The organism is Ruminiclostridium sufflavum DSM 19573, assembly GCF_003208175.1.
In the GTDB taxonomy this organism is placed as follows: Bacteria; Bacillota; Clostridia; order Acetivibrionales; family DSM-1351; genus Ruminiclostridium; species Ruminiclostridium sufflavum.
On record NZ_QKMR01000027.1, the window covers coordinates 1 to 53,924 of the forward strand.

The following is a 53,924-nucleotide window of genomic DNA, read 5'->3' on the forward strand; positions in this document are numbered from 1 at the left end:
GAAAGATACCGGTACAATCTTCTGTTCATTTCTTTGTGGTACAAGTGTTCCGGTTTCACATGCCAGGGAACGAATTTTTCGTAGCCAGTAGTAGTATGATTTTGTATTCACGTTGTTCTGGCTGCACCAGCCTACAACTGTCATACCACTGTTCTGGCAGTCCTGAATTATTTGAGTCCATTGCCTCCGCCTGAATTCGGTTTTGGCATCTGTGATTTTATCCATTTTCTGATAGCCTCCTCAAAATTGCTTTGGACTTTTTAGTCATTGACGAAAAACTTGAAAAAGTCTAAAGGTTCTTTGGAAGTATTATCTCAAATGAATGGTTAATGTGTAATGCGCTCTTTTATTGAGCGCTTACGAACAAATACTGCTTCTGTTCCAAAAATATATCTTTACCATTAGAGAAATCCTACCAATCAACATTCATTTTTTTGAGAATATCAGGCTTTGATAATTTTTACACTACGTGGCTATGTTCCATCACTTACCTTATTTTCTAAGTTGAAGATTTCTTAATGGTATATCTAAGTTTTCACTAGTATCCTTTATGCAATTTATAAAGTAATCTCTGATAGCTTCTATTCTTTCTATATTAAACAAATTCTTTGCATAACTTAATCGAATACTCAAACCATCACTAATTTCTTTTACAGAAATCATTATCTCATAGGCGCTAGCTTCATAGTTTAAAGGCAACTCTTTAAACTTAAGCCCTTCAATATTAAATTTTATTGTTTCTGCATTTTCCCATAGTAATATGACTGTATAAAGTTTCTTGCCTCCAAATCTATTAATAATGGAAGCGATTGGATACTCTGAATTTTCAAAAGCCCCCAGTGTCTTTTCCTTTACATCATCAAGAAGATCTGCAAAGCTCATATCCTCTAGAATTTGCGTACGAATCCCAACCATATTAATAAATACACCGATTATATTATCAAGTTCGACATTTACTCTTCCTGCTACAGCACTTCCCACCGATATATCTGTCTTACCTGTATATTTATGCAGCAGTAATTTAAGGTTGGACATAATAACCATGTATAAACTTACACCCTTTTGTATGGCGACCTCTTTCAGATTACTGCTCGTCTCAGTATCAATATTAAAGGAAACATCGTCCCCAATATAGAGCATACCCGGCGTACGTTCCCTATCTGATGGTATATCCAAATCAGGACTTAGTGTTGCATATATTTTATTCCAGTATGCCTCTTGCTTTTGATTAACCGGGCCCATTAAACGTTTTATTTTCCATGCAGAATAATCCCTATATTGGATTCTAAGTGGTTGCAGATACTTGCCTTCATATAATTGACAGAACTCTTTAACAAATATGGTAAGTGAAACTGCATCAAATATTGTATGGTCTACATTAAACATTAAAATATTCTTATCATCTGATATTCTAATAATTTCAACTTCAAAAAGTGGTGCTTGATTAATTTTAAAAGGTCTTACAAAGTGATCAATTAAATAACGTACTTTGACTGGATCTGTCTCTTCCACAATCTTTACTTTAAATTCTATCTCTTCAGCATCAAAAATCTCCTGAACATAACGTCCATCAGCCTTGATAAACCTGGATCTAAGCAACTCCTGACGTACAATAAGTTGTTTGAATGCTTTTTCAACTTTTGCGTAATCAAGTTTTCCTTCTACTTCCATTACTCTTGCTTCATTAAAAACAGTTACTCTTTGATCATTATGGTAACTAAGAATATAACTTTGAGCTGGTCCCACTTCATAACACGACGCTTCCGGTATTTTTGGAATCACTTCATAAACATTTTCACCTATTTCTCTATTGTTAATGACATAGTTAGCTAATCCATTAATAGTTGGTGTTGCAAAAAGCTCTTTTAGTGGGATATCTACATTTAAAAGTTTATGGATTCTACCTGTTACTACAGTTGCTCTTAAAGAATGGCCACCTATCATAAAGAAGTTATCATTAATACCAAAATCACTGCATTCTAATACCTCTTTCCAAATATCAAAGATTTGCTTTTGTACCTCATTAGTAGGCGCTTCATAACATATACTTAAATCAGTTTCAGCTTTTGGTTTAGGTAGTTGTTTTCTATCTACCTTACCATTTGAAGTCATCGGAATCTTTTCAATTTTCATAAAATATGTCGGAATCATATAATCTGGTAACTGTTTGCTGAGTAATGATTTTAGTTTACCAGTTTCAATAGTATTATTCGCAGTATAATAAGCACACAAACACTTAGTTCCGTTTTGCTCAATATCAATAACAATTGATTCTTTTATCCCATCTTGCTGTAATAAGCAACTTTCTATTTCACCTAATTCTATACGATATCCCCTAATCTTAACTTGGAAATCGCTACGACCTAAAAATTCTAAGTTACCATCAACAAACCATCTGGATAAATCTCCTGTGCGATACATTTTTTCACCTGGTACGAATGGATTAGGAATAAACTTACTTTGTGTTAATGTCTCATCATTAATATATTCTGAAGCCAAACAACTACCACCTATATATAAATCACCTTTTACACCTATTGGGCATGGCTTCAGGTTTTTATCCAATACATAATACTTGGCATTTTGTATAGGTTTACCATAAGGAATGCTTACCCATTCTCGTTGAATTTTATCAATAGTATAATAGTTTGACCAAACCGTTGCTTCTGTTGCGCCTCCTAATGAAATAACTTGTGCCTCTTTAAAATAAGTTTTAATCTCTGTAGGCAATGTTAATGGAATCCAGTCGCCACTTAAAAAGACATGTTTCAATATATTACCTTCACAATTAGTCTGTTCAAAGAATGGTACTAGTTGCTGTAAAGCCTGTGGCGCGGAGTCCCAAAGTGTAATTTTTTCATTTACTAAGATTTCTAACAGATGTTTTGGTTCTGATAAATCATCACTTTTAACTAAGCGTATAGTACCTCCTGCTGCTAAAATACCAAATATATCATATACAGATAAGTCAAATCCAATGGAAGTTACAAATAATTCCTTATCGGTTGGCCCTATATCAAAGGATTTATTAACCCATTCAATTAGGTTAATAACTGGCCGATGCTTAACTACAACCCCTTTAGGTGTTCCCGTTGATCCTGAAGTAAAAATAACATATGCATCTGACATCGGGTCAACTTTTACCCCTACACTACTTATAGGTTCTGCATTGATTTGATTCTTGCCAATTATTTTTCCTTTTAAGCTACCTTCATCATCTACAACAAAAAAGTATGCAATCTTCTCTAAATCTAATCGCTGTAATCTATCTACATTATTCTTGTCCGTAATTATATGCTGTACGCTTAACCCTGATAAAATCTTGCGCAACCTTTCATCCGGTAAATAAGGCTCAAAAGGGGCATATGCCGCACCACACTTTACAATAGCCAGGACACTTACAATCAAGTCCATAGAACGTTCCATATTAACTGCTACTAAACTACCTGGCTGCACTCCATTTTTTACAAGTAAATGTGCTAATTGATTCGACTTTTGCTCAAGTGCTTCATAATTCATTTGTTCCAGACCGGAAGTAATCGCAATCTGTTTTGGATATTTAGCGGCTTGCTTGCTAAAGAGTCCATGCATGGTTTCATTTTTATCATAACTACATGCAGTTTCATTAAAGTGATAGACCACCTCATTAAATTCTCTTTCTGAGATAAGAGTCAACTGTCCAATTGGCTCATTTATATGATTAGGTACCATCTCTATAATATATAGGAAATTAGCCATCATTCTTTCAATGGTTGTTTCTTTAAATAAATCAGTATTATATTCAAAATAACCTTCTAACTGTTCCCCAGATTCCCATAAATAAATTTCTAGTTCAAACCGGCTTGTCTTTCTATCAAAAACATAAGGTGCCACTTCAATCCCCTTGATTTTAAAGTCAGCTTCCTTTACATCTTGTAAAACAAACATCGTTTGTACTAAAGGTGAATAGCTTGTATTACGATCTACATTTAATTCTTCTACTAGCTTTTCAAACGGAATTTCTTGATGCTCAAATGCTTCCAGACAAGTTTCTCTTACTTCAATAAGTAGTTCATCAAATGTCATATCTTTATTAATTTGATTGCGTAATACTAATGTATTTACAAAGAACCCAAATATAGATTCACATTCTTTTTGATTACGACTTGCCACAGGTGTACCAATACAAAGATCCTCACTACCTGTGTAAGCATAAAATAATAAGTTAGCAAAGGTCAATAAAATCATATATAGAGAAACATTTTTTTGAATGCTTATCTTTTTTAATTGTTTCGTATGTAACTTAGGTATTTCAATGTACTTTCTCTTGCCATTATATGTTTGCAGCTTAGGTCTTTGAAAATCACAAGGTAAACCTAATAGAGCAGGTGCCCCAAATAACTTATTTCTCAAATAAGATAAGTGTTGATCCAAAACTTCACCCTGTAAGTATTCTTTTTGCCACTTGGCAAAATCCGCATATTGAATCTCAAGTGAATCTAATACTAACGCTTTACCCTCTATTTCACTTAAATACATCGCTTCTAATTCTTTAAAGAGTACTGACCATGACCATCCATCTGAAATAATATGATGCGGATTTAACATTAAAATATGTTCATAAGGTTGTAATTTGATAAGCATTCCTCTAAATAAAGGACCCTCTGTTAAATTCATAGGTGTTCTTGCTTCATTAACTACCATATTACTCACTAATTCTTCTTGCTGCTCTTTATTTTCTTTACTTAGGTCTATCTCTTTAAAGCTCAGTGACACATTAGTGTAGATTTTCTGTATGGGTCTGTCTCCTTTAAGTTCAAAAGTAGTTCTAAGGGTCTCATGACGGTCTACTAGATTTTGCAAACTTCTCTTTAAAGCTATTACATCAATTTCACCTTTTAAACGCCAAGCCACTGAATTGTTATAGGCTACATTTCCCGGTATTAACTGATCTAAAAACCATAGGCGTTCTTGTGCAAAGGAAAGCTCTAAATCTTGACTACGGTTAACCTTGGCCACTACTCTCTCTTCACCTTGATGTAACCCTTTTAAAAAATGTATTATTTCACCTTTACGCTCCGCTAGTTCGCTGCGTAACTGAGCAGTTAATTCAGTCTTAGGAGCATCACATCTTAGTTTTTCTCCATCTATCCATAGGCGAATATTTTTAGCTGAAAGTGAACTTATAAATTGCTCTATGCACATCATATTTCAAACTCCTCCCTACTTTCAGAAGTATTAAGATTATCACTAGGTCTTATCAATTGATCTACTACTTTAGCTAATTCAGCTATAGTAGGTGATTGAAACAATATTTTAGGTGAAAGATTAATCCCAAAATACGTTTTAATACGCACTATAATCTTAATGGCAATAATTGAGTTACCTCCTAGTTCAAAGAAGTTATCATTTACTTGAATAGCATCACTATCAAAAATTTGATCTTCGCCCCATATATTAATTAATTTTTGTTCTGTTGTACGTAACTGACAACTTTGTGTTATTTCATTCTTTTTATCATCATTTAACATTTTTAACACCTCAAAATTCATTTTTATACAACATATTTAGTTTCATATAGGTTTACAAGTGCCTTTCTATCCAGCTTTCCATTTAAGACCGTATCAAACTGTTTTATATGGATGAATTTAGTAGGCATCATGTATTCTGGAATTCTTTTAGCTAGGAACTCACTTAGTTCCCCTTCATTTACTTCAGGCTCTCCGGTATAAAAGGCAACCAAATACTTATTAACTAAATTACGTGCATCTACAATTACAATACTCTTTGTAATGCCTTGGTATTGCATAAGATGAAATTCTATTTCACCTAGTTCAATACGTAGCCCCCTAATCTTAATTTGAGAATCTATTCTACCATAGTAATCAATCAAGCCATGTTCATTCCACATCACTAAATCACCTGTTTTGTAAATCATTTCATCTGGATTAAGAGGATTAGGCATGAACCTTTCTGCGGTTAATTTTTCATTATTGTAATACCCTCTTGCTACTTGGATACCACCAATAAATAATTCACCTTTTTCCCCCACCGGTAATATTCTCATATTTTCATCAAATACATAGAGTTTAGTATTCCATACAGGTCCACCAATAGGTACGCGTTCAAAACTGTCATCTAATTCATCGCAATTAAAGCTCGTTACATCAATGGTCGCTTCCGTTGGTCCGTATAAATTCCACAAAGCAATTTCATGATGTGGTTTATATAGTTCATTAAACTTTTTAGCTGTAATTAGCGTTAATTCTTCTCCACTAACAACTACATATTTTAGTGTTTTGATGCGATCTAAATCAAATTTATACTCTGTATAACTTATAAATAACTCCAATACCGATGGGACAAAATGTAATACTGTAACCTTGTATTGTTCAATCATCTTTACAATTGAACGTGGATTCTTCTCTTTATTTGGCTCCATAATGGCTAACTTGGCACCAACCATTCCCCAACACAAAAGTTCCCATACAGATACATCAAATGAAAAAGTAGTCTTTTGAAGAAAAACATCTTCCTCATTAAATACAAAATTATTAATCATCCAACTTAAGCGATTGATTAGTCCGCCATGTTCAATCATAACCCCTTTGGGCATGCCCGTAGAACCAGATGTGTAAATAATATAAGCTAAATTGTTGGTTTGTGCGCGTCTTACTAGATTAGTCTTACTATTTCCTTCCCATTCATCAGCTTTTTCCCATAAAATATAGTTTACTTCTTGAGTTTTTTCATCTTGGATATACTGCTCAGAAGTAAGTACTATTTGCACCCTACTATTTTGTATGTAGTATTCTATTCTGTCTTTAGGATGTCGTGGATCAATTGGTAAATAGGCAGCTCCTGCCTTCAAAATAGCTAATATACTAATAATCATCTCAAAAGAGCGTTCTAACATAATACCAACAATATCATCCGGCTTAACACCATCTGCTACTAATTTATAAGCTAATTGGTTAGCTGTCTCATTTACTTTCTTATAAGATAAAGATTTCCCCATAAAAAATAATGCTATTTTATCTGGATATTTATTTGCATTTTCTTCAAAGTATTCATATACCAATCTTTCATTTGTTACTGGCACTTCTGTGCTATTAAATGTTCGAATAAGTTCATAATCATCATTTGATAAGCCTTGAATCATTTTAGCTTCCTCCATTTACTGTCACTAATCATTGTAGGTATAAAAACCTTTTCCTGTTTTTACGCCTAATAAACCTGCGTCAACCATTTTAGCCAATAATGGCGCTGGTCGGTATTTACTGTCATGATAGCTTTCATATAGCACAATTAGTGAATTATATACTGTATCTAAACCTATTAAATCAGCTGTTTCTAATGGCCCCATTTTATGATTAAAACAATTTTTAAAAATAGAATCCACTTCCTCTGGTTTTGCAACACCATCTTGAATAGTTAACACTGCCTCATTCATAAACAAATGGGAGATTCTATTAGACACAAATCCCGGAAAATCATTAACAATTACTGCATATTTTCCTACCCTCTCTAAAAAAGCTTCAATTTCCTCAATAGTACTTTCAGATGTATGATAACCTTTAATTACCTCTACACATGGTTTTAAATAAACTGGATTCATAAAGTGCATTCCAATTACCCGATCTGGCCTTGTTGTAATAGCACCTACCTTTGTAATAGAAATACAAGAAGTATTTACACCAAAACAGACATCTCTTCTACAAATTTGATCTAATTGTCTATATACTTCCTCTTTAATTTTCCAATTTTCTGTTACATTTTCTACTACAAAATCACAATCACTTAATGCATTCATATCTGTCGTAAAGGTAATATTATCTATTAAATTAGCATCAAATTTTTCTTTTCTTTTAAGATACATATGTGCAAATCTCAATGATTGCTTAATGTTTTTTTTAGATTTTTCCAATACTTCTTTTGAAACATCTACCAATATGATTTTTTTGTTATAAAGCATTAAACTATGTGCAAGACTAGAACCTATATTACCCGCACCCACAACACCTATCTTTTCTATTTGCATTTATATCCCACCTTATTATTTATCTTTTTTCTTTACATTTTTGAATAAACAAGTTCAGCAATATCTTTAACTGATTTTATTTTTTCAAAATCAAGTTCTTCATCCTCAAGTTCAATATCAAATTCTTTTTCAATATATAAAATAAGTTGCATTGCAAATAATGAATGTACAAGACCTTTTTCAAAAATATTATCTGTACTATAAATTTCCTTTGAGTTTGTTGATTTTGTTACATAAGCTAATAATTTCTCCATAATTTCTTCCATTTTTTATTCCCTCCTATTTTTCACATTCTTTTAAAATATTATTAATAAATTCTTCTACATTTAAATGAATAAAGTAGTCACAATGTTTTTTAATAGGTGCTTCTTCATCAATATTAACTGCAATAACTTTCTTTGCATTTAGCATCCCAACAACATGCTGAGATGCACCTGAAACACCTAATGCAATATATAAATCAGGTTTTATAGACTTACCTGATTGACCAATTTGCTGACTATGCGGCATCAGCCCTTCATCAACTAATGGTCTTGTTACACCAATCTCTGTCTGTAATACTTCTGCAAGCTTTTCAATGCGAGGCATAAACTTAATAGCACCACGCCCTACACCAATAATAACTTTGCTATTTAACTTAACGCTTTCGTTTGCAGCCTCTATAGCTACTTTGTTAATAAGCTTATAATTCATTTCATTATCATTATGACCTATGATAACTTTATGTATAATTGACTTTTTTTGATGGTCACATGGCATATATTGTGAGATAAAGCAATCTTTTTTTACTGTGCTCATCTGTATATCACACTCATCACAAATAATATCTGCAATAACTGATGAACTAATTGCTGCTCTAGAAAATTTTAATTTTTTATCACCATTATCCATCTTAATGGCAATACACTCTGCAACTAAGCCAATTTCTAAAGCAGTAGCTATATTGGCTGCTATCTCACAATTTTGTTTGTTACTACCTGTTAAAACAAGTGAAGGTGACAATGCTTTAATTTCTTCTAATAGAATGTCGTTCATTTGTCTCATATTAAATTGGTTATGGTCTATTTTTACAATTTTATCAACACCATAATCAAAATAAAACTCTAAAGCTCCATCACTCATATCAATTAATTGAATAAAAAGCACTTGTTTATTCCAATCCCTACCTATTGATGCGGCAATACTTGTTACTTGCTGATCAAATTCGATATCTCCATGCAAATCACCAATCACTACAATTTGTTTCAATTCTTCTTTTGTATTCAAGTTGCCTACCTCCTCCTTAATATTTGTAGCAACTGCTTCATGTCTTCTTGATTTTCCATATTAAGTTCGGTAGCATTTCTGGCATTACGCTTATTCATTTGTTCCACATCTACAACTTTTGTTCGTGATCCTAGAAGACCACATTTCTCCACATCAACTTCTAGCTCACTTGCATCCCAAACCTCATAAGCTACTGAATTAATGCGTTTTAGTTGCATAATAGAAAGCGTAACTTCTTTAATCATACAGTTTACTACTGCAAGTACCATACCGCTTTCAATTTCATAAGTATAACGGTATGTCTTATCCCTACAAATACACATTAGACGTTCTTCTTCTACCTCCAAGTGATCTACATTGCTTAAAAAGTCAAATCCTAATCGTTTAGCAAGTCCAGCCCCTACATGTCCTGTTTCACCATCTATTGCATGATCACCGCAAAGAATTAAATCCACTTGACCTATTTTATTAATTGCCTTACTTAAAGTATAGGTTGTAGCCAATGTATCTGCGCCTGCAAACTTCGTATCTGAGGCAAAAATAATACGATCAGCGCCAAATTTCTTAAGTTCTGCGGCTAATCTTTGGTCTACTACACCCATAATTAAACAAATAACTTCTGTTTGTTTGCTCTCCTTAAGCTTTACGGCTTCCTCTAAAGCACAAATATCATAGGGATTGATTGCATACTTTTTGCTAGGTTGTAAAAGAAGTGTTGCTCTTACACTCTTTATACAAACAACTATTTTCAAAGTGCTCCCTCCTAAATAATATCAATTAAACTAAATATAATATTTCTTTGTGTTTCCGATGTTCCTGAGTAAATAGTAGATGCTATTGAATCTCTTAATTCACTTTCTAAACCATATTCTTTTGAATAACCATAAGCGCCATGAATTTGTATCGTATCTAAGCATGTTGCTACATAGCTTTCACTTACAAACAATTTAAAAATTGAGGAATCTAAAAAGATATTTTTCTTATGGTCAGCTTTCCAAGCAATCTTATATAAAAGTAACTGAGCAAGCTCAATTTTCACCTTCATATCTACAATCTTATTACTTACTGATTGGTATTCCTTAATTGGCTTAGCAAATTGTTTTCTTTCATTCGCATATTTAATGCATTTCTCCATCTGTCTTTCCATTGCACCTATGTGACTGGCAAATTCAAATACACGTTCCATTTGCAGTGCATAATTAGCAACTTTCATGCCCTTATGTTCTTGATATACAATATTTTCTTTAGGTACTCTACAATTATTTAGGCACAATTCAGCCATAGGGCAAGCTTCTAAGCCCATCTTGGAAATCTTCTTTCCTATTGAAACACCTGGAAAGTTCTTTTCTACAAAGAATGCTGTTAGAGTTTCTTTACCTTGTTCATTTTCTGTTTTAGCAATAACAACAAAAGCATCTGCAATTGGTGCATTAGATATAAACATCTTACTTCCATTTAATACGTATCCATCGTTATCTTTGGTTGCTTTAGTTTGCATTTGAAAAACATCTGAGCCTGACTCTACTTCTGTTATAGCAAAACATCCTATATATTCGCCCTCAGTCATGCCTCTTAAATACTTGTCTTTTAGGACTTTGTTTCCCAATTCATTAACAAGATTTTGGCATACCCATAAATGGTTAGTGATTGCAAAAACAAATCCACTATCTTCGCAAGCATACCCAAGTGCTTGCAGCAAGATTGCACTCGTTTGATAGTCCAGTCCCATTCCGCCATACTCTTCCGGTACATTCATTCCTATAAGACCAAAGTCAACGCACTTTTGCCACAGTTCTCTTGAAAAAACCCCATGTTCTCCATCACATAATTCATTTTTAGCAAACTTAATGACTTCCTTCTTTAAGTCCTTTTGTTCTTTTGTAAATTCAAAATCCATGATATTTTACCTTTCATTTTATAATTTGTGTGCTTACATCATGCAGTACCTTCATATACTCACACTCTAAGCTAATCACTTGCTTAATTTTTTCATTTAGAGGAAGTAAAATCTCATTATTATAGTCATTTGCAAACAGGCAATAAAACAAGCCATCCCTAATTTCTTCCCAGTTATCAACAATAGCTTTTAAATGATTACATGCCTTGTTGAAGGTTGGTAATTGTTCATATTTATATAGTTCGGCACGCTTTACATTAATTAAGCTATTAAGGTTTTCAACGAGATTTTGAATGTTTTCAGTTAAGTCCTGCTCACTAACAAGTATCTCTTGGAAATAATCCTTAAAGCAATTTAGCACTTTATTATCCCCAGCTATATTGTCATATATCGCTGAAAGATTTTTCACCGCTACTTCTGTTATTACCTGAGATTCATCTTCCAATGGTTCACCGTTTTCAATATTGAACTTGTACAAACCATACTTAAACATATTAGTAAAATTCTCATAACAGCCTTCATAAGAATCTATTACATCTTGATAATCCAACACATAATTTTTGTAACCCAAGTTATCCTTATTGGTATGCTCTATTACATAGAATTTCTTATTTTCCGCATCCATCCCATAAATTAACAGGGTATGTGGCCAATGCAACTTATTATATGTATCCTTCCTAAAGGTTTCATAATAGCAATCTATAAAAACAATTACCAATTGTTCATGTCTTAGAGCACTCTCAATTTCACCTTCAATGCAAACAACCTTCTCAAAAGCTTCATAAGCAATATTCTCCTGCTTACAGATCGCCTCAAAGTCCTGAATCTCAGCATATCCCACACTTATTAGCTGCTTATTCAATTTATAAATTGGATAAGCATTTAACAAAAATGGCATAATTGACTTTCTATTTCTTTTTAAAATAGGAAAGAATGAGTTGTAAAAGCAATCTCTAAAAAATATATCATTGAAAGGCTGAATCCCCTCATATACAATCACTTGATTATTAATTGGTGCGTTATTATCTTGTGATTCGATGTAGGCAGCAATCTTCTTGATTGTTTCATACTTATTTAAATTCTTATATGAAAAATCATAGTTTAGCTTCTTCATTTCAAGCTCAAACTTGATTGCTATCAAGGAATTAGCGCCTAATTCAAAGAAGCAATCATTGATATCCAATTGTTTTACACCCAACAGATGATAGAAGCATTTTGCTATATCCATTTCAATCTTTGTAAATGAATCCTTACCTGTAAGAATAAATGCATCATTTTTTTCTTCCTTAATAATATATCTATGTCTTTCAAGCGTAGTTTCATCTAAATCAATCCAGCATCTATTCTTCTTAAATGGATATAGTGGAAGTGATATCTTTCTGACCGCTTCATCAGCATACATTAGTGTCCAATCTATATTGTCCCCCTTAATATAACTTTGAGCAATCTGACAAGCCACTTGACCATCTAACATTCTTTCTTTTTTAAACTGATTAATTAGTACTTCTCCATTACTTTCATTGCGTTCAGCCTTTCCAAAATATACACCTTCTATTTGCCCTGCTTCTTGATAAGTATGTAACTTACTTAATAATTCATCTAAATCATTAAATACAATGGCTAAACGGTATAAATACGCTTGTCTACATTTATTAGCCATATAACATAAATCCATTAAGTTTATTTCACAATTTTTATTTAAAAAACTTATGTAGTCTTTAACTAACTGTTTTAATACACCTTCATCCTTAGCAGATAGTGTCAGTATTTTTACTGCCTGTTTATCAATAAAATGTTCTTCCTGAGGTGGCTGATATTCTTCCAGAATAATATGACTATTGGTGCCTCCCACACTAAATGAACTAATACAACATTTTCTTGTTTTCCCAGGTTCAGCACGCCATTTGCTTGTTTTATAATTGACATAAACAGGTGAATGCATAAAATCAATATTTTTGTTTGGTATCTCAAAGTTAATGCTTTGTACAATGGTTTGATGTTTTAACTGTAATGCACATTTGATAACAGAAGCAATGCCTGCTGCACAATCTAAGTGACCAATATTGGCTTTGACTGAACCAATAGCACAAAATTGCTTTTTATCTGTTTGTTCTTTAAAAGCAAGTGTTATACCCTGAACTTCTATAGGATCACCTAATTTTGTTCCTGTACCATGTGTTTCAAAATATCCTATATCAGCCAAGTTAACCTTGGCATTTTTAGCAGCTTCAAGAATAAGTTTCTTTTGAGATAATGGGTTGGGTGCTGTAAGTGCCATTGAATTACCATCTTGATTAACTGATCCACCTTTAATTACTGCATATATTCTATCCTTATTTTTTATTGCATTTGCCAAAGGCTTAATCATAATACAGCCTACTCCTTCACCAAATGCAATACCATCTGATCTATTATCAAAAGGAAAGGTTCTTTCCGTTGATGAACCTACTCCAAATTCAAGCTCTGATTGTAATCCCAAAATAGGAACAGCCTTTACAGATCCTACTATAGCTTGGCTGCATGTACCATTTCTCAAGTCATCACAAGCTTTGTTTAAAGCAACTAAAGATGACGAACACGCTGTGTCTAATACCATACTTGGGCCAATCCAATCAAATAGGTAAGAAATGCGTCCTGCCAGTACAGAATACGTATTCCCAGTAGCAGCAAATCCATCTAAAGTATCTACAACATTAATCATGTCTTTGTATTCTGTTCCAAAATCAGTACTATAGCCTATATAAACACCTGTATGACTTCCTTGCAATGCTCCAAAGGTTTCTCCTGCATCTTCTACTGTATGAACAACATTTTCAAGAAGTATTCTTTGATTAGGGTCCATAAGAATTGCTTCTTTAGGAGAAATACCAAAGAAATCATTATCAAACTTATCTATCTCCTCTAGATATCCTGCTTTTCTTAACCTTTCAGAATCAGACTTCGAAAAAACTTTAATATAGTTTTCTACACTTTTTCTTCTATCAGTAGGAAATGCTCTAATGCTTTCTTTCCCCTCCATAAGATTTTCCCAAAACTCATTCAGGTGATCTGCCTCCGGAAAACGTCCTGCCATACCAACAATCGCAAGATCATTTTCTTGATTATTACTAAACTTTTCTTTTACTTTGTTTATTAATTCTGCTGCCGCCTCTTTAGTTATATTACCTGCTTTTGCATTTTGCAAAATTAATGTATATAATTCTCTCATAATATTTATTTATAATAAGGCTTTTTATTATAATCCTCCAACTTATTAATATTAAGTTTATTCATCCAGTAATTTTGAGAGTGCATCCTCCACTGAAAAATCATCTTGATCAAGTGCAGAGATAATATCGCTTACATTTTCCATGCTTTCCTGCTGTACCTTATCTCTTACATTTTCTTGACAGGTACCTCTGTGTTTGCTGTCTATAAATTCAGCTAATAAACGAATTGAAAAATAAGTGAAAATATCTGATATTTGTACAACATCCGAAAATTTTTCTTGAATTTCTCTGCATAAAGCAGTTACCTCCAAAGATGTCCCACCTTGAATAAAAAAACTTTTTTCCAAATCAACATTCTCTTTCTTTAAAGCTTTTTTCCATAGTTCTAATAGTATACTCTCAGTCTCGGTTAATTTTTTTATTTTGGTATTATTTTCCACGCGACCACCTCATCAGCCTATTCTATATTATTATTCTTATAATTTATTAAGTTAATTGCATAACCTTTCTTAATGCCCTTATTTCATTTATTCTTTCAAATTTTTCTTCCGGTTCTACTTTTTTTGCATCTAATACCCACTGAACTATTTGTTCTAACTGATTTACTATATCTAATGTTAATCCACCCTTACCGTCAGCCAGCTTTCCGTCTATATCTAAGACCTTGCTATACATATTAGACGCATCTTCAACAGGATAGTTTTGAGCCTCACACAAATTAGGTGAGCTTGCAATATGCTTTAAGCACAAGCCAACATAGTTCATCTGATTATAAAGCTGCCATTTCAGATCCTGTGCTTTAACTAATTCTTCTTCTTTATCCAATGAATATACATCATCTAACTTCATACAGTCTTTTATTATTTTTGATAAAACAGCATTAGGACCACATTCAATAATCATATCTGATTTTGTTTGAAGGACTTGCATCACTTTTCCCCAATAAATAGGTTGATACATTTGCTCAACCAGATGAGTGATAATATCATCACGGTTTCTAAATGGTCTTACCACTCTGTTAGAAATGACGTTCCACTTAGGTGCATTAATATGACAAGTTTCTAACATACCTCTTAATTCCCCTGCTGCTTCCTTAAGCAATTTACTATGATATGGTGCACTATTTATCATAGTGATGAAATTGCCATCTTCTAATTTGACTTGCTCCAGTATCTCATCTAAAACATTGTTATTCCCAGAAATAAGAACTTGTTCTTCAGAGTTATAGCATGCAATAAATGCATAACTCTCTCCTTGTGAACAGGCTCTACATATTTCCTCTACTCGTTTTATTGCCATACCATTTATAATCGCCATACCTGCATCTTGTTTAATAGCCACTTCTTTAGCTAAATTACTTCTTAGTTGAACTATATTGAGTGCTTCTTCAAATTTTAGTGCACCTGATACTGTTAATGCTGAATATTCTCCTAAGCTATGACCTGCTAAACAAGATGGTATAAAGTGATATTCATCCAATAATACTCTAGCCATTGCAATGCTTGTTACATAAATAGATGGTAATAAATTCTCTATTTTGTTTTGCTTAACAACTCCGCCCTTAAAGCAAATTTTTTCAAAGTCCTTGTCTAAAATTTCTGATGCCTGTTTATATGTATTTCTAACTACTTCATATTTATCATAAAAACACTTTCCCATCCCTACATATTGGGAGCCCGAACCAGGGAATACTATTGCAACTTTATGCTTCATCTTTTTTAACTCCTATACTCATCCTATATTTATTATTAAAATAGCTTTTTAATATTTAAATAAAGTACAAATATCATCACTACCCATTCCTAATGTCCACATAACAACTAAATCTCCTCGCTTAATTTGTGCCTTCTGAATTGCCTCATATAGCACCAGGAATGGACTAGTTGTTCCACTGTAACCGCAACTTCTAGCCACATATGGACACTTCATTTCATCTATATCAAAATATTCTCTAAACATATTGACATATTTAAGTGAAAGCTGCGATAAACAAAATAGTGATATATCTTCAACTTTTATATCATTTTTCTCTATTACCTCATTAATAGAAACACGTCCATCTGCATATAATTCATCTGATTCAAACTGTTTCCATTTAAACTTTGCCGTTACAGGACTTTTAGGGTCAAGTACTTTTGAAAAACCAGCCTCTGGATAGAGAACACTATTTTTCTCAATATTTTTTTCTGCAAGATGCGTTACTGTATATTTTCGATCAATTATATAACTTACGTCTGTAGATCGTTCAATAACTGCTGCACATGTTACATTACCATATACACCATATGCTAAGGCATTATTTTCATCTTCCAAAAATCTAATGTCATCACAACCAACAAGCAAAGCCTTTTTCATATGACTTCTTCCAGCAAAATAGCCATCTATTAGTTCTAATGCACTAATCATACCAATGCAGTTTGCATTCATATCAAAACATAGACAATCTTTCTTACCATTTAACTCATCATGTAACATAAGTGATACTTGTGGCATAGTATATTCAGGCATAAACCCAGAAAATATAAATAAATCAATTTCATTCATTGAAGTATTTGTAGATGCTAATACTTTTTGGCATGCTTCTAATGCCATAGTAAAACTAGTTTCATCCTCATTAGCTATACAGATGGAATCTCTTCCAAATACATATTTTAATAAAATCTCAACATCTTTTCCTTGTTTTTTAAAATGCTCAATAAAATGCTCTATTGGTATTTTATTTTTACCTTTTACAACTTCTATTCCAGTAATCTTCATCTTTTACACCCGCTATTTATTAATCTTATAGTTCTTAAACTTTTAAATATGCAATTGCTTCATCATAAGATAATACATTTTTAACAGTAAAATACTTATTAAATTCTTTTTCCCACATGCTCATTTCGTCCTCAATTGTTGAAGCCTCATTTAAGATAAAGACTACCTTCTTACATGTAGTCTTAGACATTTCAGGTAACAACACTTTAAAGCCCCACTCTACATCTGCTTTATCATCTTCAAAACCATTTCTTGCATCCACAACGAACTGGCTATCTTTATACTTCTTTAAAAGTTCTAAAGCAAAAGTTGTCGGGTTTCTATAGTCATCATAGGCACAAAATTTTTTCCAAGTTAAAAGTACAACCTTTTCATTAGAATTGTAAATTACACTGCAAAATTCAGACTCAAACTGATCTCTCATAAAAAACACCCCTTATTTAAAATTATTTTTCCAATATAGTTGGAATTATTGCGATTATATTTTATTTGGTGATTTTTTTAACAAAGCACTCGAAATGTAATAGACTTTTCTTGCCAGCCTTTTTCTAGTTCGTAGTGGTCTTGTATTCTTATACATCAAAAAGTTGGCTGGCTTCACCAATAATTTCACTAACTGTAGGATGAGGAAAAATCATTTCTTTAATTTCGTGTATACTTACGTGCTGATTAATTAAATACGCCATACCATAAATCATTTCAGAAGAACTATTACCTATAATGTGGACACCTATAAGTGTTTGATTTACCTTTGATATGATAAGTTTGCATATAGCATCATCTTTACCATTTTCAATCATATAGCGGCCATTATATCCTAATGGTAGTTTAGCCACTTCATAGTCAATGCCCTTGTTTCTTGCACTTTCTTCTGTTTCTCCAACATATGCTACTTCTGGCATGCCGTAAATAATACTAGGTATATTTGCAGACGTTTTAATTTGTGCTTTATTTAGTATTGTATTAATACATATATCTGCCTCTTTACTTGCTGCATGTGCCAACATGGTTCCACCAATTACATCACCAGCTGCATAAATACCAGGGATATTAGTCCTTCCATCAGCGTTAACAACTATGAACCCTTCTTCTGTAACAATTCCCACTTCGTCTAAACCTAAATCGTCTATACATGCTCTTCGTCCTACAGTTAATAAGACTCGATCTGCCATAAGCTGCATTTGATTTCCCTGTTCTTCTATCAATACTCGTTCCTCTTCAATTGTAGTTACCTTTGTATTTAAATAAAACTCAATGCCTCTCCGACGATAAAAATTAAGCATAATTCTAGTAATTTCATTATCCGCATTTCCCAATATCTTAGGTGTTGCTTCAACTATACTTACTTTACATCCAAATGTACTAAAATAAGTTGCCATTTCTAAACCAATAACTCCACCACCAATAATTACAAGTTTATCTGGTATATCCTTAAGTTCTAATATTTCTTTGCTAGTTAATACAAATCGCTCAGCTATTCCACGTTCAATACCTTGTATATGAGGAATAACTGGTTTTGCACCTGTAGCTATTAGTACATTTTTGGCTTCATATCTTTCCCGCAAACAGCCTATTTCAACATAAACTTGATTGCCTTCCTTAAGTAAATGTGCCTTTCCCTGTTTTACCTCTACATTCTTTTGTTTTAATTCGTAATTAATCCCCTTTTTTAGCTTTCCTATCATATTAGCTTTAAGATTCATTACTTGGTTACTGTTATACGTTAACGTTTCACAGACAACACCTAGTGACTCACCTTTTTTAGCTGCTTCATATACCTTTGCTGAATGAAGTAACAACTTAGTTGGAATACAACCTTCATTCAAACAGACTCCACCAAGCTCACTTTGTTCTATCAACAACACATTACCCTTACTCTGCTTTGCAAAAGTAAGTGCAGCTCTATATCCGGCAGAACCCCCACCTAAAATTATCAAATCATACACCATATTAACCACCTATACCTTTATACTCATACCAAAATCAGCGGCATGATATGAACTTCTTACAAATGGACCTGATTCAACATTTAAAAAACCTAATTCATAAGCGCATTGCTTATATCTATCAAATTGTTCAGGATGAACATACTCAACTACATCTATATGTTTTGAAGAAGGTGCTAAATATTGCCCTATTGTTAATGCATCACATCCTACTGCTCTTAAATCCTTAAATACTGATATCACTTCTTCTTTCGTTTCACCAAGGCCCATCATAATACTAGACTTTGAGTACACATTTTGATCAAATGTTTTTAGCATGCTTAATACTTGAAGAGATCTTTCGTAAGATGCCTGTGCACGTGCAATATCATATAGTCTCGGTATAACCTCAATATTATGACCTATTACATTAGGTCTAGCTTGAACCACCGTCTGGATTGCTTTTTTATCCCCCTTAAAGTCTGGTATTAAAACTTCAATACCTATTTGAGGGAGCGCTGTTTTTAAACTATTAACTGTTTTTGCATAATAGCTTGCACCACCATCTAACAAATCATCTCTTGTTACAGAAGTTATTACTACATACTTCAACGCAACTTTTTTACAGATAGATATTATCTTTTGTATCTCATCCTGTTCTATTGCTTTAGGCTTACCATGTTTCACATTACAAAAGCCGCAATTTCTCGTGCAAACATTTCCCATAATCATAAAGGTAGCTACTTTATTGCCAAAGCATTCTAAACAATTTGGACAATCACCCTCTGTACATATTGTATGTATACCACAACTACTGAGTTGCTTACTAAAGTTTATTCTTTCACTCTGTACGCTTGCTTTAACTTTTAGCCATTCTGGTTTCATCTAATATTCCCTTCCACTTCTAGTTCTTTAGTACTTATCTCATCATAGCTAAAAATTTCACCAAATAGTGAGCCTATCTTTTGATAAACCGCCTCCTGGTTCACAGGTTTACCTACTAATTGTTGAATTGAAGTAACACCTCTATCTTTAATGCCACATGGATAAATCCAGCTTGGATACTTCATATCAATATCTACATTAAGCGCAAAACCATGCATTGTAATATAGCGCCTTATTTCTATACCTATAGCCATTATTTTTTTATCTTGAACCCAAACACCTGTATTGTGACCTTCTTCTGTGTGTGCATCTATTTGAAAACATTCTTTTAATAGCCTAATGCCTAACAATTCAATATTTTCTACATATTTTCTAATGTTCTTACCATGTTCCTTTAAATCTAAAATAGGATAACCAACAATCTGACCAGGTACGTGATACATTATGTCCCCTCCACGACCAATACTGATTACCTTAATCTTCTCTCTTTCAAGCACACTTCTATCTACTAAAATGTTTTCTTCTTTTCCTCTCCTGCCAAGTGTATAAACGGGCTCATGTTCTGTTAAAATTAAGGTATCTTCTATTTTATTATCCATTCTTAATTCAAATAACTTTTCTTGCAAATGTAGTACACTTTCATAGGATGATCTGCTTATCCTCAATATTTGTAGCTTCATACTTCGTCTTTTTCCCATTTATAATAGACTGATAATTTCTGTTCTAGATATAGTTCTTTGCCTTTACTTCTTGTAACCTTATTATTACGTGTTTTTGGTAACATACCCGGATTCAGCAAATAAACTGCATCTAACTCTAATTGATGCTTTTTAGAAATTTCTTTTCGTATCACATTAACAATTTCTTGCGGGTTTGCTTCATTCATTCTATCTTCTTTAATCTCATACAAAATAACAGCTACTTCTTGCTGATTTTTCTCTACTGAAAAAGCTGCTCCCCACTTTTGATTTAAATCAGGGTGACAGCATCCTGCTGTCCACTCTAAATCTTGGGGATAATGATTTTTACCTCTTATAACTAATAAATCTTTAATGCGACCTGTAATAAATAGATCTCCATTATACAAGAAGCCCAAATCACCTGTACGCAAATAGTCTCTCGTATCGTTTGAAATTTTAAACCCGAACGTTTCTTTAGTTTTCTCCTCATTTTTCCAATACCCTTTTGAAACATTGGATCCTGCAACCCATATTTCGCCAATTGTGAGATCTGGAAGTTTTTCGAACGTATCAGTACTTACAATACAGACTTCCTCATCTCCATGCTTAGTACCATTACTTACATATTTTACACAATTAATATCATCATCAGCTACCAAACGTACTTCATTGTCTTGTAGCGCCTTCGCATCAAGTGATAAATACCTTAGTCCATCAGGGTAATAATTACTTGATACAAGAACTGTAGCTTCTGTTAAACCATAACCAGCTGCTAAAATCTCTCTTCTTAAACCACACTTTTTAAAGGCATCTGCAAAACCATTAAATGCTTCTATACGAATCGGCTCTGAGCCAGATGAAACAACTTGTAAACTTGATAAATCTAGACTTTCTTTCTGTTTTTCTGTAATTAGCTTAGTGCATAAATCAAAAGAAAAATTAGGTGCTACTGTATTTACAGCTTTATATTTTTGAATCGCCTTAAGCCATCTTATAGGTTTTTGTAAAAAATGTCCTGGTTGCATAAAGACATAGTGATTCCCTCGATAAATTTGTACTAATATGCCTATAATCATACCCATATTATGTACAAAAGGAACCCACATAAGTATTACACTTTCTTCTGACATAATATGGTCATACTCGATAATCATTTCAGCTATAGCAATAATATTTCTGTATGATGTCATAACACCTTTTGGTTCAGATGTAGAACCAGATGTGTACTGTAATATAACAGGATCATCAAAATCTACATCAACAGGCTTCCATTCCTCCTCTAAGCTCTCTGGTAATTTATCAGTTATAACCCATGTCATCTGACTCAGTAAGTCATCTGACTTTATATATTCTTTAATATTTTCCATAACATCTACTAAAGTTAATATAGTACTAGCACCCGAATCTTCTATAATCCCATTTAACTTCTTAATAGATGCTTCGTTTGCATCAGGTACATTCACCTGTACTACAATTTGACCACCATACAAGCATCCTATCAGACCTACAATATTTTCTAGTCCCATTGGATAAATTAAAATAACTGGCTGCCTATCCTTTATTAACTTTTGCAATAGAGCCCCTACTCTTCTAGCTTTCCTGTCAAGTTCTCCAGCTGTTAAACTTTCCTCCTGATCTTCACCATCTACAATATGCGTAAATAGTTTACCATCTGGTTTGTTTTTGCTTCTTCTACAAAGAATATCTACTATATTTTCTGCCATTTTTATCGCCTCTCAATCATTAGGCCTCTTTTTCGATAACGTTAAATTTTTTAAAAGTATACTCATGTGCTAACATACTTGTTATTGTACTTTTCCACTTCTTGAAATGTTCTGTTTCTCTGTGCGACTGTTGTGCTTCCAGAGAAACATATGTTTCTTCTAAAACAAAATGCGTTGGACAGTCTTGTTCTTGTATAACGTCGAACCCTTTTACACCAATTTCTTTTCTACTGTTAAAAGCATTATCAATAGAAGCTGCCTTAAAAGCTTCTACATCACTTTCTTTTACTTCAATAAATACATGTACTCTAAACATATTATCACTCCTATTTTCAATTTTTTATATTTATTTCCTTCTTTTCTGCCACAGCTGATATAAGCAACTTATTCTATAAGATTGTCCTGCTAAAAAATTGGGTGTTTCTTGTTGCTTAGTAACCTTGATAGTAACGTGCCTATTTTCTGTATGTATAATTGGCTTTTCTACTGCAGGCTGATATTTAGGTTGTGATTCACTGCCCTTTGCTGAATCTGTATGTTGAGCTAGATATTGAGCTAAAAGTGTTACACTTGGATATCTAAAAATATCTGTAATGCCTACTTTTAACCCATTTTCTTGCAAATACATCATTAGTTCAATGGCTTTTTTAGAACTCCCTCCCATTTGGAAAAAGTTTATGTCTTTATCTATAAGTCCATTTAATTCTGGTAAAACAAAAGAAAATGCAGTTTCTATTTGTTTTGTATAATCAAAAGCAGTACTTTTTGCTAAAGGCTGTATTCGCCCTTGAACAGATTTGGTTACCACCTTCTTTGTATGCTTTATTGCAACCTCTGGCAAATCATTTACAAGACTATTATCATGCTCTAGAATGTACACTAATATTTGTTCAAATTGCATCGCTAACTGTTCAATGGTTTCATTTTTAAATAAGTCTGTATTATATTCACATACCATATTTATGCCGCTCGTATTTTCATTCCATTCAAATCTTAAATCCATCATTGAACTTTCACTTAATAGACGATTGTTCTGGATTCCTAATGTAAGTCTATCATCTATCTTTACTTTAGGTTGAGGCGGTAAATAATTAACATGAATATTATACACAGGATTAATATTTGGCAATTTTACAGGTGCCATATCAACGATTTTTTCAAAACTGAAACTTTTATGTGCCAAGCTTTCCTTTACTACTTGGTTTGTTTGTAAAATTAAGTCTTCTAATTTCATATAATCTGTTATCTGGAATCTTAGTGGCAAAAAGTTCGTAAAATCACCTAACATCTTTTGATAACTAGGTTTATCTCTATTTTGTACAACGGTTCCAATAACTAAATCATTTTGCTTAGTCCATTGTTTTAATGTAGCTTGTAATGCACTTACTAAAATTACAAACCTCGATACTTTCAATTTTTCTTCTATTTGCGCCATTTTGTCTACAAGTCTGTGGCTAATCACAGTACTAATAGATGTACCTCTATAAGAATTAACATCTAAGCGTTCAAAGTCTAATGGTAATTCTGTATAAGGTGGGGCACCACTCATCTTTTGAGCCCAAAACGCCTTGCCTTCATCATTGTCATATTCATTATATTCTTTAATAATATAGTCAACATACTGACCTGTTACCCCTTCAGGTAAAGATGCTCCATTATGAATTGCTTCATAAAAAGAAAATAACTGACTAATAAATGGATTAAAGCTATATCCATCAAATAAAATATGATGTACCGTAATCAAAAGGATATGCTCATTAGAAGATACTTTTATTAATTTATACCTAAAATTTGCATCCTTCATAGGATTAATTGCATTTGTACTTTCTTCTCTAATGATATTCTCAAGCTCTTTATTACGAAGAGGAAGCCCTTCAATATCTATATATGGAAAATCTATAGTTGTAAATGGAGGGTCAATAACTTGTACGCATTGATGACCAAACATATTAAAGGAAGCTCTTAAAAGATCATGGGTATTAATCAATTCTAACAATGCTTTTTTTAACGCATTTACATCTAATGTACCTTCTAATTTAATTTGAATGGCATCATTATACGCTGCTTTTCCATCCTGCAAAATCGTTAATATACGATAACGTTCTTGAGAACGAGAAAGTGGCTGAAAAGTCTTTTCACCTATATATTTTACAAGTGCGTTATAATATGGATTAATCTTTACTTGCACTTCTTCTAATAAAGAAGAGTTTATAATCCCCCTTACACAAACTTTCCCCTGTATAACACTTATACTTATTCCCTTTGTCACAAGTTCTGCAAGGCACTTTTCAATCACTTCTTGTGATGTATTATTAGCAGTACACTCATTTGCTTCCTTTTCAATTAAGATTTCCTCGATTTCATCTAAAGGCTTATTATCTCCAAGTGTAAATAAATACTGACTTAAGGCATCAATACTAGGATAATCATAAAGAATGGTGGGAGATACTCTACTCCCAATCCGTTCTTCAATTTCACCAGATAAACTCATTGCTTCTAAAGAAGATAACCCAAATGTACTAATGTCTTTTGTTGTATCAATCTCACTCAATGGCATTATTTCTTTAATTTCTGAAATCCTTTTTACTAACCAATCTCTATTTTCTGATACACTATTCTTTATAGCAGTATATACTTGTACTTCCTCTTGGTTTTTAAGTCTTTCTAACAACCTTTCTATATCATAACCACGACAAACAGGATAGCGTTTCATAAGTGTTTCTATTGATTCACTCATTTTATTTTTCCCCTTTCCTGTTCTTTATTGTATCTAAAGAAAAATGAGGCTGCTTTTGTTCTTCCATATGATCGATAATCTCTTGTGTTTTTCCCTTCTTATCTTCTTTTACTTTTTTAAGCTCCAAGCCTAATATTTCTAACAATACATTTCCTTCCATATCACTGAAGGTTAAATTATAATTTTGAACAGACTTGTCTTCATTTTGTTCATCTGTATTTTCTACTAAACAATAACTTTCTTTATTAACATCACCATATATTAAAATTTCTCTAAAGAAAATAGGTAAGTATACGACCTCTCCCATATTATCAAATCTTCTATGAGCAATTTCCATTGCTAAATAAACACAAGGATCTAATAGTCCTGGATGTAATAAGAAATTGTTGTTCATTTGTTTTGCCTTATTAGATAAATCAATATGTGCAAACATTCTATCTTCACTTAAGAATACATCTTTATATGCATAGAAATATTCTCCTACATAATTATTAGTATATCCTTCATTTACATCATTAAAGTTTCCTCTATCTTCTTTTGGAATTGTTATTTCAGATAAAAGCTTCTTTATATCTAACTTCTTGTTTTCAAGCACTACGCAACTACCTTTTGCCTTAGTATTTAAATAATACTTATTATTAAACAAGCTCTTTATTTCTACTTCGTAAGTTTCATAATCTGATTTTTTAATCTTAACTTCTGTTTCATTGTCCATTTCTTCTAATATCGAAATTGGATAGTACATAGAAAGATTTTGAATCTTATTAATATCAAATGCTTTTGAATTTTTTACGGTTTCATTGATTAGCTCAATATAACCTACAGCTTGCATACGAGGCAACCCTAAAACAATATGATCGAAGAACATTGGATCTGATTTTAAGTTAAAGTTTTTATAACCAATCAACGTCCCATCTTCCGTATAGACCGTTTTGTCCATAAAGGCATAATTGCTTGTAATAACCGCTTCTTTTCCAGATTCTGCTTCTATACTCTGTTCTTCAACTAATGCCTTTACATCTGAAATTGTTCCATTGTTTCCCACTTTATCCAATATAAATCCGGTTATTTTTTCTACAGTTTTATACTCAAATAATTCAGATGGCATCATATCCATTCCATATTTCGCATTAATACTATCAATTAAATCCATTAGGAGAATGGAATCTGCTCCATATTCCTCTAAATCTAATGTCACATCAATCTTGTCTTTATCAATTCCTAGTAAGTTGGTTAATTCTTCTAATATAAAGGACTGTATAGTAGCTTGAGTATGATAAGTAGTAAATGCTGCCTCTTCTATTGCTAGGTTTGGTGATGTTTCCCCAATTGTACTTTTTATATGTTCTGCAATTTGCTCAACAGATTTATATTCAAATAACTCAGATGGCATCATATCCATTCCGTATTTCGAATTAATACTATCAATTAAATCCATCAGTAGAATTGAATCTGCTCCATATTCCTCTAAATCTAATGCTATATCAATTTTTTCTTCATCAATTCCTAGTAAGTTGGCTAATTCTTCTAATATAAAGGACTGTATATCAGTCTGAGTAGTTTGAGTAATATTAGTAGTATATGCTGCCTCTTCTATTGCTAGGCTTTGTGATGTTTCTCCAATTGTACTTCTTATATGTTCTGCAATTTGCTCAATAGATTTAAATTCAAATAACTCAGATGGCATCATATCCATTCCGTATTTCGAATTAATACTATCAATTAAATCCATTAGGAGAATGGAATCTGCTCCATAGTCTTCAAGATTCTGTGATAAATCTAAAGTTGATGCATCTATCTCTAATAACTTGGAAATTTCCATACTTAAAAAGTCGTCTATTCTTTCTATCCCTTCTGCCTTTTTGGATTTTTTTACTTTTGTCACTACTAATTCCGATTTTTTATTTACTGGGTTAGTACTATTATGTATAAATGCATTAAAGCGAGCCAAATCACCTGCTATTACTAATATATGACTCCATTCATTCATTAAAATCTTTTCGAGTGCTTTTGTACCATCTTGGGTCTTTAATAATGTCATTCCAGTTTTGCTTGTAATGCGTTCTAGTATTTTTGCAGGTGGTTTCATTGCACCTTGTTCCCATATCGGCCAGTTAATAGATATTGTCTTACCCTTACATTTCCCCAACTGCACGAGGCTATTTCTATAAACCGCAAAAGCATCCATGAAACCATTTGCAAAAGTATAGTCACTTTGTCCAGCATTACCTACAACTGAACCTAAAGAGGAAAACATAATAAAGCAATCCATACTCTCATTCTCTGTAGCACGATGTAAATTTACTGTCCCTTTTACTTTAGGTGCAATAACCTCTTTAAATGTTTCAAAGTCTTTGTCCCATATAAAAGCATCCATTATCAATCCAGCCGTATGAATAATACCATTTATATCACCATTAATTGCCTTCGCCTGTGCTAAACTATTTACCAATGTTGTGTAATCATTAACATCTGCTTGAATATAATTTACATTGCCTACTAGTTTCTCTAATAACACAGCTTTTTCATCATTTAATGCACTTCTTCCGATAAGTGTTATCTTTGCACTATACTTTTGCATTAAATACTCTGCAAAAATTAGTGCCAATTTACCAGTTCCTCCAGTTATGAAATAATGTCCACCTTGCTTAAATATAGTATTCCCTTTAGAGGATAACATATCTGTCTCTAATATATGTTTAACTAAACGCTTATCCTCTTGATACTGTACTTCTTTAAAATTATTACTGTTATCCAGAAATTCTTGTTTAGTCAATAGGATTGCTTCATTAAGCGGCTTTTGACATCCTATAGTTTTACCTATTAAACTGACATTTTCCAATTGAGCACTCTTTAAGAAACTTGCTATAGCATTTATTCTAACCTGACTTAAATCTGTTTGCAGATAATCTAAAACAATAAGCTTAATTTGCTTTATACCTAGCTGTGTTAGCCCTTTTGTTAAATCTAGTAAATAGTTACTATCACATTCTAATGTATCATTTAGCTGCTCCAAATCATCTGGTGCAGCTCCTAGCGTATATGCGATATTAACTTTTTCTCCCTTTATCCGCTCTTTTAATAAATCATAGCTATAATTAGTTAAATCAATTATTTGTGATTCATCTACAAGTTGAGTTTTTATTAATTCATCCAGAGTAGCTGGAGAGCCAGCAAATAGTATTGCTTCTGAACTGGCAGCTTGTCTTAAATCAAAATTTTCTTCTTGCCAATCCATTTTAAAGTAACCTATTGCAGCCGCTTTCATATCATCCACAGCCCTTGCTACTAATTCTTTCATTTCTATTACTAATTTGCCTGTAGAATCATAAATATTTAAATCAAATTTACCCATTGTATCACTAACTGCATCAATAGCTTTAACATGCGCATAATAGCTGCCTTGTGGTATATTTTTGCACCAACGAATTGATTTTAACGACATTGGCAAAAGTACACGCTGCTCTTTATCATTTTGATAAATGCCAATAATGGTTTGTATAGCGCAATCTAATAAACTTGGCTGCAATACTAAATTTTGATATTGTTTTACCTCCTCAGATAATTGAATTTCAGAAAAGGCTTCATCTTTGCCTACAAATATTTGTTTAATACCTCTAAAGGTGCTGCCATATGCAATACCCCACTCTGCAACTTTGGTATAAAACGTATTTGGATCAATTACATGTGACATACGTTTTTTGATTTCTGCTATATTTTCTATCTTGTTAGAAATGCCGTCTGTTACATAGGCCAACTGACCCTTGGCATGTACAATTTGGTGGTTGTCTGTATCAACAACTTTAAATTTTACATCTTGATGAATTGCTTCTATAATAACACTAATATTTTTTGTTTGATTAGTCGTGTCGATAGGCTGAATCCAAACAATATTATCTATCCGAGTAACTGTTTCTGTTCTTTTTGCTTGATTACCAGCTTCACGAGCCATTTCAATATAAGCCACACCAGGCAATATATTTCTTTCTAATACAACATGATCTCTTAAATAAAACATATTCGCATCTAGCTTTTTAGAAAAAGACACTTCCCCTAAAGTAGAAGTATTGTAATCAATCATTTCATTTAAAACACTTCCTTGCCTATTAGTTAAACGTTTTACCTTATCTGGCATCCAGTAGCGTTCCTTATCAAATGAATATGTAGGCAAAGGCACTTTAAATTGTGGCTTAAAGGCAAACAATGCTTTCCAATCAACTATATACCCTTTTACAAACAAATCACCTAATGCACGGACTTTTTTAAAGTATTGCTCACTATCAAGGCTTTGATTTGTGGTTAATTTTTCAATTATGCTTTCTCCTAACTCTTCTAAACATGGTTCATTGATGCATTTATTGACTTGTAATTTGTTCATTAGTAGGTAATCGCTTGCTTGATCATCAATGGCTAATTGTAATTGCTCTATTAATGTTTCTACTGAATTAGCTACTATTGCTAATCTTATATTAAAATTACTTCTGCCTGTAGCAAGTGTATAACTTATATCAGACAGACGATACTCATTACCATTAATCCCCAACCACTCCATAAAGCTGTAGGTCATACGTCTTAATGCGTCTTTCGTTTTTGCACTAAGCAAGAAGATGAAATATGGCTCTTTATCTGCTTCATACTCATAAATAGGTGCTTCTTCTAAAATCATATGAGCATTAGTACCACCAATACCAAATGAACTTACACCTGCACGTCTTGGTGCTTGGTCTGCATCCCAATTCTTTAGCTCAGTATTAACATAAAATGGGGTTTCTGAAAAAGGAATCATTGGATTTGGTTTTGTAAAGTTTATTATCGGAATCATAACATGATTTTTTAATGAAAGAGCAACTTTTATAATACTTGGGATACCTGATATTGAATTTAGATGCCCAATATTTGTTTTGACAGAACCAATACCACAATAATTAACATCGTTTGTATAAGCACGATAAGCCTCTGTTAGCGCTTCTATTTCTAAAGGATCACCAATCTTTGTTCCTGTACCATGTGTTTCCACATATTGAATGGTTCTTGGATTAATACCTGAAAAATCTAATGCCTTTTTAATAACATCACTTTGTCCATCTACACTTGGTGCAGTAAAATCTGTTTTCGCAGAACCATCATTATTAATTGCTGTCCCTTTAATTACTGCATAAATATTGTCATGGTCACGTATTGCATCATTTAATCGCTTAAGAACGACAATTCCTACACCATTTCCAAAGATTGTACCATCAGCACCCTCATCAAACGCTTTACATTTTCCATCGGGTGAGAAAATTAGATTTTTCTGATAGAAATACCCTTCTTCTTGAGGCATAATAACACTACATCCACCTGCTAAAGCCATTTCACATTCTCCAGCAATCAAACTTTGTGCTGCTAAGTGTATGCCTACAAGCCCGCTAGAACATGCGGTTTGCACACATAAGCTCGGACCCTTTAAATTTAATTTATAAGATACTCTTGTCGCAATATAATCCTTATCATTGCATACCATGGCTAAAAACTTTTCAGCCGGTTTCATACTTGGCATCTTTTGTGCCATCCAATTATCTTGTGCACTATACAAATTCCAAAATACTGAAAAATAAACACCTGTAATTGCTTTAATTTGATCCGGAGCATAGCCAGCATCTTCAAGTGCTTGCCAAGCACATTCCAATAATAATCTTTGCTGTGGATCCATCATTTCAGCTTCTTTTGGGGTATATTTAAAAAACCCTGAATCAAAGCAATCCATATCTTTAAGCGGTGCACAAGCTTTCACATAATTGCTGTTATTAATGACTTCATCTGATACACCTGCTGCCCTAAGTTCCTCATCAGTAAGGGTCTTAATACCACTTCGCCCTTCCTTTAGATTATCCCAGAACTGCTCAATATTCTCTGCTCCAGGAAACCTACCTGACATACCTACAATGGCTATATCTGTTGTAAATGAATTAGCTATTTCTTCCTGCCCACAATTATTACTACATGCAATTTCATCCATCTTATCACTAAAGGTAGCTTGAGTATAACTACAAACCGCATCTTTAAGTTCATTTAGTGCTTCTGATACTTCTTTGCCAGAAAGTATACGATGGTCAAAAACTAAAGTAAGTGTAATTGGATACCCTGCTTTTTCACTATCACCACCCATACCCAAAATAGCAGCTTGTCCTTTATTAATAAGTGGCTGAAAATTTAATACTCTTTCATTTGATAAATCTGTAACTGTAAAAGTACCTTCTGATAAATCTTCTATGCTTAATTTATTATTAATGTATTTATTAATATAATTTAAAACCTTATCAAAAATACCATCTAATTGGTATGTATCTGCTTTTTTAATAACAGGCACCTTTAAGCCATGCTCCATATCAATAGCAATGCCAATGTTAATATCATCATAAAGCATTATTTGATTGCTTTTAAAGCATGCATTTAATTTAGGATATTTTTTTAGTACTTTAGCTAATTCAAATATAATAAGTGGTAATAATTGATTGGAAGTAAGTCCTAACTCACTTAGTTTTTTCCTAATAGGTTGTGAAAAAAACTCTACTGTTAATGAACTATTAATACCACCTTCTTGACCTTCTTGTAAATAAGCAATTTCATGCTTTTTAGCATTACTAATATTGATTACCTGACAACGCTCCATGACTTTTTCTTCAGGATTTTTATTTATTACTGACATCATTTCTTGGTTAACCATTTTAACGCTATCCTCTACTGGCTTTGTTGTCACTATTTCTCCCTGCATATTTATTTGACCTGTTACTTGTTTTATCACGTCTTCCTTAGTTACTAATCCGCTAAGGTTATATTGTCCAATATCAATATGATGTTCATCAATATAGTTTTGTGCACCCTTAGAAAAAACAATTTTAGTTGATACTTTTTCTTCTATAACTGGTACGACCTTTGAATTTTGATCCACTGATATTTCTTGTGTCTCTATCTCAGCAAATACACTATCTACAGCTACAGTATCTCCTACTTGACACATTCTTGTAATATATCCCTCATAGTTACTTTCTACTGATACTACTGCTTTAGCTGATTCTAAATCCACAATAATATCACCCTTTTTTACATAATCGTGATCTTGTACATACCAATTCACTACTTCCATTTCATCATCATTTGTAGAATATCTCTCTACATGTAACTGATATTTCATTGTTCCTCATCTACCCCTTTCACAATTTCCCCTATAATTTGTTCTACACCCGGAAGTGCTTCTTGTTCTAAGTGGACAGCTGTTGGTATAGCAATATCCTTAGGCTGGATTCTTATAAACTTATGTATATGATTTGGCGCCTTTTCTACTATTTGTGCTATAACCTCTGTACCAAATGCTGCAAAGCCTTGTCCCTCTTCAACTACCACAACAATCGTTCCCTTCGGAATACTATCTATTAAAGGTTGAAAGTTCATTGGATAAATTTGTGTTGGAATAATTGCTTGAGCAATAATATCATGATCTATAAATAATCTTTCCATTGCCTTAATGATTATGTCACTCATACCACCATAGCCCACAATTGTCACATATGGTTTTGCCAATTCCGGCTTAATTAAAATAGTTGGATATTTTTCATCTGAACAATAGGCTTTAAAACCATCAGGATAATTTGTTTTTATATATTTAGGATAAAGAAGTTTATTTTCAATAACTAATGTGCAATCTTGACTTTCTTCAACTAGTTTTTTGTAAAGTGACGCTGGATTAATTAAATGATTAATAGCGATCATTCTTAGTCCCGGTATTCCCATAAAGTGGCGGTCTAGTGTCTGACTATGAGTTGGTCCATAACCACGTCTGCCACCCATAGGTGTTCTGACTATTAAATTAGGAGATACTTGTCCATTGTACATATATCTGAACTTACATGCATGGTTTAATATCTGATCAAAAGCTAATGTCGTAAAGTCCCCAAACATAATCTCCACCATAGGAACAAAACCATCTAGTGCTAGTCCTGCACCAATACCAGTAATAACACCTTCTGCAATAGGAGTATTTCTTACACGTTCTCCATATAAATATGATAAATCTTGAGATACTTTAAACGTTCCTCCATAGGGTGACTTAACATCTTCACCAATAAAAAGTGAATTTTCATGTTCTTTCATGATATCTTTCATAACATCATTTAAAGCTTTTACTAATCTTACTTTTTGTTCTTTAATTTCTTCCCACTTAGTAGGTAGCGTATTATAAGTAGTTTGTTTAAAGTTACCTTTTGCCATATCACTTGATTGTGCTACTTTAAGGGCTTTTTCGACTCTTTCACATACTTCAACATTAATACGATTAAATAATTCAACTTCATTTTGCATTAACTTATTTAGTGGATCTTTTTTCTCATAAACCTCTAAAACTTCTCTCGGTCTAAAGTCATCACCTTTTGAATGAGCTTTTAGTCTATAAGTATCAATTTGTAATAATGCTGGTCTACATTCTTCTCTTACATAATCCACCATTTTTTTTGCTTTAAAATATAGCTCTTCCCATTCCCATGTACTTCCTTGCTCACTATAGATGTTAAAGGCCTTTGCTCTTGTTTGTATATCTCCTGCTAAAGTTTCGTTTTGGGTAGTAGATTGTGAATAAAAGTTATTCTCTACTACTATGAACAGTGGTAGTTCCCATTTTGAAGCCAAATTCATTGACTCATATACCATTCCTTCGCCTAATGTACCATCACCAATAAATACAACAGAAATTTTATTATTCTTCTTCATTTTTCGCGACAACGCTAAACCTGCTGCTAAAGGTAAAATGCCACCTTGAATGCCATTAGAATAAAAATTATCCTTACATAAATGTTGACTACCTCCTCTGCCAGCACATATGCCACTTTCTTTCCCCATAATTTCAGCTAATAATCCCTCAACATCATCTGTAAAAGATAAAAAATGTCCATGGCATCTATGATTAGAAAAAATAGAATCTCCTTTCTCTAAGCATTCTGTTATTACAGCTCCTGAAAATTCTTCACCTATACATGTATGAATAGTTCCATTTAATAAATTGAGGCTATACAACTCTAACAGTTTTTCTTCTACCCTTCTTGCTAATAATGCCTTGGTAATAATATTTATACTTACATCATTTTGCATATTATAATTACCTTTCATGTTTTTTCATATATTATCTATAGGATTTTCATTATTACACTTATATGTTTTTTCCACTTTACTGCTAATATTTTTTGCCACCATACATTACAAAATATTTATCTATATTTTTACAATTTACTGCAGTAAATTGTAAAAATAAATTACACCCTTTAATTAATTCCCAATTTTTATAAAGTATTTCAGCTATGAATATCATCTAAATATGTGCCTCATGTGCTGCCTTGGCTATAGAATGGCACACTGTAAGATCCAGTTCCTGCTAAGCATTTCAATAAAAACACCTTAATTTTTCCTTATGCTATAAAAGCCTAGACTGAAGTATCATACCCATGACTTCCATTTAATAATTTAACATTTATGTATTTATATTGTCAAGGAAACATATCGTACTATTTTTTCCCAATTATATTCAATTTTATGCATACTTTTTTGTATTTATTATTAAAATTGACTAATTTTTTATTTTATTTTATTTATTTTTATCCTTTTCTTACATTTTTCTACCTGAATAATTTCTAAAAAAATCAAACTGAGGCGTGTCTAAAAACAAAAATTTGCACAAAATCAAGTTCTATTTAAAATGAAAGAAAAACTTGGAGATAATCAATATGCCACAAAAACGATATGAAATATTAAACGAACAATGGTCTCAAATAAAGGATTTATTCCATATGCCTAAAACTGGGCTTCATTCCATAGATAACCATACTATTTTCAATGCAATCTTATGGATTTCAAGAATCAGAGCTGCATGTCGCGATTTACCTGAATGTTTTGGCTCTTGGAAAACAGTATATAGCCGTTTTGGTAAGTGGCGTAATGGCGGCACTCTATTAACTATTTTCCAGCATTTAAACTCAGAAGCATTCTACTTCCATTAAAGCCCACCAGCATAGTGCCGGTACTAAAAGGGCGGCAAATCACAAAAAAATCGGCATATTGGATTAAGCCGAGGAGGTCAAAAATCATGCCATAGTTGATGTTTTTGGAAATCCAATTCATTTTCAACTGCCTGCTGGTAATATACATGGCAGTAAGATTTTAGGTGATAAAGTATACTGAACAAAGGAAATCAGGGGTTATATTACTTCTAAGAATGCCGTATATACCATTCCACCAAAATCCAGTACACGAATCACTTGGACTGTGACTGGTGGTTATATAAAGAGTGCCATTTAGTGGAATGCTTTTTTAATAAAATTAATCATTTCCGCAGGGTAGCAACCCGATATGATAAGCTTGCTGAGTCTATTATCGCCTTTGTTTATTTTGCAGCAATTTTTATTTTGTGCAAATAGTATAAAATTAGAAAATTTTCAGACAACCCTAATGTACTTAATTATATAAATATTTCTATTCACAATTTATATCTGTCCCATCCAACAACCACATACTCACTCCATCCTCATAAAAAATAATCTTCTCAACCAACTTAAAATACAACCCTGCATCAAATCTTTCTATAGGTTTTGTCTCATTAAAAACATTAATAAATCTATTAGTAGTGACTCTCTCTAAAATATCCTCGCTGTTAATCTGTTTTTCCCACTTTTCCATGTCTTCCTCAAATATCACCTCTATACCGAGCTCTTTCAGCATTCTGACATAATTTAAACAATCCAGCGTATTGCGTGTAAATCTTGATATAGACTTGGTTATTATCACATCAATTTTTCCTGCTTTGCAGTCGTTAATCATTCTGTTAAACTGCTCACGCTTTTTTGTGCTAGTCCCTGTGATACCCTCATCGGCATAAATTTTTATTAGATCGTAGTCAGGATGGTTAGTTATATATGTAGTATAATATTATGGGTGACAATTTAGGAATAATATCTCTGCACAGTTTCTGATTCAGACAGGTCATTATAAACCCGCCATATATGGATTCACAAATCAGCCTGTCACACATATTCGTCATGATAATTTTATCTGCAGTATAGGCATTCTTTCCAATAAAGTTTGCAATGCTCTCAGCAGTCATTGCGTTATATTCGATGAACTTCCGTATCTGCTTTCGCAGTTCCCCAGTTTGGACATCATGTCATGAACGCAGAATAATTTTGACTTCTTTATGATTATTTATGGTGATAGCCTACTGATATAAATACCAAAAACTTATTTTTATAAAATAAAAAACGTTAACAAGAAGATATTATCCTCCAATTAACGGTCTCAACTAATGTTTAAAAAGCTAACATTAAACTATTAAATTATATAAATATTTCTATGCACACTTTATTTCTGACCCATCCAACAACTCCACACTAATTCCATCTTCATAAACAATAATCTTCTCAACTAGTTTAAAATACAATCCTGCATCAAACCTTTGTATAGGATTTACCCCTCTAAAAATATCAATAAACCTCTTGGCAGTGACTCTCTCTAAAATATCCTCGCTTTTAATCTGCTTTTCCCACTTATTCATAAAGTAATCCTTATTCTCCAAAATTGTATTAAAAGAATAAACAAATGCCTCATATAAGCCCCCACCATCAATATGCCTGTTCCTACACCCTATTTTTCCCTTAACCTTGTATTTTCCGTTACACTGCCAGATAGTTCTTTTTAATCTTTCATCTGTTGAGTTCCATACCTTTCTTCCAAAAGTACTGCTGCAGCAGCCACATATAACTTTCCCTGCAAACGGGTTATTGTCAGTAGCATAGTCATACTTATGCAGTCCATGCTTTTTTGCAAATATCTTTCGCCGTTTCATTTCAAACTGTACTGCCTCCCATATATCCTTATCAATAATTGCAGGATGGCTTTCTTCAACATAATACTGTGGTATTTCACCTTTATTTATAACTCTCTTTTTGGAAAGAAAATCAACGGTATATGTCTTTTGAAGTAGTGCCTCACCCTTATACTTCTCGTTTCTCAGCATTTTCCTAATACTGCCCTCATACCATTTTGATTTCCCATTCCAGTTCAGTGCTCCATCCTTTTCAAGCTCCTGCGCTATCCCGTTCGGGCCTTTTCCGCCAAGGTAATCGGTAAATATTTTTCTAACTACTTTTGCTTGTTTTTCGTTTATTACAAGGTTTCCATTTTCGTCTTTGTCATACCCCATAAATTTGGTATGATTGACTATGACCTTACCCTGCTCAAACCGCCTTCTGATGCCCCATGTGCTGTTTTTACTTATAGAAAAACTTTCCTCCTGTGCAAGGCTGGAAAGTATGCTTAACAGCACCTCACCCTTTGAATCTAAAGTACGTATGTTCTCCTTCTCAAATATTACCTCTATTCCAAGTTCCTTCAGCATTCTAACATAGTTCAAGCAATCTAAAGTGTTGCGTGCGAATCTTGATATAGATTTGGTTATTATCACATCAATTTTTCCCGCTTTGCAGTCGTTAATCATTCTGTTAAACTGCTCACGCTTTTTTGTGCTAGTCCCTGTGATACCCTCGTCGGCATAAATCCCCGCGAATTTATAGTCAGGGTGGTTACATATATATGTAGTATAATATTGTACCTGCGCCTCATAGCTTGATAGCTGTTCTAATTGGTCTGTTGATACACGGCAGTAAGCCGCCATTCTCTTCTTCCGTGGTTCAGCATTCTGTGCCATATCCGTTCTGTTTGCCCTTGCTGGTATAACTGTAATGCTTCTTGCCATTTTGTATTTCCTCCTTCACAACCGTTGATTCAGTTATATTTAGCCTACTGATAATCTCATCATCAATCACTGTTCCTTCGCAGGCATCTTTACCATTTTTAACATAACTGCTGCATTGCCATACTATCTTTTTGCAGGAATATTTACTGTTCCATGTTCTACGTCTCAATGGTGAACCGCACTTGCTGCAGAAAAGTATTCCTGACAGTGGATAGCGGTTAAGGCATTTTATTGAGCATATTGAGTTTCCTTTTGCTTCAGCACGTTTTTGCATTTCAAGCTGAACTCTCTCCCATGCTTCCTTTGTAATTATTGGTGAATGGTTATCTTCTATGTAATAGCTATCAACCTGACCTCTGTTTCTTTTCTTCAGCTTACTCAAGTAGTTTGGGGTGTAGGTTTTTTGAAGCATTACATCACCTTTGTACTTTTCATTTTTAAGAATATCCCTTATGCTTGCCTCATTCCATTTTGAACCTGTTACTGTTGGTATTCCTTCTGAATTAAGCAGCTTTGATATTTTTAACATACCGTTTCCGTTCAGATACTCTGTGTAAATACGTTTTACAATTTCAGCCTCGGCGGGATTTATTATCAGGTCTCCATATTCATCCTTATCGTATCCAAGAAACCTATTAGCGTTTATAACCAGTTCACCTTTTTCGAACTTTTTGCGATAACGCCACTTTATATTCTCACTGACACTCCTGCTTTCTTCCTCCGCAAATGAAGAGAGGACGGTAAGCATCAGCTCACAGTCCCCAGATATTGTCGATATATTTTCTTTTTCAAATCTTACCTCAATACCTATATCTTTTAATTCCCTTACATATTTTAGTACTACCACTGTATTTCTTGCAAACCTTGATATGGATTTTGTTATGATTAAGTCTATTTTTCCTTCTCTACATAACTTTAGCATTCGTTGGAACTCTGGTCTATCATCTTTTGTTCCAGTTATTCCTTTGTCTGCAAATATTCCTGCAAATTCATATTCAGTATTTGACGAGATTAGTTTTTTATAGTAGGTTACTTGATTTTCCAAGGATTCACCCTGCTTGTAACCATCGGTGGATACTCTAGCATAAGCACAGACTCGTTTTTTTCTTTTTTTAGCCTTGACTGTCGGCTGTATTATACTCACACGCATTGTTTTTGCCCCTTTTAATGTATATATAAAAATGTATTATTTATATAAAAAAGAGGCTGGATATTCGTCCAGACCTCTAATGTATTTTCGCATTCTATTTTCTATTGGTTTTAGCCTTATTAATTCAAGCTCATTGACAATTTTCTTTTCACCGAGAGTGAATTTGAATCCATAAAGCCAGCTCACTTGTAGCCTTATACTGCTTATTTTTATATAATTATAAGCAGATTGACCTGCTAGTGTAAGAATCAAGTTACTCATAGCTTAAATGCTCCTTTACCTATTTCAAGGATACACCCAAGCTTTATACCATCCTTTAAACCCTGGGTATAAAGGATTTCATTTACCAAGGCTCCCATAAGACCATTGATACCAGTATATTTGTCCAGTAATTGACAAAGCTCCTTCTGCTTCTCTTTTGGAACAACAGATAAAATTTCTTCACTGCATGATTCTATATCCAAGCCCAACTGGATATATTTATTATTGCTTAAGTACAACTCAGCCAAATCCTCGGATACCCTTCCGCTGATAAAACAGATAAAAGCATCTTCAAAGCTTTTTTCAGGTTGTTTACACATAAATGTATTCTCCTTTCAAATTCTATTGAAAGGAAATTGAAAAAGGCGCACTGCAGGATTGATATAACCCCACACTGCGCCTGTATGTATTATTGTAAAAATATTCTGTACAAGATATAATATACACAGGGTCGCTGTGGCAGCATTATGCTGTCGGTGTAGGTAGGCTTATTACCTGCATTGGCTTCTGGGTGGTGCAAACACCCAGAAGACATGGCGGCCTTATTAAATTTCCTTATGCACATATTAACTCTGAAAGCCTTATCTTGCAAGTTATAAAGAATTCTTTATAACTTGCCTTATCATAATTCTACAATTAACACGAATCATACTGGAGAACCTTTGCAAATTCAGACTATCGAGCATAAAATTTCGTGATAATATTCGGTATGAAAAGCACGAGTATTTAACAGGAAAATAGTAGGATTAGTGATAACTCGGTATAATTTTGGTTTCTTGTGTCATACTGAAAATAACCTATTGAAGGAAAGGAATGGTTAAATATGACGCTGCAAGAAACCGCCCTACAGGCTGTGCAGACTATGATAGACAAAGGCTATTCGCCTTTCACTGCTTGGAATGAGTACGAAACTGTATATGCACCGATCATTAGGGTTCACGAAAAACATAATATCGTTGAATTTAACACTAAATCTATATCGGAGTATGTTTCGGCAACGGAAACAAGATTCAAAGACGGCAAGATTAGCTACGGAACATTCCATCGGCTTATAGCAGGAGCAGAGAGGCTGCTGATGTTTCAAAATGGGAATGGCATAAGAAAGCCGAAACACGGGAATCGTGTTCAAATAGGCGGGCATTTCGGTATCGTGCTTGATAATTTTATTGCCAACAGCCATGACTGGGGCAAAACTGTAAAACCAACTGCAATAAGTGAATTGCGTCAACACTTTGACTGGCTACTAAAAAACGGTTGCGATAACTTGGAAAATGTTACCGGTCAAATATTACGAAATTATCTTATTTATTGCTCCGAAAAATATTGCCCGGCAACATTGGCACAACTAAAGGGAAGACTCAAACGGTCGTATACATTTTTCCTTAATTGTGGTTATATAGCAAAGGATTTTAGTAATATATTTTCCTTCAAAGTAGCCATTGAAAAGAAAATCCTACGTGCCGTACCCCAAGATGAAATTGCCGCCGTATTGAAACAGATAGACCGCAGTTTGCCACGTGGCAAACGAGATTATGCAATAATACTTCTCGGAATAGTCACCGGACTCCGTGCCTGCGATATTGCCGCACTAAAATTAAGCGATATTGATTGGCGAACCGGAGAAATCCATATCCTTCAAAAGAAAACGAGAGTCCCTCTTGCCTTGCCGCTAACTCAAGATGTCGGTGCAGCTTTAAAAGACTATATCTTGAATGGTCGCATTTCACCTATACGGAAAGTGATTCGTGAGTACGAAGAAGTTTTTATTTCTGTTAAAGCACCGTACGCCCCATTGTCTCATTATGGAGCTATCGGGGGTATTTATGCCCTTTATAAATTAAAAGCCGGTCTGAAGAGTGGGACTTTCCACGACCTTCGGCGTGCTATTGGCAAAAATATGGTTACTGCTGAAATTCCAGTAAGCACTGTTTCTCAGGTTTTGGGGCATGGTGATTTAGATAGCACAAAGCAGTACATTTCGCTTGACAGTATCCATCTAAAGGAGTGTGCCTTAAATTTCCAAGGTATTGTTCCGAAAGGCGGTGCTGCGGAATGACGGAGTTCATAAGTAAATCTAGTTACGATTTGGACGGATTCTTATCGTTGAAAAAAGCATTCGGTACAGAAATGGGATCTATACTGCCCTACATTAAATCTTTTGACAAATTTTGTTCTGAGCATTATCCAAGCACAGATGTTTTAACAAGGGAAATAGCCCTTGGGTGGTTGTCCGAGAAATCGCAAGTGTCTAAAAACAAGCAGGAATCGTCTGTTGTGAGGCAATTTGGAAAATACCTTAACGCAATAGGGAAAACAGCGTATATTTTGCCTGATAATTTTGTACTTGCAAAATCAGGATTTGTTCCATATATTCCAAGCAATGGTGAATTAACGGCGTTTTTTGCGGCTGTCGATTCGTTGAAGCCGAGGAAAAACAGTCGAGCATCCATTATTGCTCCTATACTTTTCCGTCTACTGTATACTTGTGGATTGCGACCGAACGAGGGGCGAGAGCTAAAAGTCAAGGATATTAATCTTCAAAACGGTGAAATTCTCATACGCCATAACAAGCAGCACAAAGAGCGAATTGTAGTGATGTCAAATGATATGTTATGTTTGTGCTTAGAATATGACGTAAAAAGAAAAGAACTATCAACAGACGGCATGTTTTTCTTTCCTGGCAATGGCAACAATCCTTACGATTCAGATAGGTTATGGGAATTATTCAGGGCTTGCTGGCGTTTAGCAAACCCCTATATTCCGGAAGATAAACTTCCACCGTTTAGACCGTATGATTTGCGACATTGTTTTGCTTCAACTGTAATTCACCGCTGGCTCGACGAAGGACGCAATATTGAAGCAATGTTGCCCTATCTTCGAGCATATATGGGTCATGAAACATTTAACAGTACAATTTATTACGTTCATCTATTGCCGGAATGTATCGTACGTTCAGCGGGTGTCAACCTTTCGGCATTTGAGAACTTGTTGCCGGAGGTAGACAAATGAAAGCGGTAAAAGATTCTAAGCTATTTAACCTAATATGTGAATACTTCACCGAATATCTTCCGAAACAGCGCAAGTGCAGTCCCAATACGATTAGGGCATACCAAAATGCACTTGAATTGTTGCTTGACTTCATAAAGATGCAAAAGAATATTCGGATAACAGACATTACATTTAATATGCTTGACCGCAATACAGTTTCCGCCTTCCTTGAATGGATTGAATCTGAACGCGGAGCAAGTGTAGCAACTCAGAATCAGCGGCTTGCCGCAATTCATGCGTTTTTCTCGTTTGTTGCGGATGCCGAGCCCTATCTCGTCGCTAAAGCAGACGAGATAGGTAGAATCAAAGCAACTAAGTGCGAAAAGAAAAGCAATGTCAAGTATTTAAGTGAAGCTGCGATTAAAGCTATTTTAGCAGAACCCAGCGGTAAAAGTGAAAAAGAGCTTCGAGACAGATTTTTAATGATAATGCTTTACGACACCGGTGCAAGAATACAGGAAATTCTGGACATTCGCCTATGCAACCTGCAACTCACTGGTACTCCAACTGTAACACTTCACGGCAAAGGTAATAAAACGCGAAAAGTTGCACTGATGGAGGGGACTGTCAAGCATTTGAAACGTTATCTTAATGTGTTTCATTCGCAAACCGACATGTACTCTGAGCAATATCTTTTTTACGTCAAACGCAACGATGGAAACAAGCGTATGACTGAAGATAATGCTCGGCGACTTATTCGAGATTATGGAGTTTCTGCAAAAGAAAACTGTCCAGAAGTCCCAGATAATGTTCACCCACACTTGTTCAGACATTCACGTGCTATGCATTTGTATCAGCACGGAATGCCCCTTGCGTTAATTTCTCAGTGGCTTGGGCATTCCGAGGTGGAAACCACATTGATTTACGCCCATGCTGACACAGAAATGAAACGAAAAGCAATTGAAGCCGCAACCCCAAAGGATAGCCCCTTGAAAGAATTTGTCAACGCTGACAGATTTACTATGAATGATGAAGATCTTATTAAGCGACTATATGGGCTGAAGTAGTTAGATTATCACGAATACCATTGTGTTCCATTGATTGACGAGCAGTTTGATCAAAAAATATTATCACGAAATTTTATGCTCTAAAGCCTGATTTTGCAAGGGTTCTCCAGTATGATTCGTGTTAATCGTAGAATTATGATATTGCAAGTAGTACAGCCTCATTTTATCAATTTGTTTACATTATATTTCTACTGTTTTTTTTAATAACTTCTATGGTTTTTTAATTTTTAAATTAATCTTATTTTGATAGTATCTCTGCTGCTCTTTTTATCAAAATAGCAACATAGTCACCTTTTACTGTTTTTCCAGCTATGGCATTGTTAACCCAGTAATCTGTATCAGATATGATACCTTTTTCCTTCATTAGCTTAACTGCCTGTCCAATTTCATGGTTTTCTGAAATATGCTCAATTCCGAAGTATTTTAACACTCCTTTTGCAAGAGCTATACCTATTTCTTCTATATTATATGTAATCCATTTTGCATCCTCAGAATTATCGTGATATGCAATTTCTATCAGGGCAGCAGGGGCATTTGTTTTTGCCAGTTCATAAAGAGGCTTACCAGTGCCGAAATGGTTGTATCCCTCCATAACTCCTCTATCACTGGTTGGCGTTAAGGGCGATAATTCAGTATATATTGCTCTTGCCAGCTTCTCAGCTTCTCCACCAAATTTGTGACAATACACCTCACAGCCTCTTGCCTTACCATTTGATGCATTTGAATGTATTGCAAAATGTATGTCAGGCTTTTTGTTGTTACTATCAGTTACCACTTGTGCAAGTAGCATTTCTGGCTTATTTCTATATACTGTAAGTCCATGACCTTTTAGTACTCTCTCAAGAGCATCCGCCACCTTGTTCATCATTTTTTCCTCTGTGCCATAGTTTCCTACACCAACATTTTTCTCTTGTGTTGACGGGCTTAAATATACTGATTTACTCATTGCTTTTATCCTCCTTGTTAAGCTGCTCCAAAGCCTTCTTTAGTTTTTCCGGTATTGGCAGTCCAATTTTCCCCGTATTCTCAAATATACTTATTGATTCATTGGCTATGTAAAAAAAGATTGTGGCTGTACGTATCGCACTACCGTTCTTGATTAAATAGATGTCTATGATGTTTGCGATACCAACCATGATAAAAATTAGTATCTTTTTAAATATTCCACGGAAGCCTATATCGCTTGACAGCTTTTTCTCAAGCACTGCTACCATTAGCCCTGTAATATAATCGATGGCTACAAATGCAAGCAGTGCATACATAAAACCATCAAATCCTCCCATAAGCCAGCCTATATATCCGCCTATCGCTGTAAATATTATTTGAATGGTGTGAAGCATATTTTTCATGTGTTTTTTCCCCCTATAACTATAAAATTTGTCCTCAAAAATAGACTTTTTATTACTTTGTTATTCCACTTTTTTAATTTCTGCTGTTATACTTTTTTGTTTTTATACTTTTTTGCTAATAATTAGCTTAAACTACTTTGGGAATAGTATTTTTGGCAAAAAGATAGGGAGAGACTGTTATATATCTCTCCCGTTAAATCAAGTATTGTTGCATTTTCATATTGTATTGATTTGTCACCTTTTTATATTACTTCAAAACAAAAGGACCTACCTCGAAATAAGTAAGTCCCTAACAAATGTATTATTATTGTTTTTTGCCTTTTTGTATTTTGTTTATTATCTTCTCCGAGTATTTTAATTCTTCTTTAAGTACAAGTAAATCTCCACCCTGTTCCTCAAATCGCTCTAATTTATTAAGAAGTTCTTCTGCTTTTTTATATATCTCTAAAAAAAGATCATTAAATAAGCAATATATAACGTTTTTTTCATTAACAGCTTCTTTAGAAATTATTGTATTGATAATATTAAAGTTCTTCTCCAATTTTCTCTTTACAAGCTTTAAACATAACATCCCTTCCCCCATATATTCTATAACTATATAGTTATTTACGTCAGGATAAAAATAAATACTTCTCTCTTTAATTTTATTATTTTTCCCGACTATCAACCTTAATTCTCTTAAAAACCATCTTAGAATCATTGCAGGCAAAGCTATATATTGAGAATGTGGATATTCAAATTCATCTGACTCTATGTACATATTAGCCATAAATGCACTGAAATCATATGATAAATCTATATGTTCCAAATCAATATTAATGGTAACCTCTGAAATTTCCAAGAAACTACCCCTTCCTTTTAGGCGATTTTTTAAACATATTTCTATTTTACCATTACAGATAATAAATTTATAGGTATACTGCAGTTGTATCTGCATCTAATAATGCTTGCACAGCAGCTTTCCACTTTTCAGGCACATCACTGATTATCTTTAGTCCATCTTTTATTAGGTCATAATAAATCTTATCCATTATGCTACACCTCCTGCCACCATCTCGGCAAGTTCTGCCAAAGCTAATTTTATTTTTGTATTTTCTTCTTTAAGGTTTTGTATTTCTGTTTTTTGTAAATCCTCAAATACAGCCACATTAGGTGTTGCCGATACATCTATACCTGTTACATATTTGCCTTCAGGTATCTCTATATCTAAATATGGTATTCCTACTGGTGTATATAAATCACTTCCTTGAATTTGGCTGATTATCTGACCTCTTTTGTCATAAATAATTCTTGTTATCATTTTACACATTCCCCTTTTTAATTTTATTCAAATGCCCAATACTTTACCGATGTAAAACCATAACTACCCGCACTGAATGAGAATGTACCTGCTCCTACTGACCATGTTGGAATAATTGCTTGGTAAGAAGTATAGCTATCTCCGTATGTAACACTTTTATATCTAGCAAGTGTGGCCACACTCTGATATATACCAGTTGAATATTCGGACGTTATTTGATATGCGTCTGAATTTATAGTAGTTTCACATAATACAAGTATTGTTGATGGCTTGAACCCTAACCCTGTTACTGTAAAAGGAGGTGCTACATTATGAGAACCAAGCCAAACATCAGCATATGCCCAACGCTTTTTTGTGCTTGTACCAGTTAAATTTATGCCACTAGCACTACTAAAAGTATATCCGCTATCCACTTTATCGGCTGTAGTTGTGCCTGTTACAGCAGCAATAGTTTGTGCTCCGCTTAAATATTGACCTGCCGCAATAGTTTGTGTTGACGTGCTTGGGTTATATGTAGCCGCCGCTTTGCTTGTTATCGACTGTGAGACCTTACCGCTTCCGTTGTGATAGCCCTCTGGTATTGTATAGCTGCCATTGATAGGTAAAGATTTGCTAACCGCACCATTGTTTGGCATTGTTCCTGTTAGTCCGGTATCATTATCGTTGCTGAATGTCTTTCCTGCTAGTACATTTGCAGCAACGACATCACCCTCTGCACTAGCTTTGATAAAAAAACAGTTGCCGCTACTGCTGTACCAAACGGTATATGCCTTTCCTGCTATTAGCACAGGAGTTATAGTTGTATTCGGCTTGTATAAAGGTTTTGAGTTTATGGTAGTTGCAGCTGCGTTATTATTAGCAGATGCAATAAATGTTATAGGAAACCCATTTACTAGCGTTTCACCGATAGTAAGTGTTATCGCTGTTGCTGTTCCACCTGCTGCCTGGTAGATACTATCCGATATATGTGCAGCAACAGCTGTATCCAGTTCCGCAGTTTTATCCTCATTTCTGTTTAGCCTCTCTGCGGATATTCCCGGTGCGGCTCCGTTGACATATATTGTTTTTATATAATCTCCTAATGCCATTTTTCACCTACCCCCTTGATATAGTGTCTGTACGGCGGATAGTCCAGCTCTCTGTTGATGCCTTTTGCCTGCTGTATAGAATACGTGCTATACATATCCCTGAATTTGTTGATGCTGTTGCACCTGTTCCTGCAAACCACCCTATTTCCTCACACTTAAAGGTATTTGCTTCGGTGTCTGCTATATATAGCTCGGTGTAGAGCTTTCCAGCTGTTACTGGATCTTTATTCTGACTGGTTACTGTTTTTCGGAATTGTTCGCTACCAAGTTTTGTGTCTGTATTTGCAGGTGCAGCTGTACCTTTGCCTAGAGCAATATATTTGATTTTTGCATCTGTGATTGCACCTGAAAGCATGTCGCATATCATGTTAAGTCCCGCATCGGTAATCAAATTATGCTCAAGAGGTATTATTTCTTTTACTTTATTCTGTTCTTTAATTTCTATCTCCCACTGTCCAAGCCAGCTTGCTGTTTCAATCATTTCTATCATCATGTATAATGTAACCCATTATACTTTTCCTTTCTTTTAATTAGTTATTAATTAGCTATATTCTTTGGAGCAGATATTTGATCTCCTATGGGTATAATGTTTCTAACGGGTACAAGGAATCTAAAGGTAATAATAAAGGATGCGCTGTATTTGCCGCATCCTCTTTCCATGCCATGAGCTCTTCTATTCTTAATGGTTCTGCTTTTTCACTTGCTTCCTGCCAGAATATCCACTCTTGGCTTCGTAGAGGTTCTGTTTTTTCGCCTTCTTCAAGCCATTTGTAGTTTTCTTCTTTAGCAACATATTTCTCAACTGGACCCTCGCTGTCTGCATATGTAGTTTTCTCAAGCTTAGCAATTCGCTTCGCCATTTCTTTTAATATGTTACTTAAATCCCTTTCAGGAGTTTCAAGCTGCAGCGTTATTTCTACCGGCTTCATAGGTACGCTGTTGTAGGATACTTCTTTTATTTGCAAGTCGGCATCTATGTTAATGCCTGGTATCATTACGCGGATAATCTCGCCCGCCTTATATATTCCCTTAAATGGTTTTATGCTACCTGATATTATGGGCTGGCTGTATTTATACAGATGCTTAAAGCCAAGTTCAAGTGCTAAATCCTTGTCATCGGTATCCACTTGAAGGATATCTTCAAATACCCCATACATTTGCTGGCTTGCCGGTTCTTCCAATAGTATTTTTATAGGGTATTCATATTTATAAGTTATGATTCCGTTGCCTGATGTACATAAATCAGGTATTAGCAGCTTTTCCGCTGCGTTTATCAGAAAATCATGCATTCCTGCTTCATCTATATTCTGAATGCCAAGTGTTTTTGAGACTCCGTCAACAGTTACGGTAATGGGAGCTCTTGGACTGTAATAGAGCTGTATTGGCAATGCTCCAACCGTTATATTTTGCGTGTACAATTCACTTGTTGCTTTACCGCCTTTTATCCATAAACGGTTTACTATATTACTTGCATCCGGTACAAGCTCTGCCGAGCCTTTATGATAGGTACCATCAGTTATTCTTAATGGATTTTTTCTGCTCCCCTTTGGCAAAAAGTGTACTGCCAATATGCCCATTTCATCACCACCTAAACTGGATATAAATCTACCGCTGGATATAAGCTTTCTGACGGATACGGTACCTTGAGTATTAGCATTTCAACAAGTTCAGCCCAACCTGAGCCTTGAGGCTGTGTATCTATTTGTTCAGATACAGGCTCATCTATGTACCATTCGTACCCACTTATATCAGATAGCTGTTCCATTGCATCAAACAGGAACACATCGTTGAATTTTATTGATATTGCTTTGTCACAATCTGCTACGCTGTCGAGATTGAACTGTGGTGCATATTTCTGAAATAAATCCACAACTATATCGGATATCCTCTTATTAACATAGTTTTCTGTTACAAGTATTTTCTGCGGTCTTGCCGTATAACTTAGCCCGCTTATTTCAACGATATTTGCAGCTCCATTTTTCTTTCTTGCAGGATTAAGCACCCAACCTCTGAATATACTGTCATTTTGTATTATTCGAACATCAGAGCCAACAGGGTATTTATTGAATATATCTGTGCAAAACGATGGTATTGTAAGTGAAAAAGAACCTGCCCTATCGGTTGTGCTCATATTTGTTCTGCAGCTGTCATAGGCTTTTACTTCTTCCTCATTACCGCCTGGAGGGGTGATGAATATTTGAGTTAGCATGTGTTACCACCTTTCGAGGAAGAAGTCGAATAAATAAGTAATAGTATCGCCTCTATGAGTTAACATTTGTTACCACCTTCCCCCAGTACTAAGTCCATATCTGCCTGCTATTTTTTTGCTTATTATATCAGCGAATTCGTCCATACCATTCCGACCGACAATCGTTCCATGATTTATAACGGTAATGCCTGCTGAGGCTGCCATTGGAACTGTGTTTCTAATTCCTGATGTTCCATTTCTCATATTGACGTTCATATCAAAGGCTAGTCCGTTAACTGCATTTGTTACAAGTCCCTTACTTTTTTCTATGCCGGAAGCAAGACCTGCCATAAAGTCAGGCATCCAGGTTTCATAATCTGCAAGGGGTCCTATGTCAGGTGTACTGAAATGAAGATAGCTTCTGATATTCTCTGCAACATTTTTAATGGTCCCTATAAGGCTGTCTATTGCATTCAAGATGCCCTTTTTGAAGCCATTTATAAAGTCAGAACCCCATTCCAATGCTTGTCCGGGTAAAGCCTTAATCCAATCAACAGCAGTAGTTATACCGTTTACAACCGCATTTTTTACACTAGCCACCGTATTTTCAACACCCTTTTTCATTGAGGTAAACATGCTTACTGCAAGATCATATAGGATCTTTGGTAAGCTTTTAAAGAAATCGACTATAGTTATCCAAATCCCAACAACTCCATTTTTTATATCATTGCAAATGGCTGTGACTCCATTTTTGAGTGCATCAAAGGCTACAACCGCTGCTGTTGTTATTGTATTCCATATTGTAATTGTCGCATTTTTGATGCCTTCCCAGGTTGTTGTCCAAAAGCCTGCTATAGCCTTTAGGCTACCTGTAAATATCAATTTGATTCCTTCCCATATTTGCTTTAATGCATTTTTTAGGTTTTCAAATATCCTTGATGCATCTTCCTTTAATTTGGTAAAATTGCCTGTACACAAATCTATTATTAACAGCACCGCACCTAAAAATATATTTTTTATGACTGTCCATATTCCGTTTAATACCTCCTTCAGCCCCCGCATTATGCTGGTAATGCCGTCCTTCATGCTGCTCCATATGTTTAGTGCAGTATGTATAAACGGATTTATGACTGACAATATTACATTAACTATCCCATTCCAAGCTGTTTTTGCAGCTGATTTGATTCCTTCCCACAAGCCCGAAAGAAGTTCCTTTATCTGTTCCCAGTGCTGGAATATAAATAGTGGAATACCTATGAACGGAGCAGTTACTGCTAATATTTCAGGTCCCCAATTTGTAAAAAAGCTTTTCAGCCAGTCCCAAATGCCTGTAAAGAAGTTTTTTATATTGTTCCAAGCCGTAACAGTCCAGCTTGAGACATCATTCCATAAGTTTTTAAAGAATCCACTTACAGGCCCCCAGTTTTTTATAACCAGAAATGCTCCAGCAGCAATTGCTGAGATTGCAGCTATTGTTATACCAATAGGGCCTGTTGCCACCGCAGCAAATCCACCTGCTGTTGCAATTGCTCCCGATGCTGCTGAAAACGCACCTGCTATCGCCCCAACAGCTGTTATTAATTTCCCTATAATCAATATAACCGGGTCTATTGCAGCTGCGATTAACCCTATTTTTACTATCAGCTCCTGTTGGGCAGGGGTCAGCTTCATAAAGCTGTCAAGCAGGGGTTTAATTGCTGTAATAAGCTTTTGCACCATTGGTATCAGTATCTGACCGAATTGGATGCCTATCTGTGTTACCTGCTCTTTCATAGTACGAAGTTGGTTAGTCGGACTATCCATTGTCCTCGCCAAGTCACCCTGGGCTTTTGAGGTAGACTGCATGATAAGGGCATATCTTGCCTGTATCTTCTGGCTGTCTAGCATCTCCTGCCCCTGCTTGATTATGCCGTTTGTAAGGGCATAGGTTTTGACCTGTGTGTCATTAATAAGTATTCCAAGACTTTTAAGCGGCTCGGTTTCTCCTGATATTCCTGATTTAAGCTTTTCAAAGGCTTCCTCCGGCTTCAGGTTGTAAAAGGAAGCCATATCGTAGGCGAGCTGTGTCAGCCCTTCCGACATTTCAAGAGCCGCAGCCTTTGACTGTCCCATCGAGGTAAGCATGACATTGAAGGTTCCCACATTTTGACGCACCGCATAGGAATTCAGTCCAAGGCTTTTTGATATGTCCTCGGACCATTTGCGGGCTGATTCTGCCATATCGCCCATAGACACATCAAAAAGATTTTCTGACTCTACAGCATCCATTGCAAGCTTTGTTGCAGCCGTTCCCGCGCCTGCCAACGGGAGCGTGACAGATGTGGAAAGTGTTTTCCCGACGTTTGAGAAGCCATCACCCACCGACTTCATTTTTTTGCTTGCGTCATCAAGGCTTTTTGATAAATCCGACCAACCCTTTGTCTTCAGCTGCTTGTTTGTTTTGGCAAGAGCATCCTCCATTTGACCGAGTGCAGTCCTTGCTTTATTCAGCTTGATCTCAAGCTCCTGAGTCGCTTTTGCATCCTTGCCTTTTTGCTCGCTTGACGTTTGAAAAGCCTGCTCCAATGCCTTCACCTTTTGCCTTTGCAGGTCTAGCTGCCTGGACAGGCTGTCGGCTTTAAGCTTCAAGCCTTCGGTGCTGCTGCCAAAATCTCTTATTCGTGAACCGGCAGCCTGAAACTCGGACTGTACAACCTTGAGCTGTCTGTTTATTCCTGAAATCCCGTTTTGAAAACCGGTCTGATCCATTGATATTTTTACCGCCAGGTTGCCGACTTCTTCTGTAGCCATTTAACACCTCCCTCTAATTGGTGTTTATCCCATTATAAAAGGGAAAGAATCATCATCGAGATTCTTTCCCTTTTTGGTTATTATATTTATATTCTGTTTAAACTAATATTGCAATTACCTACACAACCCCAAATAGCCATTTTAGTATGAATGCTATTTTCTATTTTAGAGTTACATCAGTATTTGAACTCTATTTTTAGTTATTTACAGGATAATTTGTATTATTAATTATTTCCATTACTATTTGGGACAAATCGACATCATCGATTGTTCCATTTCCATCTTGATCAGCATTATACTGTAATGTATCTGTGGCAGATGCCACATCGCCATAGTACCAAGCATCAATTCCCAAATCAAGAAGTGTATATTCTCCTGAACGGTTAACGTCCTTTACTCCTTCTATTAATATAATTTTTTCGCCGCAGTTCTTTTCTTCTACATCCATTTCTAGTGTTGAATTGTCTGCTATACGTCCATTTGTTATATCAATCTTTGCTTCACCTTTTACAATAGCTTTGAATTTTAGCTTAAGCAGTATTTTATCGCCATTTGCGGCATTTGCTTTTCCTAGGCTCGCCGTTATGTATCTTTTAATTCCAGTTTCCATATCAGCTTCCTTGTATATTTTTATTCCATCAGCACCTTCAGCACTAACAAACTGTAACTTTGTAGTATCAAATGATATTTTTAAATCTTCTGCACATATCTTATCCGCATTATGTATTACAATGCCGGCTGTTATTTCGTCTCCTAACTTTGATTTATCGACAGATGTGACCTCAAGGGTTACAGCAGGATTTTTGGGGGTTACTGATACTTCATTTGAGTTTGCACCTTCGCCACCAGCATTTACAGCAGACACAACATAGTAGTAAGTCATACCGTTTGTTACCTTGTTATCAGTATATATAGCTTCTGAAGTTGTTGCTATTGTTGTATAATCCCCACCAGGAGTAGTAGCTCGTTTTACATTGTAGCTTGTAGCTGTATCAACTTTATTCCATGATAGAGTTACTTCAGAATTCCCACTATTAGCAATTAAGCTTGTTGGTGCTTCGGGTTTAGCTACTTGTGGAGTTACTGAAACTTCGTTTGAATTTGCACCTTCTCCACCAGCATTTACAGCAGACACAACATAGTAGTAAGTTATACCGTTTGTTACATTGTTATCAGTATATATAGCTGTTGAAGTTGTTGCTATTGTTGTATAATCCCCATTAGAAGTACCAGCTCGTTTTACATTATAGCTTGTAGCTGTATTAACTTTATTCCATGATAGAATTACTTCAGCATTCCCACTATTAGCGATTAAGCTTGTTGGTGCTTCGGGTTTAGCTACTTGTGGAATGGCAGAAGCTTCGTTTGAATTTTTGCTCTCTCCTGTTGAGTTTAATGCGCTAACTACATAATAGTAACAGGTACCATTTGTTACATCATTGTCTATATAGGACGGCGACGTAACAGTGGCTAGCGTTGTGTATGGTCCACCTGCAATCATAGAACGCTTAACAGCATAACTTGTTGCATTGTCGTAAGCGCTTAATCTTGGGGTGTCTTGCTTGAGTCTTTATGACACCATGATGGCAATTCGGGTGACCATGGCAGATAGGGTGTCAGAGATTCTTGCGTTAATTCTTTCAAGCCCGGCAATTTTGACAGTAGATATACCAAATACATATATGGGTTGAGTTGATTCGCTTTCGCAGACTCAATCATGCTGTATACAAGGGCACTGGCTTTAGCTCCACGGGTCGTATCGGCAAAGAGCCAGTTTTTCCTGCCTGTGACATAAGGTCTAATAGCATTTTCAGCACGATTGTTGGATATTTCAATTCGTCCATCCAGCAGAAAATTATTCAGAGTTTCCTTTT

At 34.6% G+C, this 53,924-nt stretch carries 41 protein-coding genes and 2 pseudogenes; 4 read left to right on the plus strand and 39 right to left on the minus strand.

The features are described from left to right. From tnpA to LY28_RS16975, 22 genes are all read right to left on the minus strand, one after another. Positions 1-225, minus strand: a 225-nt coding sequence (gene tnpA / locus LY28_RS16870) for an IS66 family insertion sequence element accessory protein TnpA (protein ID WP_110463355.1), incomplete at its 3' end; no start/stop codon positions are given. 267 nt (positions 226-492) lie between these two features. Further along, positions 493-5,187 (minus strand): non-ribosomal peptide synthetase, encoded by a 4,695-nt coding sequence (locus LY28_RS16875; protein ID WP_110463356.1) that lies wholly within the window; start codon positions 5,185-5,187, stop codon positions 493-495. Continuing rightward, positions 5,184-5,510: a phosphopantetheine-binding protein gene (locus LY28_RS16880; RefSeq protein ID WP_110463357.1), complete on the minus strand. Its 327-nt coding sequence runs from the start codon at positions 5,508-5,510 to the stop codon at positions 5,184-5,186. The genes LY28_RS16875 and LY28_RS16880 overlap by 4 nt, the downstream gene beginning before the upstream one ends. A gap of 23 nt (positions 5,511-5,533) precedes the next feature. Next, positions 5,534-7,141, minus strand: a complete 1,608-nt coding sequence (locus tag LY28_RS16885; RefSeq protein WP_110463358.1) for a non-ribosomal peptide synthetase — start codon at positions 7,139-7,141, stop codon at positions 5,534-5,536. Positions 7,142-7,165: 24 nt separating this feature from the next. Further along, on the minus strand, positions 7,166-8,020 hold the full coding sequence (locus tag LY28_RS16890) for a 3-hydroxyacyl-CoA dehydrogenase family protein (RefSeq protein WP_110463359.1): 855 nt from the start codon (positions 8,018-8,020) through the stop codon (positions 7,166-7,168). Positions 8,021-8,052: 32 nt separating this feature from the next. Then, complete coding sequence (locus tag LY28_RS16895) at positions 8,053-8,286, minus strand: phosphopantetheine-binding protein (protein WP_110463360.1); 234 nt, start codon at positions 8,284-8,286, stop codon at positions 8,053-8,055. A 13-nt stretch (positions 8,287-8,299) separates the two neighbouring features. Next, positions 8,300-9,286, minus strand: coding sequence for an electron transfer flavoprotein subunit alpha/FixB family protein (locus LY28_RS16900; RefSeq protein WP_110463361.1), 987 nt, complete (start codon positions 9,284-9,286; stop codon positions 8,300-8,302). A 5-nt stretch (positions 9,287-9,291) separates the two neighbouring features. Further along, positions 9,292-10,038, minus strand: coding sequence for an electron transfer flavoprotein subunit beta/FixA family protein (locus LY28_RS16905; protein ID WP_110463362.1), 747 nt, complete (start codon positions 10,036-10,038; stop codon positions 9,292-9,294). A gap of 11 nt (positions 10,039-10,049) precedes the next feature. After that, positions 10,050-11,183, minus strand: coding sequence for an acyl-CoA dehydrogenase family protein (locus LY28_RS16910; protein WP_110463363.1), 1,134 nt, complete (start codon positions 11,181-11,183; stop codon positions 10,050-10,052). A gap of 13 nt (positions 11,184-11,196) precedes the next feature. Further along, positions 11,197-14,391 (minus strand): beta-ketoacyl synthase N-terminal-like domain-containing protein, encoded by a 3,195-nt coding sequence (locus LY28_RS16915; protein ID WP_110463364.1) that lies wholly within the window; start codon positions 14,389-14,391, stop codon positions 11,197-11,199. Between the two features lie 57 nt (positions 14,392-14,448). Then, positions 14,449-14,832: an acyl carrier protein gene (locus LY28_RS16920; protein ID WP_110463365.1), complete on the minus strand. Its 384-nt coding sequence runs from the start codon at positions 14,830-14,832 to the stop codon at positions 14,449-14,451. Positions 14,833-14,878: 46 nt separating this feature from the next. Next, complete coding sequence (locus LY28_RS16925) at positions 14,879-16,105, minus strand: ACP S-malonyltransferase (RefSeq protein ID WP_110463366.1); 1,227 nt, start codon at positions 16,103-16,105, stop codon at positions 14,879-14,881. Positions 16,106-16,153: 48 nt separating this feature from the next. After that, positions 16,154-17,149: a 3-oxoacyl-[acyl-carrier-protein] synthase III C-terminal domain-containing protein gene (locus LY28_RS16930; RefSeq protein ID WP_110463367.1), complete on the minus strand. Its 996-nt coding sequence runs from the start codon at positions 17,147-17,149 to the stop codon at positions 16,154-16,156. Positions 17,150-17,183: 34 nt separating this feature from the next. Continuing rightward, positions 17,184-17,573, minus strand: coding sequence for a hypothetical protein (locus LY28_RS16935; RefSeq protein WP_110463368.1), 390 nt, complete (start codon positions 17,571-17,573; stop codon positions 17,184-17,186). A 148-nt stretch (positions 17,574-17,721) separates the two neighbouring features. Next, positions 17,722-19,098 (minus strand): dihydrolipoyl dehydrogenase, encoded by a 1,377-nt coding sequence (gene lpdA, locus LY28_RS16940; protein WP_110463369.1) that lies wholly within the window; start codon positions 19,096-19,098, stop codon positions 17,722-17,724. Between the two features lie 9 nt (positions 19,099-19,107). Beyond that, positions 19,108-19,959, minus strand: a complete 852-nt coding sequence (lipA, locus tag LY28_RS16945; protein ID WP_110463370.1) for a lipoyl synthase — start codon at positions 19,957-19,959, stop codon at positions 19,108-19,110. Further along, positions 19,956-20,639 (minus strand): lipoyl(octanoyl) transferase LipB, encoded by a 684-nt coding sequence (gene lipB / locus LY28_RS16950; protein WP_165835611.1) that lies wholly within the window; start codon positions 20,637-20,639, stop codon positions 19,956-19,958. The genes lipA and lipB overlap by 4 nt, the downstream gene beginning before the upstream one ends. After that, on the minus strand, positions 20,636-22,363 hold the full coding sequence (locus LY28_RS16955) for a fatty acyl-AMP ligase (RefSeq protein WP_110463372.1): 1,728 nt from the start codon (positions 22,361-22,363) through the stop codon (positions 20,636-20,638). Before LY28_RS16955 ends, lipB begins: the two co-directional genes overlap by 4 nt. A gap of 19 nt (positions 22,364-22,382) precedes the next feature. Next, positions 22,383-22,679 carry a putative quinol monooxygenase gene (locus LY28_RS16960; protein ID WP_110463373.1) on the minus strand — a complete coding sequence of 99 codons (297 nt, stop codon included), beginning with the start codon at positions 22,677-22,679 and terminating at the stop codon, positions 22,383-22,385. A 30-nt stretch (positions 22,680-22,709) separates the two neighbouring features. Beyond that, a complete protein-coding gene (locus LY28_RS16965; protein WP_110463374.1) occupies positions 22,710-25,100 on the minus strand; it encodes a condensation domain-containing protein in 2,391 nt (796 codons plus the stop codon). Position 25,101: 1 nt separating this feature from the next. After that, on the minus strand, positions 25,102-32,274 hold the full coding sequence (locus tag LY28_RS16970; RefSeq protein ID WP_110463375.1) for an SDR family NAD(P)-dependent oxidoreductase: 7,173 nt from the start codon (positions 32,272-32,274) through the stop codon (positions 25,102-25,104). Further along, positions 32,271-34,238: a dehydrogenase E1 component subunit alpha/beta gene (locus LY28_RS16975; RefSeq protein WP_110463376.1), complete on the minus strand. Its 1,968-nt coding sequence runs from the start codon at positions 34,236-34,238 to the stop codon at positions 32,271-32,273. Before LY28_RS16975 ends, LY28_RS16970 begins: the two co-directional genes overlap by 4 nt. A gap of 611 nt (positions 34,239-34,849) precedes the next feature. On the opposite strand from LY28_RS16975, the pseudogene LY28_RS19825 reads away from it, so the two are divergent. Continuing rightward, a pseudogene (locus tag LY28_RS19825) lies at positions 34,850-35,539 on the plus strand (IS5 family transposase). Positions 35,540-35,798: 259 nt separating this feature from the next. On the opposite strand, the pseudogene LY28_RS19395 reads toward LY28_RS19825, so the two are convergent. The 5 genes and pseudogenes from LY28_RS19395 to LY28_RS17015 all read right to left on the minus strand — a co-directional run. After that, positions 35,799-36,047: pseudogene (locus LY28_RS19395) on the minus strand (recombinase family protein); the annotation flags it as partial. 418 nt (positions 36,048-36,465) lie between these two features. After that, complete coding sequence (locus tag LY28_RS17000; protein ID WP_110463379.1) at positions 36,466-37,869, minus strand: recombinase family protein; 1,404 nt, start codon at positions 37,867-37,869, stop codon at positions 36,466-36,468. After that, on the minus strand, positions 37,805-39,019 hold the full coding sequence (locus tag LY28_RS17005; RefSeq protein WP_110463380.1) for a recombinase family protein: 1,215 nt from the start codon (positions 39,017-39,019) through the stop codon (positions 37,805-37,807). The genes LY28_RS17000 and LY28_RS17005 overlap by 65 nt, the downstream gene beginning before the upstream one ends. Positions 39,020-39,055: 36 nt before the next feature. Continuing rightward, positions 39,056-39,280, minus strand: coding sequence for a hypothetical protein (locus LY28_RS17010; protein ID WP_110463381.1), 225 nt, complete (start codon positions 39,278-39,280; stop codon positions 39,056-39,058). Next, entirely contained in the window at positions 39,277-39,600 is a 324-nt protein-coding gene (locus tag LY28_RS17015; protein WP_110463382.1) for a hypothetical protein, read from the minus strand. The genes LY28_RS17010 and LY28_RS17015 overlap by 4 nt, the downstream gene beginning before the upstream one ends. Positions 39,601-40,103: 503 nt before the next feature. Between LY28_RS17015 and LY28_RS17020 the strand changes: the two genes are divergently transcribed. Genes LY28_RS17020 through LY28_RS17030 form a run of 3 tightly spaced genes read left to right on the plus strand, consistent with a single transcriptional unit; the run spans position 40,104 to position 43,335 of the window. Beyond that, positions 40,104-41,336 carry a tyrosine-type recombinase/integrase gene (locus LY28_RS17020; RefSeq protein ID WP_110463383.1) on the plus strand — a complete coding sequence of 411 codons (1,233 nt, stop codon included), beginning with the start codon at positions 40,104-40,106 and terminating at the stop codon, positions 41,334-41,336. Beyond that, complete coding sequence (locus tag LY28_RS17025) at positions 41,333-42,289, plus strand: tyrosine-type recombinase/integrase (RefSeq protein WP_110463384.1); 957 nt, start codon at positions 41,333-41,335, stop codon at positions 42,287-42,289. Before LY28_RS17020 ends, LY28_RS17025 begins: the two co-directional genes overlap by 4 nt. Beyond that, positions 42,286-43,335, plus strand: a complete 1,050-nt coding sequence (locus tag LY28_RS17030) for a tyrosine-type recombinase/integrase (protein ID WP_110463385.1) — start codon at positions 42,286-42,288, stop codon at positions 43,333-43,335. Before LY28_RS17025 ends, LY28_RS17030 begins: the two co-directional genes overlap by 4 nt. A gap of 238 nt (positions 43,336-43,573) precedes the next feature. Here the strand turns inward: LY28_RS17030 and LY28_RS17035 are convergent, their stop codons facing one another. The 12 genes from LY28_RS17035 to LY28_RS17085 all read right to left on the minus strand — a co-directional run. Next, positions 43,574-44,281, minus strand: coding sequence for an N-acetylmuramoyl-L-alanine amidase family protein (locus LY28_RS17035; RefSeq protein WP_110463386.1), 708 nt, complete (start codon positions 44,279-44,281; stop codon positions 43,574-43,576). Then, entirely contained in the window at positions 44,274-44,684 is a 411-nt protein-coding gene (locus LY28_RS17040) for a phage holin family protein (RefSeq protein ID WP_110463387.1), read from the minus strand. The genes LY28_RS17035 and LY28_RS17040 overlap by 8 nt, the downstream gene beginning before the upstream one ends. 304 nt (positions 44,685-44,988) lie before the next feature. Continuing rightward, positions 44,989-45,525, minus strand: a complete 537-nt coding sequence (locus LY28_RS17045; RefSeq protein ID WP_110463388.1) for a hypothetical protein — start codon at positions 45,523-45,525, stop codon at positions 44,989-44,991. A 67-nt stretch (positions 45,526-45,592) separates the two neighbouring features. Then, a complete protein-coding gene (locus tag LY28_RS19400; protein ID WP_207658130.1) occupies positions 45,593-45,715 on the minus strand; it encodes a CD1375 family protein in 123 nt (40 codons plus the stop codon). After that, positions 45,715-45,984 (minus strand): hypothetical protein, encoded by a 270-nt coding sequence (locus tag LY28_RS17050; RefSeq protein WP_110463389.1) that lies wholly within the window; start codon positions 45,982-45,984, stop codon positions 45,715-45,717. The genes LY28_RS19400 and LY28_RS17050 overlap by 1 nt, the downstream gene beginning before the upstream one ends. A 23-nt stretch (positions 45,985-46,007) precedes the next feature. Then, the gene (locus tag LY28_RS19605) at positions 46,008-47,072 is read right to left on the minus strand and encodes a hypothetical protein (RefSeq protein WP_242981390.1); all 1,065 of its coding nucleotides are present in this window, start codon (positions 47,070-47,072) and stop codon (positions 46,008-46,010) included. A 7-nt stretch (positions 47,073-47,079) separates the two neighbouring features. Further along, positions 47,080-47,565, minus strand: a complete 486-nt coding sequence (locus LY28_RS17060) for a hypothetical protein (RefSeq protein WP_133250205.1) — start codon at positions 47,563-47,565, stop codon at positions 47,080-47,082. Positions 47,566-47,647: 82 nt separating this feature from the next. Beyond that, the gene (locus LY28_RS17065) at positions 47,648-48,649 is read right to left on the minus strand and encodes a phage tail protein (protein ID WP_110463391.1); all 1,002 of its coding nucleotides are present in this window, start codon (positions 48,647-48,649) and stop codon (positions 47,648-47,650) included. A gap of 11 nt (positions 48,650-48,660) precedes the next feature. Continuing rightward, positions 48,661-49,281, minus strand: coding sequence for a hypothetical protein (locus tag LY28_RS17070; protein ID WP_110463392.1), 621 nt, complete (start codon positions 49,279-49,281; stop codon positions 48,661-48,663). 69 nt (positions 49,282-49,350) lie between these two features. Continuing rightward, positions 49,351-52,050, minus strand: coding sequence for a hypothetical protein (locus LY28_RS17075; protein ID WP_110463393.1), 2,700 nt, complete (start codon positions 52,048-52,050; stop codon positions 49,351-49,353). Positions 52,051-52,246: 196 nt separating this feature from the next. After that, positions 52,247-53,551: a fibronectin type III domain-containing protein gene (locus tag LY28_RS17080; protein ID WP_110463394.1), complete on the minus strand. Its 1,305-nt coding sequence runs from the start codon at positions 53,549-53,551 to the stop codon at positions 52,247-52,249. Between the two features lie 41 nt (positions 53,552-53,592). Continuing rightward, on the minus strand, positions 53,593-53,924 hold a 332-nt coding region (locus tag LY28_RS17085; protein WP_133250206.1), incomplete at its 5' end, for an IS66 family transposase.

Coding starts and splice junctions, on each gene's coding strand:
- LY28_RS17040 (WP_110463387.1), bottom strand. CDS start 44,684: ATGAAAAATATGCTTCACACCATTCAAATAATATTTACAGCGATAGGC.
- LY28_RS16975 (WP_110463376.1), bottom strand. CDS start 34,238: ATGAAAGGTAATTATAATATGCAAAATGATGTAAGTATAAATATTATT.
- LY28_RS16880 (WP_110463357.1), bottom strand. CDS start 5,510: ATGTTAAATGATGATAAAAAGAATGAAATAACACAAAGTTGTCAGTTA.
- LY28_RS16925 (WP_110463366.1), bottom strand. CDS start 16,105: ATGAAGCATAAAGTTGCAATAGTATTCCCTGGTTCGGGCTCCCAATAT.
- LY28_RS16965 (WP_110463374.1), bottom strand. CDS start 25,100: ATGAGTGAATCAATAGAAACACTTATGAAACGCTATCCTGTTTGTCGT.
- LY28_RS16970 (WP_110463375.1), bottom strand. CDS start 32,274: ATGAAATATCAGTTACATGTAGAGAGATATTCTACAAATGATGATGAA.
- LY28_RS17060 (WP_133250205.1), bottom strand. CDS start 47,565: ATGATGATAGAAATGATTGAAACAGCAAGCTGGCTTGGACAGTGGGAG.
- LY28_RS16935 (WP_110463368.1), bottom strand. CDS start 17,573: ATGAGAGATCAGTTTGAGTCTGAATTTTGCAGTGTAATTTACAATTCT.
- LY28_RS17005 (WP_110463380.1), bottom strand. CDS start 39,019: ATGCGTGTGAGTATAATACAGCCGACAGTCAAGGCTAAAAAAAGAAAA.
- LY28_RS16890 (WP_110463359.1), bottom strand. CDS start 8,020: ATGCAAATAGAAAAGATAGGTGTTGTGGGTGCGGGTAATATAGGTTCT.
- lipB (WP_165835611.1), bottom strand. CDS start 20,639: ATGAAGCTACAAATATTGAGGATAAGCAGATCATCCTATGAAAGTGTA.
- LY28_RS17020 (WP_110463383.1), top strand. CDS start 40,104: ATGACGCTGCAAGAAACCGCCCTACAGGCTGTGCAGACTATGATAGAC.
- LY28_RS16910 (WP_110463363.1), bottom strand. CDS start 11,183: ATGGATTTTGAATTTACAAAAGAACAAAAGGACTTAAAGAAGGAAGTC.
- LY28_RS17015 (WP_110463382.1), bottom strand. CDS start 39,600: ATGTGTAAACAACCTGAAAAAAGCTTTGAAGATGCTTTTATCTGTTTT.
- LY28_RS16930 (WP_110463367.1), bottom strand. CDS start 17,149: ATGAAGATTACTGGAATAGAAGTTGTAAAAGGTAAAAATAAAATACCA.
- LY28_RS17065 (WP_110463391.1), bottom strand. CDS start 48,649: ATGGGCATATTGGCAGTACACTTTTTGCCAAAGGGGAGCAGAAAAAAT.
- LY28_RS17030 (WP_110463385.1), top strand. CDS start 42,286: ATGAAAGCGGTAAAAGATTCTAAGCTATTTAACCTAATATGTGAATAC.
- LY28_RS17000 (WP_110463379.1), bottom strand. CDS start 37,869: ATGGCAAGAAGCATTACAGTTATACCAGCAAGGGCAAACAGAACGGAT.
- LY28_RS19400 (WP_207658130.1), bottom strand. CDS start 45,715: ATGGATAAGATTTATTATGACCTAATAAAAGATGGACTAAAGATAATC.
- LY28_RS17010 (WP_110463381.1), bottom strand. CDS start 39,280: ATGAGTAACTTGATTCTTACACTAGCAGGTCAATCTGCTTATAATTAT.
- lipA (WP_110463370.1), bottom strand. CDS start 19,959: ATGAAACCAGAATGGCTAAAAGTTAAAGCAAGCGTACAGAGTGAAAGA.
- LY28_RS17035 (WP_110463386.1), bottom strand. CDS start 44,281: ATGAGTAAATCAGTATATTTAAGCCCGTCAACACAAGAGAAAAATGTT.
- LY28_RS19605 (WP_242981390.1), bottom strand. CDS start 47,072: ATGGCATTAGGAGATTATATAAAAACAATATATGTCAACGGAGCCGCA.
- LY28_RS17080 (WP_110463394.1), bottom strand. CDS start 53,551: ATGATTGCAGGTGGACCATACACAACGCTAGCCACTGTTACGTCGCCG.
- LY28_RS16895 (WP_110463360.1), bottom strand. CDS start 8,286: ATGGAAGAAATTATGGAGAAATTATTAGCTTATGTAACAAAATCAACA.
- LY28_RS16915 (WP_110463364.1), bottom strand. CDS start 14,391: ATGAGAGAATTATATACATTAATTTTGCAAAATGCAAAAGCAGGTAAT.
- LY28_RS16955 (WP_110463372.1), bottom strand. CDS start 22,363: ATGGCAGAAAATATAGTAGATATTCTTTGTAGAAGAAGCAAAAACAAA.
- LY28_RS17070 (WP_110463392.1), bottom strand. CDS start 49,281: ATGCTAACTCAAATATTCATCACCCCTCCAGGCGGTAATGAGGAAGAA.
- lpdA (WP_110463369.1), bottom strand. CDS start 19,098: ATGGTGTATGATTTGATAATTTTAGGTGGGGGTTCTGCCGGATATAGA.
- LY28_RS17075 (WP_110463393.1), bottom strand. CDS start 52,050: ATGGCTACAGAAGAAGTCGGCAACCTGGCGGTAAAAATATCAATGGAT.
- LY28_RS16875 (WP_110463356.1), bottom strand. CDS start 5,187: ATGATGTGCATAGAGCAATTTATAAGTTCACTTTCAGCTAAAAATATT.
- LY28_RS17025 (WP_110463384.1), top strand. CDS start 41,333: ATGACGGAGTTCATAAGTAAATCTAGTTACGATTTGGACGGATTCTTA.
- LY28_RS16885 (WP_110463358.1), bottom strand. CDS start 7,141: ATGATTCAAGGCTTATCAAATGATGATTATGAACTTATTCGAACATTT.
- LY28_RS17050 (WP_110463389.1), bottom strand. CDS start 45,984: ATGATAACAAGAATTATTTATGACAAAAGAGGTCAGATAATCAGCCAA.
- LY28_RS16960 (WP_110463373.1), bottom strand. CDS start 22,679: ATGTTTAGAGTACATGTATTTATTGAAGTAAAAGAAAGTGATGTAGAA.